General features: G+C 61.5%; 47 protein-coding genes (1 of these 47 cut by a window edge). 19 read left to right on the forward strand and 28 right to left on the reverse strand.

Translation table 11 applies throughout. The annotated features are described in order from the left end of the window. From arsB to B2589_RS05505, 3 genes are all read left to right on the forward strand, one after another. Positions 1-124, forward strand: partial view of an ACR3 family arsenite efflux transporter gene (arsB, locus tag B2589_RS05495; RefSeq protein ID WP_286815882.1) — the 3' portion only. It extends 947 nt beyond the left edge of the window; only the last 124 of its 1,071 coding nucleotides appear in the window; its start codon lies off the left edge, out of view; it ends in the stop codon at positions 122-124. Positions 125-148: 24 nt separating this feature from the next. Beyond that, positions 149-1,342: a chromate efflux transporter gene (chrA, locus tag B2589_RS05500; protein ID WP_286815883.1), complete on the forward strand. Its 1,194-nt coding sequence runs from the start codon at positions 149-151 to the stop codon at positions 1,340-1,342. Positions 1,343-1,443: 101 nt separating this feature from the next. Continuing rightward, entirely contained in the window at positions 1,444-2,241 is a 798-nt protein-coding gene (locus B2589_RS05505) for an undecaprenyl-diphosphate phosphatase (RefSeq protein ID WP_286815884.1), read from the forward strand. A 400-nt stretch (positions 2,242-2,641) separates the two neighbouring features. On the opposite strand, the gene uvrD is transcribed toward B2589_RS05505, so the two are convergent. Both uvrD and B2589_RS05515 read right to left on the reverse strand, forming a co-directional pair. Further along, positions 2,642-4,807 carry a DNA helicase II gene (uvrD, locus tag B2589_RS05510; RefSeq protein WP_286815885.1) on the reverse strand — a complete coding sequence of 722 codons (2,166 nt, stop codon included), beginning with the start codon at positions 4,805-4,807 and terminating at the stop codon, positions 2,642-2,644. Between the two features lie 330 nt (positions 4,808-5,137). After that, entirely contained in the window at positions 5,138-6,586 is a 1,449-nt protein-coding gene (locus tag B2589_RS05515; protein WP_286815886.1) for an NAD-dependent succinate-semialdehyde dehydrogenase, read from the reverse strand. Between the two features lie 169 nt (positions 6,587-6,755). Here B2589_RS05515 and B2589_RS05520 point away from each other — a divergent pair, with 169 nt between their 5' ends. Next, positions 6,756-7,769, forward strand: coding sequence for a histone deacetylase family protein (locus B2589_RS05520; protein WP_286815887.1), 1,014 nt, complete (start codon positions 6,756-6,758; stop codon positions 7,767-7,769). Here B2589_RS05520 and thiI read toward each other — a convergent pair. Continuing rightward, complete coding sequence (gene thiI, locus B2589_RS05525; RefSeq protein WP_286815888.1) at positions 7,766-9,220, reverse strand: tRNA uracil 4-sulfurtransferase ThiI; 1,455 nt, start codon at positions 9,218-9,220, stop codon at positions 7,766-7,768. The two genes, B2589_RS05520 and thiI, sit on opposite strands and share 4 nt — an antisense overlap. Positions 9,221-9,341: 121 nt before the next feature. Between thiI and ppnN the strand changes: the two genes are divergently transcribed. Next, on the forward strand, positions 9,342-10,724 hold the full coding sequence (ppnN, locus tag B2589_RS05530; RefSeq protein WP_022988538.1) for a nucleotide 5'-monophosphate nucleosidase PpnN: 1,383 nt from the start codon (positions 9,342-9,344) through the stop codon (positions 10,722-10,724). Between the two features lie 20 nt (positions 10,725-10,744). On the opposite strand, the gene B2589_RS05535 is transcribed toward ppnN, so the two are convergent. Continuing rightward, positions 10,745-11,077 carry a c-type cytochrome gene (locus B2589_RS05535; protein WP_273133319.1) on the reverse strand — a complete coding sequence of 111 codons (333 nt, stop codon included), beginning with the start codon at positions 11,075-11,077 and terminating at the stop codon, positions 10,745-10,747. 230 nt (positions 11,078-11,307) lie between these two features. Here B2589_RS05535 and B2589_RS05540 point away from each other — a divergent pair, with 230 nt between their 5' ends. After that, positions 11,308-12,411 (forward strand): enoyl-CoA hydratase/isomerase family protein, encoded by a 1,104-nt coding sequence (locus B2589_RS05540; RefSeq protein WP_286815889.1) that lies wholly within the window; start codon positions 11,308-11,310, stop codon positions 12,409-12,411. 15 nt (positions 12,412-12,426) lie between these two features. Here the strand turns inward: B2589_RS05540 and B2589_RS05545 are convergent, their stop codons facing one another. Both B2589_RS05545 and B2589_RS05550 read right to left on the reverse strand, forming a co-directional pair. Then, a complete protein-coding gene (locus B2589_RS05545; protein WP_228285803.1) occupies positions 12,427-13,008 on the reverse strand; it encodes an ankyrin repeat domain-containing protein in 582 nt (193 codons plus the stop codon). 67 nt (positions 13,009-13,075) lie between these two features. Further along, a complete protein-coding gene (locus B2589_RS05550; protein WP_286815890.1) occupies positions 13,076-15,208 on the reverse strand; it encodes a tRNA(Met) cytidine acetyltransferase TmcA in 2,133 nt (710 codons plus the stop codon). Positions 15,209-15,425: 217 nt separating this feature from the next. Between B2589_RS05550 and B2589_RS05555 the strand changes: the two genes are divergently transcribed. Together B2589_RS05555 and B2589_RS05560 are read left to right on the forward strand one after the other, a co-directional pair. After that, a complete protein-coding gene (locus tag B2589_RS05555; protein WP_173637055.1) occupies positions 15,426-17,705 on the forward strand; it encodes an ATP-dependent helicase in 2,280 nt (759 codons plus the stop codon). Between the two features lie 166 nt (positions 17,706-17,871). Then, the gene (locus B2589_RS05560) at positions 17,872-19,059 is read left to right on the forward strand and encodes an OmpA family protein (protein ID WP_286815891.1); all 1,188 of its coding nucleotides are present in this window, start codon (positions 17,872-17,874) and stop codon (positions 19,057-19,059) included. A gap of 64 nt (positions 19,060-19,123) precedes the next feature. Here the strand turns inward: B2589_RS05560 and B2589_RS05565 are convergent, their stop codons facing one another. Then, positions 19,124-20,365, reverse strand: coding sequence for a methyltransferase (locus B2589_RS05565; RefSeq protein ID WP_286815892.1), 1,242 nt, complete (start codon positions 20,363-20,365; stop codon positions 19,124-19,126). Here B2589_RS05565 and B2589_RS05570 point away from each other — a divergent pair. After that, positions 20,364-21,047, forward strand: a complete 684-nt coding sequence (locus B2589_RS05570) for a tRNA/rRNA methyltransferase (RefSeq protein ID WP_022988546.1) — start codon at positions 20,364-20,366, stop codon at positions 21,045-21,047. The two genes, B2589_RS05565 and B2589_RS05570, sit on opposite strands and share 2 nt — an antisense overlap. A gap of 1 nt (position 21,048) precedes the next feature. Here B2589_RS05570 and B2589_RS05575 read toward each other — a convergent pair whose 3' ends face one another. Next, complete coding sequence (locus tag B2589_RS05575; protein WP_286815893.1) at positions 21,049-22,320, reverse strand: D-amino acid dehydrogenase; 1,272 nt, start codon at positions 22,318-22,320, stop codon at positions 21,049-21,051. Positions 22,321-22,332: 12 nt separating this feature from the next. Then, positions 22,333-23,163, reverse strand: a complete 831-nt coding sequence (locus B2589_RS05580; RefSeq protein ID WP_286815894.1) for a polyphosphate kinase 2 family protein — start codon at positions 23,161-23,163, stop codon at positions 22,333-22,335. Between the two features lie 118 nt (positions 23,164-23,281). Here B2589_RS05580 and B2589_RS05585 point away from each other — a divergent pair, with 118 nt between their 5' ends. Continuing rightward, positions 23,282-24,091 (forward strand): TatD family hydrolase, encoded by an 810-nt coding sequence (locus B2589_RS05585; protein ID WP_286815895.1) that lies wholly within the window; start codon positions 23,282-23,284, stop codon positions 24,089-24,091. After that, a complete protein-coding gene (locus tag B2589_RS05590) occupies positions 24,088-25,707 on the forward strand; it encodes a Na/Pi cotransporter family protein (RefSeq protein ID WP_286815896.1) in 1,620 nt (539 codons plus the stop codon). The genes B2589_RS05585 and B2589_RS05590 overlap by 4 nt, the downstream gene beginning before the upstream one ends. Here the strand turns inward: B2589_RS05590 and B2589_RS05595 are convergent. From B2589_RS05595 to acnA, 4 genes are all read right to left on the reverse strand, one after another. After that, positions 25,677-27,971 carry a diguanylate cyclase domain-containing protein gene (locus B2589_RS05595; RefSeq protein ID WP_286815897.1) on the reverse strand — a complete coding sequence of 765 codons (2,295 nt, stop codon included), beginning with the start codon at positions 27,969-27,971 and terminating at the stop codon, positions 25,677-25,679. The two genes, B2589_RS05590 and B2589_RS05595, sit on opposite strands and share 31 nt — an antisense overlap. 259 nt (positions 27,972-28,230) lie before the next feature. After that, positions 28,231-29,139 carry a lysine exporter LysO family protein gene (locus B2589_RS05600; RefSeq protein WP_094624886.1) on the reverse strand — a complete coding sequence of 303 codons (909 nt, stop codon included), beginning with the start codon at positions 29,137-29,139 and terminating at the stop codon, positions 28,231-28,233. Positions 29,140-29,173: 34 nt separating this feature from the next. Further along, the gene (locus B2589_RS05605) at positions 29,174-29,491 is read right to left on the reverse strand and encodes a DUF2288 domain-containing protein (protein ID WP_022988554.1); all 318 of its coding nucleotides are present in this window, start codon (positions 29,489-29,491) and stop codon (positions 29,174-29,176) included. A gap of 100 nt (positions 29,492-29,591) precedes the next feature. Continuing rightward, complete coding sequence (gene acnA / locus B2589_RS05610) at positions 29,592-32,351, reverse strand: aconitate hydratase AcnA (protein ID WP_286815898.1); 2,760 nt, start codon at positions 32,349-32,351, stop codon at positions 29,592-29,594. 124 nt (positions 32,352-32,475) lie between these two features. Between acnA and B2589_RS05615 the strand changes: the two genes are divergently transcribed. Together B2589_RS05615 and B2589_RS05620 are read left to right on the forward strand one after the other, a co-directional pair. Further along, on the forward strand, positions 32,476-32,673 hold the full coding sequence (locus B2589_RS05615; protein ID WP_286815899.1) for a PAS domain S-box protein: 198 nt from the start codon (positions 32,476-32,478) through the stop codon (positions 32,671-32,673). Positions 32,674-32,691: 18 nt separating this feature from the next. Next, positions 32,692-34,146, forward strand: coding sequence for a B-box zinc finger protein (locus B2589_RS05620; protein WP_286815900.1), 1,455 nt, complete (start codon positions 32,692-32,694; stop codon positions 34,144-34,146). On the opposite strand, the gene B2589_RS05625 is transcribed toward B2589_RS05620, so the two are convergent. Further along, the gene (locus tag B2589_RS05625; protein WP_286815901.1) at positions 34,143-35,588 is read right to left on the reverse strand and encodes a rhomboid family intramembrane serine protease; all 1,446 of its coding nucleotides are present in this window, start codon (positions 35,586-35,588) and stop codon (positions 34,143-34,145) included. The genes B2589_RS05620 and B2589_RS05625 overlap by 4 nt on opposite strands. A 232-nt stretch (positions 35,589-35,820) precedes the next feature. Between B2589_RS05625 and B2589_RS05630 the strand changes: the two genes are divergently transcribed. Beyond that, complete coding sequence (locus tag B2589_RS05630) at positions 35,821-36,261, forward strand: OmpA family protein (protein WP_058342040.1); 441 nt, start codon at positions 35,821-35,823, stop codon at positions 36,259-36,261. 64 nt (positions 36,262-36,325) lie between these two features. On the opposite strand, the gene B2589_RS05635 is transcribed toward B2589_RS05630, so the two are convergent. The 5 genes from B2589_RS05635 to B2589_RS05655 all read right to left on the reverse strand — a co-directional run bounded on the left by B2589_RS05635 (position 36,326) and on the right by B2589_RS05655 (position 40,534). Then, on the reverse strand, positions 36,326-36,727 hold the full coding sequence (locus B2589_RS05635; protein WP_058342041.1) for an MAPEG family protein: 402 nt from the start codon (positions 36,725-36,727) through the stop codon (positions 36,326-36,328). A gap of 1 nt (position 36,728) precedes the next feature. Continuing rightward, positions 36,729-36,971, reverse strand: a complete 243-nt coding sequence (locus B2589_RS05640; RefSeq protein ID WP_199457116.1) for a GlsB/YeaQ/YmgE family stress response membrane protein — start codon at positions 36,969-36,971, stop codon at positions 36,729-36,731. Between the two features lie 63 nt (positions 36,972-37,034). Then, complete coding sequence (locus B2589_RS05645; protein ID WP_232902792.1) at positions 37,035-37,754, reverse strand: lysophospholipid acyltransferase family protein; 720 nt, start codon at positions 37,752-37,754, stop codon at positions 37,035-37,037. A 48-nt stretch (positions 37,755-37,802) separates the two neighbouring features. After that, on the reverse strand, positions 37,803-38,387 hold the full coding sequence (locus B2589_RS05650; RefSeq protein ID WP_286815903.1) for a class GN sortase: 585 nt from the start codon (positions 38,385-38,387) through the stop codon (positions 37,803-37,805). Beyond that, the gene (locus B2589_RS05655) at positions 38,381-40,534 is read right to left on the reverse strand and encodes a marine proteobacterial sortase target protein (protein ID WP_286815904.1); all 2,154 of its coding nucleotides are present in this window, start codon (positions 40,532-40,534) and stop codon (positions 38,381-38,383) included. The genes B2589_RS05650 and B2589_RS05655 overlap by 7 nt, the downstream gene beginning before the upstream one ends. A 181-nt stretch (positions 40,535-40,715) precedes the next feature. On the opposite strand from B2589_RS05655, the gene pdsR reads away from it, so the two are divergent. From pdsR to B2589_RS05670, 3 genes are read left to right on the forward strand one after another with little or no spacing between them, the layout of a single operon-like run. Beyond that, a complete protein-coding gene (gene pdsR, locus B2589_RS05660) occupies positions 40,716-41,417 on the forward strand; it encodes a proteobacterial dedicated sortase system response regulator (RefSeq protein WP_199457119.1) in 702 nt (233 codons plus the stop codon). A gap of 3 nt (positions 41,418-41,420) precedes the next feature. Beyond that, complete coding sequence (locus tag B2589_RS05665) at positions 41,421-43,424, forward strand: ATP-binding protein (RefSeq protein WP_286815905.1); 2,004 nt, start codon at positions 41,421-41,423, stop codon at positions 43,422-43,424. A 14-nt stretch (positions 43,425-43,438) separates the two neighbouring features. Further along, positions 43,439-44,746 carry a DUF3422 family protein gene (locus B2589_RS05670; RefSeq protein ID WP_286815906.1) on the forward strand — a complete coding sequence of 436 codons (1,308 nt, stop codon included), beginning with the start codon at positions 43,439-43,441 and terminating at the stop codon, positions 44,744-44,746. Between the two features lie 6 nt (positions 44,747-44,752). On the opposite strand, the gene B2589_RS05675 is transcribed toward B2589_RS05670, so the two are convergent. Next, positions 44,753-45,532 (reverse strand): ATP-binding protein, encoded by a 780-nt coding sequence (locus B2589_RS05675; RefSeq protein ID WP_286815907.1) that lies wholly within the window; start codon positions 45,530-45,532, stop codon positions 44,753-44,755. Between the two features lie 103 nt (positions 45,533-45,635). Here B2589_RS05675 and cysK point away from each other — a divergent pair, with 103 nt between their 5' ends. Further along, entirely contained in the window at positions 45,636-46,607 is a 972-nt protein-coding gene (gene cysK / locus B2589_RS05680; protein ID WP_058342049.1) for a cysteine synthase A, read from the forward strand. Positions 46,608-46,670: 63 nt separating this feature from the next. On the opposite strand, the gene B2589_RS05685 is transcribed toward cysK, so the two are convergent. The 3 genes from B2589_RS05685 to B2589_RS05695 all read right to left on the reverse strand — a co-directional run bounded on the left by B2589_RS05685 (position 46,671) and on the right by B2589_RS05695 (position 48,582). Further along, positions 46,671-47,249 (reverse strand): porin family protein, encoded by a 579-nt coding sequence (locus B2589_RS05685; protein WP_286815908.1) that lies wholly within the window; start codon positions 47,247-47,249, stop codon positions 46,671-46,673. A gap of 119 nt (positions 47,250-47,368) precedes the next feature. After that, positions 47,369-47,674, reverse strand: coding sequence for a hypothetical protein (locus B2589_RS05690; protein WP_022988570.1), 306 nt, complete (start codon positions 47,672-47,674; stop codon positions 47,369-47,371). After that, positions 47,671-48,582: an esterase/lipase family protein gene (locus B2589_RS05695; RefSeq protein ID WP_286815910.1), complete on the reverse strand. Its 912-nt coding sequence runs from the start codon at positions 48,580-48,582 to the stop codon at positions 47,671-47,673. Before B2589_RS05695 ends, B2589_RS05690 begins: the two co-directional genes overlap by 4 nt. 225 nt (positions 48,583-48,807) lie before the next feature. Here B2589_RS05695 and B2589_RS05700 point away from each other — a divergent pair, with 225 nt between their 5' ends. Next, positions 48,808-49,401 carry an ATP-dependent zinc protease gene (locus B2589_RS05700; protein ID WP_058342051.1) on the forward strand — a complete coding sequence of 198 codons (594 nt, stop codon included), beginning with the start codon at positions 48,808-48,810 and terminating at the stop codon, positions 49,399-49,401. On the opposite strand, the gene B2589_RS05705 is transcribed toward B2589_RS05700, so the two are convergent. From B2589_RS05705 to B2589_RS05725, 5 genes are all read right to left on the reverse strand, one after another. After that, positions 49,398-50,288 carry a DNA ligase gene (locus B2589_RS05705; protein WP_286815911.1) on the reverse strand — a complete coding sequence of 297 codons (891 nt, stop codon included), beginning with the start codon at positions 50,286-50,288 and terminating at the stop codon, positions 49,398-49,400. The two genes, B2589_RS05700 and B2589_RS05705, sit on opposite strands and share 4 nt — an antisense overlap. A 52-nt stretch (positions 50,289-50,340) precedes the next feature. After that, a complete protein-coding gene (locus B2589_RS05710; RefSeq protein WP_022988574.1) occupies positions 50,341-50,778 on the reverse strand; it encodes a YtoQ family protein in 438 nt (145 codons plus the stop codon). Between the two features lie 65 nt (positions 50,779-50,843). Continuing rightward, a complete protein-coding gene (locus B2589_RS05715) occupies positions 50,844-51,074 on the reverse strand; it encodes a YdcH family protein (RefSeq protein WP_286815912.1) in 231 nt (76 codons plus the stop codon). 23 nt (positions 51,075-51,097) lie between these two features. Next, complete coding sequence (locus B2589_RS05720) at positions 51,098-52,117, reverse strand: hypothetical protein (protein ID WP_286815914.1); 1,020 nt, start codon at positions 52,115-52,117, stop codon at positions 51,098-51,100. A gap of 14 nt (positions 52,118-52,131) precedes the next feature. Then, positions 52,132-53,079 (reverse strand): hypothetical protein (locus B2589_RS05725; RefSeq protein ID WP_286815915.1); only part of this gene is annotated, 948 nt, incomplete at its 5' end.

Below are 53,079 nucleotides of genomic sequence, written 5' to 3' on the forward strand. Positions count from 1 at the left end.
CGCCCTGTTCGGCCTGCAATCCGGTGCGGCGCTGGCCACGGTGGTGGGCGTGCTGGTGGAAGTGCCGTTGATGCTGATGCTGGTGCGCATAGCCAATAACACCCGGGACAGGTTCCCGGCCTGATCACCGGGACTTTCAGGAGCAACCATGCCCTCCGGTTCGACAACAGGACGAATTCGCGAAATCTTCCTGGCCTTCCTGGCCCTCGGCCTGACCTCCTTTGGCGGCCCGGCGGCCCATCTGGGTTATTTCCGTAATGAGTTTGTGGCCCAGCGCCGCTGGCTGTCAGAGCAGGACTATGCAGACCTGGTCGCCCTGTGCCAGTTCCTGCCCGGGCCCGCAAGCAGTCAAGTTGGCTTTGCCATTGGCCTGCAGCGTGGTGGCGGCTGGGGTGCTGCCGCCGCCTGGACCGCCTTTACCCTGCCCTCGGCCATCATTCTGGTGGCCTTTGCCCTGAGCGCCAGCCTGCTGGACGGCACTGTCAGCCAGGGCATTATCCATGGTTTGAAAGTGGCCGCTGTCGCCGTGGTAGCCCACGCCGTGCTGGGCATGGCGCGCTCACTGTGCCCGGATCAACAGCGGGCCGGTATCGCCCTGGCAGCGGTCCTGATGGTGGTGTTTGTGGGCGGTACTGCCGGGCAGGTTTCTGCGATTCTGGTCGGCGCCCTTGCGGGCCTGGTGCTGTGCCGTTCTGCCAACGACGGCGCCGCCGGACATTCCGGCATCTCAGTGTCGGCGGGAACCGGCCGGCTGACGGCTGTTTTGTATGTCTTCCTGCTGGCCGGCCTGCCCCTACTGGCGTGGCTCGCGCCCTCCACCCTGCTGGATATGCTTGATGGATTCTACCGCGCCGGGGCCCTGGTCTTCGGCGGCGGCCACGTGATGCTGCCGCTGCTGGAAGCGGAAGTGGTACAGACCGGCCGGGTAACCGCCGATGAATTCCTCGCCGGCTACGGCGCCGCCCAGGCCATCCCCGGCCCGCTGTTCACCTTTGCCGCCTATCTGGGTGCCGTGATGGGGCCCTCTGCACCAATTATCTGGGCCGCGCTGGCCCTGCTGGCCATTTTCCTGCCCGGCATGCTGATCCTGATGGCGGTACTGCCACACTGGAACAACTTCCGCCGCTGGCACCGGGCCCAGGCCCTGATGCGCGGCGCCAACGCCGCCGTGGTGGGCATTCTCGGTGCCGCGCTGTACCAGCCGGTCTTCACCAGCGCCATCGTCGGCCCCGGCGAGTTTGCCCTTGGCCTGACCGGTTTTATGCTGCTAAGCGTATGGAAACTCCCGGCCTGGGGCGTGGTGATCGTGATGGCCGCCGGCGGCGTGCTGCTGGGAGCGTAACCTGCCGCGCCTGTTCAGCCGGCAGCCACCCTGCTAATATCCCGCTCGTTTTCTGAGCGCGCCAAACCCGTTAATCCGCACCACCGACCGGAATCAAAAGAATGGATGTTTACCAGGCCCTTTTCCTTGGCCTCCTCCAGGGGCTGACCGAATTCCTGCCCATCTCCAGCTCCGCCCACCTGATTCTGACACCGGCTTTCTTTGGCTGGGAAGACCAGGGCGTGGGCTTTGACCTGTCGGTGCATGTGGGCACGCTTCTGGCCGTGGTGCTTTACTTCCGCCGGGATGTCTTTGGCGTTGCCCGGGACGGCCTGATCTCCATCCACCAGCGCAAAATCGTCGGCCAGGGCGCCCTGGCCTGGTACCTGGTCATCGGCACCATTCCCGCAGGCCTCGCTGGCCTGGCCCTGCTCGACATGATCGACAACGAACTGCGCGGCGCCTCGGTGATCTTCTTCACCACCCTGGTGTTCGGCATTCTGCTTGGCATTGCCGACTGGCTGCCGAAACGCCAGCGCACCATGGATACCCTGAACTGGAAAGACGCCGTCGTCGTCGGCATCGCCCAGGCCATGGCCCTGGTCCCCGGCACCTCACGCTCCGGCATCACCATCACCGCCGGCCTGTTCCTGGGCATGACGCGGGAAACCGCCTCGCGGTTTTCGTTCCTGCTGGCGATTCCGATTATCGTGCTGGCGTCTGCGGTGAAGCTGCTGGAAGTGGCCTCATCCGATGTGATCGTAGACTGGAATGGCTTCCTGATTGGCGGCGTAACGTCGTTCCTGATGGCCATCACCGCCATCCACTTCTTCCTGAAGTGGCTCAACAAAGTGGGCATGTGGCCGTATGTTCTCTACCGGATTGTCCTGGCTGGGGTGATTTACGCGGTTCTGATGTAATCGCGGTTTGGGAGTTTTCGGCTCCGGGCCAGGACTTCGGAGTCAGGCAGGTATCGGGAAGGGCTGTCCAAAAACCGCTCCTGGCGGCACATCCATGTGGCGCTTCTGCTCCGCCATCCATGGCTCCGCACATTTTTGGACAGCCCTTCCCGATACCTGCCCCAGACACCACAACGAGTTCCCAATACTTCTAAACAACAATCTACTTCTTCCTAAGCTTTTCCGTTTCGGATTCTCAGAATGACGAAGCATGGGTGTGGGGTCGTCTTTCCAAAAATTTGTGGAGCCATGGATGGCGGAACACAAGCGCCCATGGACGGCTCGAGCGCTTTTTGGAAAGACGACCCCACACCCATGCCATCGCCAAAACCATCAGGCTACAAGATGCCTGCAACCAAGCTCAGCAGGCCTCCAACGGCGCATAGGCCAGCACCAGCCACTTGGCGCCCTCGTCGAAGTTTACCTGCACGCGGGTGTGGTGCCCGGTGCCCTCGGAGTTCATTACGATACCCTCGCCGAACTTCGGATGACGCACCCGCTGCCCCAGGCTGAAACCGGACTGCTGCGCCGAATCCTGGCTGAACATGCTCTCATTCGGGCGGGACACCATCGCCGGTCGGGTCACCGTATTGCGTAACCGCACTTCCTGCAGGCAGTCGCCCGGAATCTCCCGCACGAAGCGGGACAGCGCGTGGAATTTTTCCTGCCCGTACAAGCGGCGGGATTCGGCGTAAGTGAGCACCAGCTTTTTCATGGCACGGGTAATGCCTACGTAGGCCAGACGGCGCTCTTCTTCCATACGCCCCGGCTCTTCCAGCGACATGCTGTGGGGGAATAAACCTTCTTCCACACCGGCCAGGAACACCAGCGGGAATTCCAGGCCCTTGGCGGAGTGCAGGGTCATCAGCTGAACGCTGTCTTCATGGGCATCGGCCTGGGCTTCGCCGGCATCCAGTGCCGCCTGGGCGATGAATTCTGCCAGCGGGTCGACGCCGTCTTCCACCTCGAAATCGGACAGGGCATTCACCAGTTCTTCCAGGTTCTCAACCCTTGCCTGACCTTTCTCGCCTTTTTCGCTGGCGTGGTAGTCCTTCAGGCCACTGGCTTCGATGGCCTGCTTCATCATCCCCTGCAATGAGGCTTCGCCCACCATTACAGACAGGCCGTTGATGATTTCCATAAACGACTGCAGCCCGGTTTTCGCCCGGCCTTTCACCTGCCCTGCTGCCAGCAGGCGTTCGGCAGATTCCCACAGGGAAATGCCCTGCTCTGTGGCGTATTCCCGCAATTCCGCCAGGCTCTTGGCACCAATGCCACGGGTCGGGATGTTGACCACCCGTTCGAAGGCGGCGTCGTCCCGGTGGTACTGCACCAGGCGCAGGTAGGCCAGGGCGTTGCGGATTTCCTGGCGGTCGTAGAACCGCAGGCCACCATACACCCGGTAGGGAATGCCCTGGCGCATCAGGGCTTCTTCCAGTACCCGGGACTGGGCGTTGGAACGGTACAGGATGGCGGATTCGCTGCGCAGGTTGCCATCGTTGACCCAGGCGGTGATTGAATCGGCGATGTAGTTGGCTTCGTCCTGCTCGTTAAACGCCGCGTACAGGCTGATCGGTTCGCCTTCGGGGCCGTCGGTCCACAACTCTTTGCCAAGCCGGCCCTGGTTGTTGGCGATCACCGAGTTGGCGGCCTTCAGGATCATCTGGGTGGAGCGGTAGTTTTGCTCCAGCCGCACCAGACGAGCGTTGGGGAAGTCCCGCTGGTACTGCTGGATGTTTTCGATCTTGGCGCCACGCCAGCCGTAGATAGACTGGTCGTCGTCACCCACCACGGTGAGCGGCACGCGGTTGCTGGCCAGCACCTGCAGCCAGGCGTATTGGATGGTGTTGGTGTCCTGGAACTCGTCCACCAGGATGTGCTGGAAGCGCTGCTGGTAGTGACTCAGTAGCTCCGGCCGGTGCAGCCACAGCTCGTGGGAGCGCAGCAGCAGTTCGCCAAAGTCCACCAGGCCGCCCTGCTGGCAGAGTTTTTCGTACTGGCGGTAGATTTTCAGCATGGTGCTCGTGAAGTGGTCACCGGGGTTTTCCTGGATATGGTCCGCCCGCAGGCCTTCGTCTTTCTGGCTGTTGATAAACCACTGGGCCTGTTTCGGCGGCCACTGGCTTTCATCAATCTGGAACTCGCGCATCACCCGCTTGACCATGCGCAGCTGGTCGTCGCTGTCGAGCACCTGGAAATTCTCCGGCAGGCCGGCGTCTTTCCAGTGCGAGCGCAGCAAGCGGTGGGCGATGCCGTGGAAGGTGCCGAACCACAGTCCCCGGGAGGGGATGTTCATCATTTCTTCGATGCGGTAGCGCATTTCCTTGGCAGCTTTGTTGGTAAAGGTCACCGCCAGAATGCCGGTCGGCGGCACCCGGTCCACCGTCATCAACCAGGCAATCCGGTGCACCAGCACCCGCGTTTTGCCACTGCCCGCGCCGGCCAGTACCAGCAGGTGATCGTTCTGGGCGGTAACGGCCTCGCGCTGGGCATCGTTCAGGGGATCAATAATGTGGGAAACGTCCATAGCACCTGGCTTTTACTGGTTAAATAAACAGGCCTGAGAGTATAACAGGAGAAAAGCAGGTTTGTCGGGCAGGGATTGGCGCCGCTCTTTTGGAGTTAACGCTCAGGATCTTTGGAGTTAACGCACAGGAACGGGGACTTCTTCCCAGAGCAAACTATGCTCAGCTTGAAAGCCCTCACTCGCAGTCAGGAAGAGCGCGGGGGAGGTGCCCCTTCAGGACTGTCTGTGGCCATGGATGGCCACAGTCAAGCGCACATGGATGTGCTCGTAGCGTGTCCTGAAGGGGCACCTCCCCCGTGCGACAACTCCAGGAGATGAGGGCTCAGGACTTTAGAAGCCTCGTGGAACCGTCTGCGCTTCCACGAACTCGAACAAGCCTTCCAGACCACCTTCCCGGCCAATACCGGACGCTTTCATGCCACCAAACGGCGCTTCCGGAGTAGGCCCGGTGCCGGTGTTCCAGCCAACATGGCCGAAACGCAGGCCGGCGGCTACCCGCTGGGCGCGTTCGGCGTCGGCGGTGAAGACGTAGGAGGCCAGGCCGAATTCGGTGTCGTTGCCGGCTTCGATGACTTCTTCTTCGGTGCGGAACAGTGCCATGGGCACCAGCGGGCCGAAGGTTTCTTCCTGGTAGCAGGCCATGTTGCGGTCAACGCCCTGCACCACTGTAGGCGGGAAGAACAGGCCTTCACCCAACTCATCCGGCTGCTTGCCGGCAACCAGTTTGCCGCCTTTGGCAAGGGCGTCTTCCAGGTGGCGCTTGACCTTGTCGAAGCCGGCTTTGTTGACCAGCGGGCCGATGTCGACGCCATCGTTCATGCCGTCGCCGACGGTCATTTTGTTCACCCGCTCGGCGAGTTTTTCGCCGAAGGCGTCGGCCACTTTTTCATGGACGAAGATGCGGTTCGCACACACGCAGGTCTGGCCGCCACCACGGAATTTGTTGGCGATCAGGTTGTCGGCGGCGGCGTCCAGGTCGGCGTCGTCGAAGACGATATACGGGGCGTTGCCACCCAGTTCCAGTGACAGCTTTTTCACCTGCTCGGCGGTGTCGACGATCAGTTTTCGGCCCACTTCGGTGGAGCCGGTGAAGCTGAGCATGGGCACGTCTTTGTGTTCGCACAGCACCTTGCCGATGACACTGGCCTTGCCCATCACCAGGTTGACCATGCCATCGGGCAGGCCGAGTTTGTCCATGATGCTGAAGAAGGCAATCATGGTGAGCGGGGTTTCGCTGGCCGGTTTGATCACCGAGGGACAGCCGGCCGCCAGGGCCGCCGAAAGTTTCTTGGCGATCATGCCGATGGGGAAGTTCCAGGGCACAATCAGGCCGGTGACGCCGATGGGCCGGTAGTGGACGGTCCAGGTGCAGTCTTTCGGCTTTTCCGGAATGGTGTGGGCATCCAGCGCCTGGATGTGCTTGGCGCAGTAATCGAAGAAGCCCGCAGCGTAGTCCACCTCGCCCTGGCCTTCTTTCCAGGGCTTGCCGTGTTCCATGCACAGGATGCGGCCGATTTCCTCGCGGTTGTCCTTCAGGGCATCGCGGATGTCCTCCAGCCATTTGCGCCGGGTTTCAAGGGGATAGGGGTTGGTCAGCCGCAAGGCCTGCTTGCCGGCTTCGACCGCATCCAGTATGTCTGGCTCCGGCATCGAAGGTACTTTGGCAATCACCTCGCCCGTGGCCGGGTTGTAGACATCAAAGGTGCTGCCACCGGCGCTGTCTGTCCAGCGCCCGCCAATGTAGCCGGTAAGATTCTGCAGCAGTGGTGATTCGATCATCTCGACTCCTTTTCTGTGCCGGATCACGCCCGGTTGCGGGCCGGGATCTGGGGTTCAGGTTGTTGCCTTCATAGTGGTAGCTGAGGGCCAGCCTGTAAAGTCAGCGGGGATTTTTTGACCCATCCCGGTCTCTGCCTATACTCGGGGGAGTGAATCAAGGAGGCCGGACATGAAAGCATTTTTCCATCCGTCACAGGATCTGCACATCCCGAAGACGTATTTCACCCGGGGCCAGATGCGCCAGCCCCAGGAGGTGCCGGATCGTACCGGCCAGATGGTGGAAGGCCTGAAAGCGCTGGGCATTCCGGTGTTACAGCCCGCCGACCAGGGTGCGGCGCCAATCTCGAAGGTGCATGACCTGGGTTATCTGCGATTCCTGGAATCCGCCCACCGGCGCTGGATGGAAATGGAAGACTGGGGTGACGAGGTGATGTCCAACATCTTCGTGCGCTCCCCCAATGCCCTGCGGGGTATCCTGGCGGAAGCGGCCCGTTACCTGGCTGACGGCAGTTGCCCGATTGGCGAGAATACCTGGAAGGCTGCCTACTGGTCGGCCCAGACCGCACTCGGGGCGGCGGATGCGCTGATTGGCGGCGAACGCTATGCCTACGCAGTATGCCGCCCACCCGGCCACCACGCCCGCAAAGACGCCGCCGGGGGCTTCTGCTACCTGAACAATGCCGCCATCGCTGCCGAGCATATGAAAAGCCGGTTCCCGCGTACGGTGATCCTGGATACCGACATGCACCACGGACAGGGCATCCAGGAAATCTTCTACGATCGCAGTGATGTGCTGTACATCTCCATCCATGGCGACCCCACCAACTTCTACCCGGTGGTGAGCGGCTTCGAGGACGAGCGTGGTGAAGGCGAAGGCTACGGTTATAACATCAACCTGCCTATGCCCCACGGCTCCAGCGAGGAGGATTTCTTTGCCCGCGTGGAGGAAGCACTGGCGGCCGTGCGGCTGTACCAGCCCGATGTGCTGATCCTGCCGCTGGGCTTCGATATCTACAAAAACGACCCGCAGGCCAAGGTGTCGGTGTCATCCGAGGGCTTCTGCCGGCTCAGCACCCACATCCGTCAGCTGGGGCTGCCGACGCTGATCGTACAGGAGGGGGGATATGACCTGGACGCCCTCAGCGAGAACGTCCAGCAGTTCTTCAGGGGGCTGGAAGGTTAGGCGCCCGGAGCATAAACCTTCACGTTGTTAAGGCCTTCCGCCTTCAGGTGACCGGCGTGCATGCGGCTCATGGTGCCCCGGTCACAGTACAACAGGTACTGGCGGCCTGCAGGTAGCCCCGGCACCTGCTGGTTGAGCTCGTAGAACGGGATCTTCAGGATCTCGTTGTTGGTAAGCGTCAACGGCGCCCGCTCTTCCTCGGAAGGGTGGCGCACGTCGATGATCACATCGTCTACCGCCGGGGTCTGCACCAGTTCCACCTCTTCCGGAGTCACCACGCTGTCCAGCAGTTCGCTCACCTTGGTGTGCTCGCTGTTGGCAATGGCGCTGGCCAGCACTTGCGGGTCCATGTGGGTTTCTTCTTCCTCTACCCGGTGCAGCTTGGCGCGGGTGACCGGCTTACTGGAAATCACGCCACAGTATTCGGGCATGTTGCGGGCGAAGGGCTCGGTGCCGATGTCCCGGGCAATGCGGATGATTTCCTGCTTGTCCATGGCAATCAGCGGGCGCAGCACCACTTCATCGCTGGCGCGATCGACCACGTTCAGGTTGGTCAGGGTCTGGCTCGACACCTGGGCCACGGCATCGCCCATCACCAGGCCGGTGGCGGTGTAATCCCGGGCAATTTCGGCAGCGGCTTTCAGCATCATGCGCTTGAGCACCACGCCCCAGTGGCGATGGTTTACCGAACGCATGATTTCTGCCACCACGCCCTCGAAAGGCACCGAGATAAACTTTACATTGTGGGAGGCGCCATAACGCTGCCACAGGTAGTGCACCACCTGGCGCACACCCACTTCATGGGCGGTGCCGCCGAGGTTGAAGAACAGGAAGTGACTGCGGATACCGCGGCGCATCATCAGGTAAGCCGCTACCGACGAATCGTAGCCACCGGAGATCAATGTCATCACGGTTTCCACGGTACCCAGCGGATAGCCGCCCAAGCCCTCGTGACGGCGATGGGCAATGTGGAACTGGTCATCGTTCACTTCGATGCGCACTTCCACTTCCGGATTTTTCAGATCGACCCCACGGGCCTCGGAGGCTTGCATCAGCGCGCCGCCGACCAGTCGCTCCAGGTCAATCGAACGGAACTCGTGCTGGCCATGGCGCCGTGCACGTACTGCAAAGGTTTTGCCTTTCAGTCGACCGGCAAAGGCCTGTATGGCCTTGGCGCCCACGTCGTCCAGGTCCACAAACGGGTAAACCGCGATTTCCTGGATGGTGGAAATGCCGGAAATTCGGGTAAGTTCATCAATCACCGCGCCGGTCAGGCCCCGGCCTTCGGGCACCTCCACATCAACCCGGTCCCAGCTGCCATCCACCCGGATGTCGGCATCCAGGCGAGCCAGGAGTTTCCGGATATTCTGCCGCAACTGGCGCATTTGCTGCTGGCGAACGGGTTTGCTTTTGATGGCCACTTCAGCGGCGGGACGAATCAGTAATTTCATAAAAAAGGACTTTGATCGGAGGAACGTCGGGTAGCGTAAAAGGCGGAAAGCGCTTAGTGTACCCTTTCGCCTGAGTGGCTCAAAATCCGTCATTGCCGAAACAGCAGGAGTTCCAACACCGATGACCGAACCCACCATGAATGCCCTGGTCTCTCCGGAGGGCAGCCTCGAAATTCTCTCCACCCACGAGGTAAACCGGCTCAAGGACAAGAGTGAAGGGGGTTTGTACCGATTGTTCAGGCAATGCGCCCTGGCAGTGCTGAATACCGGCATGGAAACCGACGACTGCAAGGAACTGATGGAAGCCCACGGCGATTTCGATGTGCGGCTGGTTCCCCAGCCCCGGGGCCTGAAGCTGGAGCTGATCAACGCCCCGGCGCACGCCTTTGTTGACGGCGAAATGCTGCGGGCCATCAGGGAACACCTGTTCTCGGTGTTGCGGGATATTGTCTACAGCCACTCGCTGCCAGACACCGTCTCCGGCTTCCGCAAGGATAATCCGGAAGACATTACCAACCTGGTGTTCCATATCCTGCGCAATGCCCGGGCCCTGGAGCCCGGCCGCCAGCCCGACATGGTGGTGTGCTGGGGTGGCCATTCCATCAGCCATGACGAGTACCAGTACAGCAAGGAAGTGGGGCACCAGCTGGGGCTTCGGGGAATGAGCATCTGCACCGGCTGCGGCCCCGGCGCCATGAAAGGCCCCATGAAAGGCGCGACCATTGCCCACGCCAAGCAGCGGATCAAGAACGGTCGTTACATTGGCATTACCGAACCGGGCATCATCGGGGCGGAAGCGCCCAACCCGATTGTCAACGAACTGGTGATCATGCCGGATATCGAAAAGCGGCTGGAAGCCTTTGTGCGCTGCGGCCACGGGGTGATCGTTTTCCCCGGTGGCGTAGGTACGGCCGAAGAGATTCTGTATCTTCTGGGTATTCTGCTACATCCGGACAACGCCGACCTGCCGTTCCCGGTGGTGTTTACCGGCCGCCGGGAAAATGCGGAATACTTCGAGATGATCGACAAGTTCATCCGCAATGCCCTGGGCGACGAAGCCGCCAGCAAGTACGACATCATCATTGATGACCCGGTACGGGTAGCCCAGACCATGAAGCAGGGCATCAAGGATGTGGAGACCTTCCGCCGCGCCATGCAGGATGCCTACTACTTCAACTGGATGCTGAAGATCGACCCGGTGTTCCAGTTACCGTTCGAGCCCAACCACAGCAACATGCGGGCGCTGGAATTACACAGGGATCAACCGGCACACCTGATTGCAGCGAATCTGCGCAAGGCGTTCAGCGGTATCGTGGCGGGAAATGTGAAGGAAAGCGGAATTCGGCAGATTCAGGAAAAGGGACCGTTTGAAATTGCCGGAGACCCGACGCTGATCAAACCCCTTGAGGCCATGCTGGAGCAGTTTATTGCCCAGGACCGGATGAAACTGCCGGGATCATCCGCCTATCGGCCCAGTTACCGGATTGTCAGTGGTGCGGCCTGAGCCGCACCACTGCCGGGCAATTACTTGCCGCCAGCCGGCAGGCTTGCGAAGTAAGCCGCCAGGTTAGCGATGTCTTCATCGCTCAGGGCAGCTGCCTGGCCTTGCATGACCGGAGCCTGGCCACCCTGACGCTGGCCAGCCTTGTAGGCTTTCAGGGAAGCAACCAGGTACTGCTCTTTCTGGCCTGCCAGGTTCGGGTAGATGGGCACCTGGGAGATACCGTTCTGGCCGTGGCACGCGGCACAAACGCCAGCCTTGGCCTTACCGGCTTCGGCATCGGCTGCCATGGAAGCGGCAGGCGCAGCAGCACCCAGTGCGAACAGACCAGCAACTGCGAAGTGTTTCAGGTTCATAGAGTTCATCCTCTCATCGTTTTTACGTTTACAATTCAGTTTTTTATCAACCGGACCGTAAGTCAGACTTTCTTTATAGCACAGCCATCCAAGGCCTCAAATGTGATAGGTCAAGGACATTCGTGCGACCATAGTGCTGTTTTACTCTCGTGCTGACTATAGGACAGTACGAACAAACCGTAAAAATACATTAATTAACAAAATCACCTGCCCACCGGAGATCACACCACATGTCTGTAGAGGTTCAGGAACTCGCCTGCCGCCAGGGCCACATCGGTCTGCTTACCCTGAATGCAGCCCAGACCCTCAACGCCCTGACCGAGGACATGGTCAACCAGGCCCAGGAAACCCTGGATCGCTGGGCCACAGACGACCGCATCTGCATGGTGGTGTTGCAAGGCAGCGGCGAACGGGCCTTCTGTGCCGGCGGTAACATCCGCAACCTTTACCAGGCCCTGAAAGGTGAAGGCGACACCTCGGCTCCGGAACGCTTCTTCACCCGGGAGTACCGGCTTGACTACAGCCTGCACCGTTTTCCGAAGCCAGTGGTGGGCCTGGCCCGGGGCATTGTGATGGGGGGCGGCCTGGGCCTGCTGTCGGCCTGCCGCTACCGGCTGGTCACACCCGATGTCACCCTGGCCATGCCGGAAATCAGCATCGGCCTGTTCCCGGATGTCGGTGCCAGCTGGTTCCTTAACCGACTGCCGGGGCGCCTCGGGCTGTTTATGGGGCTGACCGGGGCCCGCCTGAACGTGGCCGACACCCTGCGGGTGGGGCTGGCAGACCTGGTGATTGATGCCGGCCAGATCGAAACCCTGCTGGCCCGCCTGCAGGATGAGCGCTGGACCGGCGAGGCCGCCGCCGATGACAACCGGCTGTTCCGCCTGCTGAACCAGGTGGAAGCGCTGGATTACCGGAGCCTGGCGCCGGGCCACCTGGAGCGGCACGAACAGACCATCGCCCGGCTGACCGCAGGCACCGAGCTGCCCGCCATCATCGAACAGATACTCGCCGCCGACATTGACGACCCCTGGTGGCAAACCTGTGCGGAAAACCTGAAGAATGGCTGCCCGGTGACCGCCTGGCTGGTCTGGCACCAGCTGCGCAAAGGTCAGCAGATGTCACTGAAGGATATTTTCCGGATGGAACTGGCCATGGCTCTGGAATGCACCCGCCGCCCCGACCTCGCCGAAGGCATCCGGGCATTGCTGGTGGACAAAGATAAAGCGCCGGTGTGGTCGTTCAAATCCGCCGGAGAGGTTCCGGAAGAGGTGATCGAACGGCATTTCGAGCCAGTGTGGGACGACCTGAACGACCCGATGCAGCTGGACTGACACCGGGCCGGGAAATCAGCGGGCCGCGCCCGCTTGCACCAGCAGCATTTCCAGGTCCTGGTTATTGCGGGCCCGGGCAATGTCGAGGGCCGTGGTGCCATCGGTGCGCCGGTAGTGCACATCAGCACCAGCGGCCAGCAGCATCTCGGCGGTCAGCAGGTCGCCGGCTTCCACCACTTTCATCAGCAGGGATTCGCCGTCCTGGCTGACATTGACGTTGGCTCCCGCCGCCAGCAAGGCCCGAACCACCGACAAATGCCCGTTTTCCGCCGCATGGATCACCGGCGTGTAACCGCTGTTGTCTTCGCTGTTCACATCGGCACCGGCCGCCAGCAGCAAGCGGACAATACGCCGGTTACCTTCCGCCGCTGCCAGCATCAGCGGGGTTTTGGAAGAACCTGCCCTTGGGTCCGGGTCCACGCCCTGCGACAGCATATCCAGCACCGCCCGGTCTTCATTGGCCGCAACCGCTGCCAGCAAATCCGCGCCGGTGGCCCCGGTATCGCCTACCTCGCCCGTGCTGCTGCAACCGGCCAGCAACGACAGCACCACCAAAACCACAAAATGAAAGCGACTGCCCGCACCCCTGCTCATCATTCGTACTCTCTTGTTTGATTTTTTCAGCTATTTTGCGGGCCGGGTGGTCATAATTAAATCGAAACGGTCACAACTCCGACACTTGTGCCGACCAGCGGGCCACGATTTGTCTCAGCCGCATTTCACCCTCCCCCTTGCCGGTGACCAGCCCAAGCGCCTGCAACTGCGGCCAGGCCCAACCTTGAAGCACCGCACGGCACCAGAGCCCGGCATCCTCCTGCCCGGCCAGCCAGGCCATCCAGCCAGGCCAGCTGCAGACTTCACGCAGCAGCGGCAAAGTCACTTCAAACCCCCGATAGCCCTCGGCAAAGCTCCGCAAATCCTGCCAGTCGTCCGGCCCGGGCTTTGCCGTGGCAGGCAGGTCTGCGGCAAGCTGCGCCAGCAATTCCTGGGGCATGTCGGCCCAGTGTCGGGGAATCAGCACCTGCCAGTGCCCGGCAAACCGGCGGCGCAGGCGCTGCTCCAGGTCGCAGCCCGCCGGGGATACACCCTTGAACAGTTGCACCGGAAACTCGCCAGTAGAACGCTCCCGGGTCAGCCCGATACGCGCCAGGCGTAATCCACAACCCTGCCAGAACGACTGCAAACCCGCTTCGCCACCAAAACTGGTACCCAGCGAATCCAGCCCCTGGCTCCGGCAAAACTCTTCCGCCGCCGCCACCAGCGCCCGGCCCACGCCCAGCTGCCGGGCCGGCTCTGCCACCGCAATGCGCACCACCCGAAAACACCGCTGCTGCGCCGCCTCCGCAAAGCCACCATGGCTGGCCAGGGACTGCGCCAGCAAATGCCCCCGCAAACGACGCTGGCCCATGGCCACCTGGGCGGCCAGGTCCTGATCCAGGCCACCTTCCACACATCCCCAGAGCACACCCACGGTTTTGCCCTGCACCACCGCCCGCCAGCTGCTGGCAGCAGGATCGTCCAGCCACTGGCGCAAGTCCGCCGGCGTGGTGCGGTAATGGGCATCCACCAGCAAGCCGAAGGCCTCGGCAAGTTCCGCCTCGCTGGCCTGTGCCAGATTCCAGGGTTCGACATGCACCGCACCGGGTTCCGGCTTGCTAGTGTCCGGCCCCCGGGCACCCAGCAGAAACATCCGGAACAACACCCGCTCCAGGGGATCACCCTGCGCCCAGCGCACCGGCTGCTTCAGCTCCACCGATTGCCAGTGCGGCGCCTCCCGGTCCAGCACCTGCCGGAACCGGATCGCAAAGCCCCGCCCGGTGCCCTCATAGCCATGCACCGTGCTGGCAAACGCCACCCGAGGCCAACCCAGCAAAACCTCCCGCAGCCAGCTAGCCGGCAAACCGGCGGCCTCATCCACCATCACCACCTCGGCCTCCGGCTTCTGCGCCAGCAACTCCGGCACCGGCAGGAAACGAATCGCCTGCCCGCCCGGCAGCACAAGCTCCGACTCCGACCGGCTCTCAACCCGGTCGCCCATAACCTCCGCCGCATGCCGGAAAAAACTCTGCAGATTGTCCACCGAAGGCGACGTCACCAACACCTGCTGCCGCCCCGCCAGCAACAACTCCGCCGCCGCCATCCCCAACGCCGCCGACTTCCCCCGGCCCCGGTCTGCCGTCACCACCACCGGCCGCCGACGCCGCCCCAACCCGAAACGCACCAGCCGCGCCACCAGCTCCGACTGCTCCGGCGTCGACCCCGGCCTGAACGCTGCATCATCACACCGGACATCCGGCAGCAGCGGGCGCTCATCAAGACCCTGCCGAACCCGGACCACCGCACCGTCAGACGCCACAACCTCCGCCAACCGCGCCAAAAACGGATGCTCCCCCGCCCCGTCCAGCCCCGTGCGCAAGTAATCCGGATCCTCAAACCCCGGCCATTGCGCCAGCGGCGGCATCAACCAGAACAACAACCCACCGGCCCTCAACGTACCCGCCAACCCCGCAAACCCATCCGGCGGATTCCCCTGCCAGCCATCCCAAACCAACACCCCGGCCTCCCGCCCCAGCCAGCGCTTGTACTGCCCCGCCGAGACACCACGGACACCCGCAACCCCGGCGTCCTCATCACGGCCAACCCACAGCGCCCCGGCGACATCAAAACCACCCAGCCGCTCCTGCACCCAGCCCCGGGCCCACTCCTGTTCACCCTCCACCAGAACGAGGCGGCGTTGACCGGTATGGGCCAATTGAGCCGAAAAGGTTTGCCAGTTCTGTGTGATCGAGGAAGGCATAATCTGAAGGCAACTCCGATGGAGCGCTGCGCCGGGGGTGGCCTTCAAAAAATTTGCGGAGCCATGGATGGCGGAGCAGAAGCGCCACATGGATGTGCCGACAGGAGCGTTTTTTTGAAGGCCACCCCCGGCGCAGTGCGGGCATGAATGACAAAAGTCTCAGGCAATTATGCGGCACGGCTACTCCCGCTGCCAGCAGCCAAGTACAATACCCGCCATGCCAAACCAGCCCCAGATGCCAGACACCAGCTACCTGCCGCCCCACCTAACCGACGAACAGCGGGCCATCATCACCGCCGGCTTCGAACACTCGGTGATCACCGCCGTGGCCGGCAGCGGCAAAACCTCCACCCTGGCCTGGCGCATACGCCACCTGCTGCAACAGGGCCACGACCCGGACCGCGTGCTGGTACTCATGTTCAACCGCAGCGCCCGCATCGACTTCCAGCGCAAGCTACAAGAGGTGTGCCACCAGTCCGGCCTGGCCCTGCCGGAAATCCGCACTTACCACGCCATGGGCCTGCGGCTGTACAAACGCTTCGTGCGGGAAGGCTACCTGCCCGGATTCTCTGAAAAAATCCTCACCGAACAGGAAATCGGCTACCAGGCCTGGCTGCTCACCCGCCGGCTGGCACCGGAAGACCTGGCCGACGAAATCCGCCGCAACAAAAAAGATTATGTGGAAACCGCCACCGGCTTTGTCGACCTGGTCAAAACCTGCCTGTCGCCGGCAGAAATCGTATTCGAAGAACTGGGCTACTCGGAAAAACACAAATACCTGATCGACCTGTTCCACAGCTTTGAGCAATGGCGCAAAAGCCAGAGCCGCATCAGCTACGCCGACATGCTGTACGAACCGGTCATGGCCATTCACCAGAACCCGCCATTGCAGCGCCTCGTCGGCAATAAAATGGACCTGATCCTGGTGGACGAATACCAGGACACCAACGAAATCCAGCACCTGCTGCTGCGCTACGTGGCCGGCGACCGCGCCCGGGTGACCGTGGTCGGCGACCCGGACCAGACCATCTACGAATTCCGCGGCGCCAAGCCTGAATTTATCCTGCGCCGGTTCAGCGACGAGTTCGAAAGCCCCCTGGAACAGACCCTCAGCTACACCTTCCGGTACGGCCACCAGGTCGCCCTGCTGGCCAACCACCTGATTTGCCACAACACTGGCCGCAAGGATGTCCTGTGCCACTCCCACTTATCCACTCCGGCTACCGAAGTAAACCTGCACCGGGCAGACAACGACAGCGACCAGATCCTGAAAATCCTGCAGCGACAAAGCCCGGAGCAAACCAGCCAGAGCGCCATCCTGTTCCGGGTCTGGAGCCAGAGCGTACCGATCGAGCTGAAACTGCTGGCCCGGCACATCCCCTATCGCATCGACAGCGGCAAAGGGGCCCTGTTCAGCCGGGAAGTGCAGGCCATCATCGCACTGCTGATGGTGGTCAGCGGCCGCCTGCAACAGCTGCCGGACAGCGACCGGCTGGACCTGGCCCGGCAACTGCTGCGTTTTCCCCACGTCGGCCTGAAAGAGCCGGAACTGGAAAACCTGGCGCAGTTCCTCGCCGGCTTCGACAGCGACTGGCACGAACGCCTGCTGGCCATGGACTTCAACGCCCTGGCCCCCATGGCCGCCCGCAAGCTGAAAAAACTGGGCGAAGTGTTGATGCAGCTGCGCAACTACAAGGGCCCCGTGGCCGGACTGATCAGCGTCTACGCCGACCATACCGATCTGTACGAAGGCATTCGCAGCCTCGCCCTGACCCACGACAGCGCCGAAGAGCGCATCGACACCATCCAGGGCTTCCGCGACTACCTGAAAAGCCTGGATGTTGACGCCGCCGGTGCGCTGGACCACCTCAAGGCCCTGAAACAGCAAGCCGGCGAACAGAGGGAGCAGGGCGTACTCTTATCCACCATCCACCGCACCAAGGGTCTGGAGTGGCCGGTGGTCATCATTCCCGGCCTGCAGGAAAAGTACCTGCCCTACAGCCCCCGCCCGCAGGACGATGCCCGGGCCCTGCTGGAGAGTGAACGGCGGTTGCTCTACGTGGGCATGACCCGTTGCCGGGAGCAGCTGCACCTGATTACCCGCCCCGACAGCAGCCACCCGCACCTGGATGGTGATCAGGGCCCCAGCCGCTTCGTGGCAGAATTCTGCTTCCCCCTGGCCCGTGAGCTGGGGCAGGTTCTGGACGCAGGTAACCCCGCCTCTGCCCAGCCCATAACGCTCCGGCATCCCCTCACCCCGGTCAGCCTGCGCTATGCCGAAAGGGCCAAAATCACCCTGGATGGCCAGGCGCCAGCCAGCACCCCGGACGCCTCACAACCCGTATGGCACCAGCCCCGGCTCATTCACGCCATCTTTGGCGCCGGCCGCGTAACCGGGGAAGACGAAAGCTCATTCGAGGTACGCTTTGATAATGGCGACATCCTGAATTTCAGCAAGAAAAGCGCCCACCTGTACTTCACCCCGGTAACAGACTGATCCATAAATGGAATTCCCTGCGTACAAATCCTGACCCCGGTAAAGGTGTAATTTTTTGTATTTTTTGGCTTACTAACCTAGATTCCAGATAAGGCATTAAATCTAGGGATTTGTCTGCGTTCCTGATGAGAGAACGGGAACATAAAAATGAAACAGGAGGTTCTGCATGAACATCGTGCGCCCGGTCGCTTTGGCCGTATTAGCTTCATCCCTGTCTGCGCCAGCCCTGGCCGCCGACAAGCAATCCATTTACCTGAACCCGTTCGCCGGTTACCAGCTGTTTGACGACAAGCGTGACCTGAGCGAAACCGACACCTACGGCGTTGGTATTGAATACCGGTTCAAACCCCACTGGGCGGTAGAAGCGGTTTACTCACGCGCTGATGCAGACCGCAAGTACGTGGACGGCGATTCCGAGTTCGAAGAACTGCGCCTGGACGGCCTGTATTACTTCCGTGGCCAGGATTCTGCCTGGAACCCGTACCTGGCCTTCGGTGCCGGCCATGCTGATTTCGGTGACGGCCCGGTATTTACCGCTGGCACCAACCATGACGAAACCCGTGTAAACGTGGGCGCCGGTGTGCGTTACAACATCAGCGACATGATTTCCCTGCGCGGTGACCTGCGCGAGTTCCACGGCATCGACGAAAGCACCTTCGACACCATGGTGTCTCTGGGCCTGAGTCTGGCCTTCCACCGCACCACCACCGAGCCCAAACCGGCGGATGCGGACAACGACGGTGTGCCCGATTCCCGTGACCAGTGCGCCAACACCCCGGCCGGTGCCCAGGTAGACAGCCGCGGCTGTGAACTGGATGCCGACAACGATGGCGTTGCCGACAGCAAGGATCAGTGCCCGAACACCCCGGCTGGCGCTGAAGTAAACAGCCGTGGTTGTGAGCTGGACAGCGACAACGATGGCGTGGTGAACAGCAAGGACCAGTGCCCGAACACGGCCGCTGGTGCTGAAGTGGATGAAACCGGCTGCGAAGGTGTCACCGAGACCATCGAAACCATCGAGCTGCGGGTTCAGTTCCCCACCAACAGCTCCGTGATTGACGCCACCTACGACGCCGAAATCCGCAAGGCTGCGGACTTCATGGAAGAGTACCCGGAAACTACCGTTGAGATTGCCGGACACTCCGACAGCATTGGTGATGCCGAGTACAACCGCGCCCTGTCCCAGCGCCGTGCCGAAGCCGTGGCTGATCGCCTGACTTCCGTACTGGGTGTGGATCCGGACCGTGTAACTGCAGTTGGTTACGGTGAAGTCGAGCCGATTGCCAGCAACGACACTGCAGCTGGCCGTGCCCAGAACCGCCGTGTAGAAGCCCGCATCCAGGTTCGTCGCTAAGACCAACCGGACGGGTAGTGAATAAGTAAGGCGCCTTCGGGCGCCTTACTTGTTTCAACCGCAGTCATTCCACCCGAACCGCATCCACCAGCAGGTTTCTGGGCGTCAGTTCCCGTGCACAGAAACGGCCCAGGCGCACCCTGTAGCCCTGCTCCTCCAGAAACACCGCGTAATCCAGCACCATCCAGAGCTCCAGTGGCCGGCGGAACAGATGCCGCAGTAACTCGTGGCGCTGAACCTGCAACGCCCGCTGTTCACCCCGCGTCAACCAGTGCTGCCAGTCCAGGTTATCCGGCAAGTCCAGCTGTTTCTTGCCCGCAGCCCAGCGGCAGAAGCCTTCGAAGTCACCGTTATTCAGGGACGGCGGATGGGAAGGCACCGGCAGATAGCTGTCTGCTGCCCGCAGATGGCGCTGAAGGGCATCAAAGCCCAGCCGCCATGCCGTTACTCGGGCCGTCTGCTCCCGCACCCTTGCGGGCGCTGTGACCGTTTCCTGCACGGCCAGGCGCAGAGTGTTACGGCCTGGCCTCAGGGCGGGTGCGTGGTTTCGGCTGCCTTGTGCCAGGGGTTGATACGGCTCCTGGGCCGTCAGGTGATAACAGCACGGCGAAAAACTCAGCCTCGGCGTACCGGCCGCCGCCCCGCGCTTCAGCAGTTGCCGGTGCAGGTCGCCACAGGCATGCAGCGCCACGCCATGCACTCCCGCAGGCCAGTTCAGGGAATCCGCCATCACATCCTGGTGGTGCAACTGCACCGGATCGCCGTAATGCCGGGCCAGCCGGTTGCCGTCCTGAACCAGTTCATCATTCCACTCGAAGCCCCGCACGCGCGCCGCCCCCCGGGCCGCCAGCGTTCGTGCCAGGTGGCCTTTGCCACAGCACCAATCCAGCACAGGCTGTTCCAGCGGCAGCACCGCGGCGGCAAAGGCACCGGCCTGCAAACGCTTGCGACCGGGCATATCCACGGCCTGCAGCTCCGGCAGTGCCGACCGGGCCCCGCTGTCGGGAGGTGACAGTTCCGGCAGCTCTACCAGGGGCCCGTAGTCAGCAAGGCCCGGCACAAACCGGGCAGCTTCGACGGCAAACGCCGTCAGGTTTTCTTCAAAGGCTTCGCAGGCGTCCAGCGTCAGCGTGTCCAGCCAGTGTGCAAGCTCCGGATAACGTTCGCACCAGGCCGGTTCCGGCTCCATAAACGGTGCCGGTTGCCACAACTCCTGGTGCCGGACCAGCCAGTCATTCACCTGCTGCCAGTGGCTGTAAAAAGATCTCGCTGGCTGGTGTAAACTCGCCGCCGGAGGTAACGTCATGAAACTGGCCTTTGTACTGGTTGAACCAAAAGTTCCGGAAAACGTAGGCGCGGCTGCCCGGGCCCTGTGCACCATGGGGTTTGCCGAGCTGTGGCTGGTCAATTCCGACCTGCACACACGGCCTGAAGCCCACTGGCTGGCTCACGGCAGCGATCACATCCTGGATAACGCGCGCATTTTCCCTGATCTGGCAGCGGTTAGAAACTCCGCGGATTTGCTGATGGGCACCTCGGCCAAGCCCCGCCATAACCGGCAGGACTGGCACCCGCCGGCGCAACTGAAATCGGTACTGGCCAACAAGGGCGCGGCAGTGGCTACCGCGGCCCTGGTGTTCGGGCGGGAAGACCGGGGCCTGTCGAACGACGAACTGGCCCTGTGTGACCTGCTGACCGGCTTCCCCATGGCGGTCAGTTATCCGTCACTGAACCTGGCCCAGTCGGTGATGCTCTACGCCTGGGAACTATCGGGGCTCGCCGGTGCCGGCACCGACAGCCCTGCCGAAGAAACGGAAGCCGCCGGTCTTGGTGCCCTGCGTACCCGGCTGGAAACCCTGTTGCCGAAACTGGATGCCCCAGCCGATGAAAAGCTGTCGCAATGGGTGTTCGAGCGCCTGCCCCTGCTGTCGGAGCGGGATATCGGCTTTGTGCACACCCTGTGCGGCAACATCGAGCGCAAGCTCTGAGCTATTCTGAAAACCGCCCGGGCCGGAAGGCGTCCAGTTGCACCGCCGGCTCCTCGCCATCAATTACCTGGGCAATCACCGCCGCGCTGCCTGCCGACAGGGTCCAGCCGAAGGTGCCGTGCCCGGTATTCAGGAACAGGTTGTCCCTGGGGCCCCGCCCGATAATGGCGGGGCCGTCCGGCGTCATCGGCCGGAACCCGGTCCAGGTTTCGGCGTCATCCAGGTTGGCGCACCCCGGAAAGCGCGACTGCACGGATTTTTTAATGGTGGCAATGCGGGCCCCGGGGATATCCCGGTTGAAGTCCGCCAGCTCCACAAACCCGGTGGCCCGCAAGCGGTTACCCAGCCGGGTGGAAACCACCTTGAAGTTGTCATCGTGAATGGTGCTCACCGGCGCCCGGCCAGGCTCGCTGAGTGGCACGGTAATGCTGTAACCCTTGACCGGGTATATCGGCAGCTTCAGCCCCAACGGCCGCACCAGCTCCGGCGACCAGCAGCCTGCAGACACCACGAAGGCATCCCCCTCGACAATCTCGGTACGGCCATCAGCCCGCCGGATCTGCACGCCATTCACCCGCTGCTGGTCCGCCAGCAGGTGTTCCACTGACACTTCATAGCGGAATTCGGCCCCCAGCTCCTGGCAGGCCCGGGCCAGTTCCTGGCTGAACAGGTGGCAGTCACCGGTTCCGTCAGTGTCGTAGCGAATGGCACCGTACAGGGGGCCGCCACCGGTCATGCCCGGCTCCACCTGCCGCACCTGCTCCGGGGTCAGCAGGCTTGAGGCAATGCCCATGCCGGCCAGCAATTCATGCAGCTTGCGGTAGTCTTCCATGGCGCCTGGCGTGCTGGCCAGGTGCAGCAGGCCTTGATGGGCACCGTCAAAGGCCAGCTTGTGTTCCTGTTCCAGTGCCAGGAAACGTTCCCGGCTGTAGATACCAAGGCGCAACATGGCCCGCTTGTTCAGCCCGAATAACCCCGGCGACCAGGCGTAGCGCAGGGTGGCAAACATGAACCGCAAGGCCTCCAGCGACGGCGGCAGGCCCAGTTTCAGCGGGCCGTCCTGTTGCAACAGCCATGGCAGGGACTTGAACACCATGGAGGGGTCCGCCCAGGGATACACCACCCCGTAGGAGCGCTGGGCCGCATTGCCCTTGCTGGTTTCGTTACCCGCCACCGGGTGCCGTTCCAGTACCGTTACCCTGTGGCCCCGCCGTATCAGCTCCCGGGCAGTGGTTACACCCACCACACCGCCGCCTATCACCACAATGTGCATGACTTGCCTCCGTTAACTCACGCCATTCTCGGCCAGCAACTGCCGATACTCCTCCAGCACCTCCGGATGTTCCGCCGGATACTCCGGTGCCAGCTGCTTCAACACATCCGCCACCAGCGCCGCCACGATCGCACGGGCAACCGGCTTGCTGTCTCCGGGCACAACAAACCACGGTGCCTCGTCGGTATGGGTTGCCGCCAGCGCCTGTTCGGCATACTCCTGGTATGTGGCCCGCTGCTTCCAGCCTTCGATATCGGAATGATCGAATTTCCAGCGTTTCCTGGGCTTGTCCAGGCGCTTCAGCAACCGCCGTTTGTGCTCATCTTCCGACAGGTTGAGCCAGACTTTCACAATACAGGTGCCTTCAGACACCAGGTGCCGTTCGAAGTCACAGACTGCCTGGTACCGGGCCGGCCAGTTGTAGGTGTCTTCGGCCCGCACCGGCCACACCCGTTCGCCAATCACCGCTTCATGGTGGCTGCGGTTGAAGGCCACCATCTGGCCATAGGCCGGCAGGTAAGGCGTCACCCGCCACAGAAAATCATGGGCGGCCTCGGCCCCGGTCGGCCGGCTGAACGACCAGGCATGGAAGCCGGCAGGGTCTGCATAGGTAGCGAGTGTGCGGATCAGGCTGTCCTTGCCACTGGTATCCGGGCCATGGACCACCAGCAACAGCGCCTGTTTGCGGTTGGCCCAGAGCCTGCGCTGGTATTCCCCGATGTCTTCCAGGCTGGCCTCAAGCGATGGCACACCGGCGCTGTCATCCAGCTCTGTGGGGTAATGCCCCAGCCCCGGTTGTTTCGGGTTCAGAAACCAGGAACGGGCAAAGGCCGTGTACTTCATCAAGGAAACTCCCTAGGCCTGCCGGGCAGGTCAAGCTGTATGCAAACTGTTAAACTCAGGGTATCAACTTTCAGGATAGCAGGCAGCCCTGTGCTGCGATGGAGCCAGAACCCCGGATATGAGCAAAAAACGTCGCGAGATTCCCGTTTTCGATCACCCGATCATTGAGACCCACTGCCACCTGGACTATCTGAAAGACCAGCCCCTGGCGGATATTCTCGAGCACAGCCGGAACGTCAACATCGAAAAGGTCATCACCATCGCGGTGTCGCCGGACAACCTGGCGGCAGTGCGGGAACTGAGCCAGGCTGCCGACTGGGTGTACGGCACCCAGGGTGTCCACCCCCATGAAGCCGAGAGCTACACCGATGCGGTGGAAGCCGAAATCCGCCAGCACGCGGGCGACAGCAAGATCGTCGCCATTGGCGAGATCGGCCTGGACTATTACTACGACAACGCCGACCGCGAAGTGCAGCGGGAGGTGTTCCGCCGCCAGCTGCAAATTGCCTGCGACACCAACCTCCCGGTGGTGATCCACAGCCGGGATGCCGATGACGACACCATCGCCATCCTCAAGGAATTCGAAAACACCCTGGAACGGCGCGGCGTCATTCACAGCTTTACCTCCGGCCCCGGCCTGGCGCAATACGCCCTGGACCAGGGCTGGTGTCTGGGCTTTAACGGCATCACCACCTTCAACAAGGCGGAGAACGTGCGGGACATCGTGCGCATGACACCCATCGAGCAGATTCTGCTGGAAACCGATGCCCCGTTCCTGACGCCGGTGCCCTACCGCGGGCGGGAGAACGCGCCCTTCTACCTGCCGTTCGTGGCGGAAAAAATCGCCGAGGTTAAAGAACTACCGCTCGGGCAGGTTGTGAGCCAGACTTATCAAAACAGTCTCAGGGTGTTTTTCCCGCAACCATGATCTCATCCGTTTTTCAGGTACTCGGCGGGCTGGCGTTGTTCATGCTGGCCATGGAAATGATGACCAACGGCCTGAAAAACGCCGCCGGCCATTCCCTGCGCCACCTGCTCGGCCACTGGACCCGCACCCCGATGCGCGGGCTGATGGCCGGCTTTGTGATTACCGGTATTGTGCAGCACTCCGGTGCGGTCACCGTGGCCACCATCGGCTTTGTTAACGCCGGCTTGCTGTCCCTGAAACACTCCCTGGGCGTGATCTTCGGCTCCAACATCGGCACCACCATGACCGGTTGGCTGGTCAGCCTGGTGGGCTTCGGCTTCAAGATCGAAGCCATTGCCCTGCCCCTGCTGGCGGCCGGCGTGGGATTCCGCACCATCAGCCGCACGCCCCGAAACCAGTTTCTGGGCGAGGCCCTGGCCGGTTTTGCGCTGTTTTTCCTGGGCCTGTCGATTCTGAAAACCGCGCTGGAATCCGCCGCCGGCGGCCTTACCAGTGGCGACATCATCAGCCCGGACTACGGCCTGCCGGCGTTCTTCATGATTGGCCTGATCGCCACCGTTCTGACCCAGTCCTCCAGTGCCTCGCTGGCCATTGTACTGACTGCAGCTGCCGGTGGACTGATCCCGCTCGACAATGCCGCAGCAGCCGTGGTGGGTGCCAACCTGGGGTCTACCTCCACCGCTGCGCTGTCTGCCCTGAAAGCCACCGCCAACGCCCGGCGCCTGGCTATTGGCCACATTCTGTTCAACGTGGTGACCGGCATCATCGCCCTGCTGATCCTGCCGGTGATGCTCTGGATGGTCGCCACACTGACCGACCTGCTGGACCTGGAAGCCAACCCGGCAGTATCGCTGGCCCTGTTCCACACCCTGTTCAACGTGTTGGGCGCCGCCGTGATGCTGCCGTTTATCACCCCCTTTGCCCGTTTTCTGGGCCGGCTGTTCCGCAGCAAGGAAGAGGACAATGCCGAACCCCGGCACCTGGATGACACCCTGATCACCACCCCGGAACTGGCGATCGGCGCCGTAGACCAGGAGATGAAACGGCTGATCGGCCATACCCGGGGCCTGCTGAGGGTATGCCTGGACCGGGAAGGCCTGAATGTCGCCCAGATCCGCCCGAAAATGGAGGCCATCAAGGCCCTGAACAGCGCCATTACCGACTATATCGGGCGGCTGCGGGCCGAGAAAATGCAGGTCTCCATTGTCGATGCCCTGACGATCAGCGTTCGCACCTGTCGCTACCTGGCCGAAGCCGCCGACCTGGCAGACCGGTTGCTGACCCTCAGGGAACTGGCAGACCGCACCGAATTTGCCGGTTCCAAACAGGCCTACAGCGACTATCTGGACACCCTGCGGGCACTGGTGGCGTCGGAAGAACCGGCTCCTGAGTTGCTGGCAAAAACCGAACAGGTTTATCACAGCCTGAAGAACGACACCCTGCAGAAAATTGTCTGGCAGCGGCTGGCCACCACCCTCGGGGATCAGATGCTGGATACCCTCAGCTCGGTACGCCGGCTGAGCGACCAGTGGGCCAAGTCACTCTACTGGCGCGCCGGCACCGATATCCTGAACGGCTACCACCATCAGGAGCCGGTGCCGGAAAACCCGCAATAACCGTTACGGCCCGTGTTCTTGGCCTGGTACATGGCCTGGTCGGCCTGGCGCAGCAGCTGGTCGCCGTCCAGCTCCGCAGGCTGGGGATACAGGGTGTAGCCGACACTGGCAGAGACTTCCACCATGTGGTCAGCCACCCAGACCGGCTCGGCAACCGCCGTCAGCAGCCTGTCCATCAGGTTTTCAATGGCGTCCACATCGGCCACGTTCACTACGATGGCCGCAAACTCGTCGCCACCAAGCCGTGCCAGGGTATCTTCTTCCCGCAGCACCGTGCGCAGTCGCCGGGCCACTTCCACCAGTAACTGGTCACCGGCGTCATGGCCGAAGGCATCATTCACCGGTTTGAATTTATCCAGGTCGATATAAAGCACCGCCAAACGGTAATCCTGCCGCCTGGCCTGGGCCATGGCCTGCTGCAGGCGCTCGGCAAACAACACCCGGTTGGGCAGGTTGGTGAGGGCGTCATAGTGCGCCATGGTGCGAAGCTTCTTCTCGGTTTCCTTGAGCCGGGTGATATCACTGAACACACCCACGAAATGGCTTTTCTCGCCCTGCTCATCCACCACGCTGCTCAGGGTCAGGCTCAGGATCAGCCGCCGGCCATCCCGGTTACGGCTGGCGAACTCGCCGCTCCATACTCCGTGTTTGCGGGCAGCCACCAGTATCGAGCTGCCTTCATCCACCGGCAGCGGTGGCAGGCGGCCTATTGCGGTGTTGCGGTCCCAGCCGGTAATCAGGAAGTAGGCCTCGTTGGTGTCGATGACCACACCATGGGCATCGGTGATGAAGATCGCTTCCCGGGCATTTTCAAACACCTTCAGGGCCAGCCGCTGGCGTTCTTCGGCCTGTTTCCGCCGGGTGATGTTGTACCAGGAACACAGCACCGAAGGTGTGTCGTCATCATTTTCGTAGACCGGGGCCAGGGTCATGTCCACCCACACGTGGCTGCCATCCTCCCGGCCGAATAGCCACTCGGATTGAGCAACATCCCCTACCTGAACCCGCTGCAGCAGTCCTGCCAGCTTTCGGGCGGAGTCCTGACCATCCGGCTGGACCTCCGGGGAAAACCGCTCCAGGGGCTGGCCCAGCATGTCGGCGGCGGAGCGACACTCAAGCAGCTCCACTGCGGCCCGGTTACAGTCACTCAGGGCCCGGCCACGGATCATCAGCATGGGCTGGGGCCAGCTTGCCACCAGCTCCTGAAGCCGGCGGCTTTCCCGGGACAGCTGGCGCTTCTTGCGGCCCAGCCATATGCTGGTAGCCAGCAATAACAGCACCAACACAGTTACCACCGCTACCCATAGCCGGTACTGGTGGAGTACATCCAGCCAGGTTACCTGGGGGACCTGGTCGTAAGGCGGCAGGTGAAGGCTGCGGGTCAGGTGTTCCACCGACTGGTAATCGGCCGGGGGCGCGAAGGAAGCCAGGCCTGCGGCCACGGCAGCCGGGTCGTCCGGTTCCAGGGCAAACAGGGCGGAGGCAATCTGGCGAATGGTGCGGGAATCCACATGGGGCAGCGACACCAGTGGCCATTCCGGATACAGGCGGGTTGAAAGCCGGAACGGATAGCCCCGGAGGTTCTGGGCGTTGATCACCTTCAGTGCGGTTTCCAGCCCCGGGTCTTCCTGCAGAAGTTCTTCCAGAACACCGGTGCGGATAAAACCGATGTCGGTGTCTCCCGCCAGCACAGCCCGAACCACCCGGTCATGGTTGCCCAGATAGATGATCCGGTTATCCCGTCGGATATCCAGGCCTGCCGACTGCAGCTCCAGGGCCTGGGCCTGGTAGCCGCCCAGATAGTGAAGGCCCGGGGTAGCAATGCTTTTGCCGCGCAGGTCTTCCAGCGCTTGAATATCACTGCGCCCGGCTCGGGCGATGATCACACCGCCAATGCTGCCGGTAGTGATGCCGTTCCAGTCGCGCTGCAGGGTAGCCAGTACGCCGGTCAGGCTGCGCTCGCTGCGGATCATCAGGAAGTGGGCCGGATTGGTCAGGAAAAAATCAATGCGGTTGGAGGCAACCGCACGGTCCATTTCTTCCTGGGCCAGCACACGGATGGTGATATCCCGGCCGGTCTCCCGGCTCAGATAGTCCGCCAGCGGCTGATACTTTGCCATCACCAGGGGGTCTGGGCGATATCCCAGCACCCCCAGCGTCACGCTATCCGCTTCTGCCGCCACCGGGAGCGGCGCCAGAACCAGCAGCACCAGCAGCGCAAGCGCCCGCCCAGGGTTACCTGCAAGAACCGATAACCAACTCACTCTGCCCGCCTTGGCAGAAACTGCTGGCTGGCGATCCGTTCGTGTTCCGGGTGCTTGTCCATCAGTCCCTCCCGTTCCAGAAGCCCGGCCAGGCGTATGGCCGTTGTTTCAATTGTTCCGTTCTTGGCGAGAGCTGGAGGAAGCGACGGCGGTGCATGAAAGGCTCCGAATAACACAATGTGTCGGATAGTAATACAGATGTCCTGCAGCCGCCTACCCGCACGGGCCATCGGACCCAACCAGAACCCTGATATTCAGCTTAGCCGAAAGACAGGAACACGCCCATCAACACCGGAGACAGAAACGACAGCAGAAAACCGGAGGCAATGGCCACCGGCACACAGGCCAGGCCGCCACTGCTGCGGATAACCGGCAAAGTAAAGTCCATCGCGGTGGCACCACCGTAACCGATGGCCATGGCCGGGCGAGCGGTGATCACCAGCGGAATCAGAGCCAGAGCAATGATTTCCCGCAGCACGTCGTTCAGGAACGCTACGCCACCCCAGGCCGGACCCAGGGCATCGCCAATGACAATGCCGGACAGGGAATACCAGCCGAAACCCGACGCCAGCGCCAGGGCCTGGTGCCAGGGCACCTGCAATACCGGAATCAACGCCAGGCCCGCCACCAGGGAGCTTGCCACCAGCGCCAGGGCAATGCCCAGCCCCTGACGGTTCATCAGCAACTTGCGCAGGGAGAGGCCTGCATTACGTAATTGCAGGCCAATCAGAAACAGCAGAAACATCAAGGCACCGGTGGCCACATCGTCCACCAGCGGCAGCTCCGGAAACAGGAAATAACCCAGCAAAGCCCCCACAAGCACCGCCAACAGGGGTTTCAGCCCGGCCAGGAACAGGCGCCGGTAGCCCGGCCGACCCTCGCCGGTTTGTTCCCCGACATCCAGTGGCGCCCAGCGATGAAACAGCCACAGCCCCAGCATGTTCGCTACCAGTAACACCACCACCAGCGCGCTGACCTGTCCCGCCATGGTGCCCAGCTGCCCCAGCAGCCCTTCCATCTGCCCGAGGCTCAGGCCTAGCAGTGCCAGAATGAAATACACCAGCCCTTCCACGGTGTAGTGGATCACCGTCATCAACCGGCGATTGGACAGGGCAAAGGCAAAGCCCAGAAATAACGGGGCAAGAATCAGCAAAGCGCCGGTGAGCATGGCAACCTCGGAAAAGAACGGCTAAGGGAAAGGATCAGTGCAGGCTGGCGCCCGAGCGATCCTGCACCAGTACCCAGGGCGCAATGACCACGGCCCAGAGTTCCGCGTTGCGGTCGTACCAGCCGCGCGCCAGGTCCGGTGCCACTTCACCCACCTGCCCGGAGGTCATCCACTGTTCGAACTGCGCCTTGTTGTCGGCGGTCAGTTCTGCGGCTACGTCCAGCAAGTCCAGCTCCGGCGCAACCCGCACAACTTGCCCGCGGGCGTAGTAGGTCTGCAGCTCGTGCCAGTGAATTCGGGAGGTTTCGAGGTTGAGTTTGGCTTTGATGTCGTCGCGTGGGGAGTCAGCCATGGCACCTTGTCTTCATTCAGGGATTAAGAAAAGGCCGCCAGCTTACCTGAAAATGCGGGGCAGGACACGGGGCCAGCCGGGCTGGCCCCGCAGGATGGCATCAGGCGGTGCGAAGCATCTCCCGCACCACATAGTGCAGGATACCGCCATGCTGGAAGTACACCGCCTCATTCGCGGTGTCGATCCGCGATTTGAGTTCACAGCTCTCGGTGGAGCCGTCCTTGTACTTCACGGTCATCTTCAGGGTCTGGCCCGGCTTGATCTCGCCGGACAGGCCTTCGATGCTGATGGTTTCCTCACCGGTGAGTTTCAGGCTCTTGCGATCCACGCCCTCCGGGAACTGCAGGGGCATCACGCCCATGCCGATCAGGTTGGAGCGGTGGATACGCTCGTAGGATTCCGCCACCACGGCCTTGACGCCAAGCAGGCGGGTACCCTTGGCGGCCCAGTCCCGGCTGGAGCCGGTGCCGTATTCCTTGCCGGCAATCACCACCAGCGGGGTGCCGCTTTCCTGGTACTTCATGGCGGCATCGTAGATGGCCATCTGCTCGCCGGTGGGCACGAATTTGGTGAAGCCGCCTTCCACGCCGTCGAGCATCTCGTTGCGGATGCGCACGTTGGCGAAGGTGCCGCGCATCATCACCTCGTGGTTGCCCCGGCGGGAGCCGTAGGAGTTGAAGTCTTTCGGCTCAACACCGTGTTCCTGCAGGTATTTACCGGCAGGAGTGTCCGGCTTGAAGGAACCGGCCGGGGAGATGTGGTCTGTGGTCACCGAATCCCCCAGCAGGGCCAGGATGTTGGCATCCTTGATGTTCTCGATGGGCTCGGGCTGCTCGCTCATGCCTTCGAAGAAGGGTGGGTGCTGAATGTAGGTGGATTTGTCGCTCCACTCGTACACCTTGCTCTCCGGCACCTTGATCGATTTCCAGATGTCGTCACCTTCGAACACCTCGCCGTATTCCTTGCGGAACATGTCGGTTTTCACCTTCTCGACCGCTTCGGCAATTTCCGCCTGGCTGGGCCAGAGATCGTTCAGGTACACCGGGTTGCCGTCTTTGTCGGTACCCAGCGGGTCTTTGGTCAGATCCAGCCTTACGTTGCCCGCCAGGGCATAGGCCACCACCAGGGGCGGCGAAGCCAGCCAGTTGGTTTTCACCAGCGGATGCACCCGGCCTTCAAAGTTGCGGTTGCCGGACAGCACCGAGGCTACGGTAATGTCGCCATCGGTAATGGCCTTTTCCACGGCATCCGGCAACGGGCCGGAGTTACCGATGCAGGTGGTGCAGCCGTAACCCACCAGGTTGAAACCGAGCTTGTCCAGGTCGTCCTGCAAGCCGGCCACTTTCAGGTAGTCGGTGACCACCTTGGAGCCCGGCGCCAGCGAGGTTTTCACCCAGGGCTTGGTGTCCAGGCCCTTCTCCACCGCCTTCTGGGCGATCAGGCCGGCGGCCATCATCACGCTCGGGTTGGAGGTATTGGTGCAGGAGGTAATGGCAGCGATCACCACGGCACCCGGGTCCAGCCGGCACTTTTCGCCGTTCATTTCCAGCGGCTGACTGGCCGGGTGTTCGTAGCTGTTATCCACGCCCACTGCGGTCTGGCCGCCTTCTGATTCCAGTTTGCCTTCCTGGGTCTTCGCCGGGCCTTCAGCGGTTTCCATCAGTAACTCGAAGGAAGCCTTCATGTTTTTCAGGGCCACCCGGTCCTGGGGCCGCTTCGGGCCGGCCAGGCTGGCCTCGACATCGCCCATATCCAGTTCCAGGGTGTCGGTGTACACCGGCTCATGGCCCGGCTCGCGCCACAGGCCCTGGGCCCTGGCGTAGTTCTCGACCAGTTCCAGCAGTTCTTCGTCGCGGCCGGTCAGGCGCATGTAGGTGATGGTCTGGTCATCCACCGGGAAGAAGCCGCAGGTAGCACCGTATTCCGGCGCCATGTTGGCAATGGTCGCGCGGTCCGCTACCGGCATGTCTTTCAGGCCGTCGCCATAGAATTCCACGAACTTGCCCACCACGCCTTTCTTGCGCAGCATTTCCACCACGGTCAGCACCAGGTCGGTGGCGGTAATGCCTTCACGCAGCTTGCCGGTAATCTTGAAGCCGATGACTTCGGGAATCAGCATGGACACCGGCTGCCCAAGCATGGCCGCCTCGGCTTCGATACCGCCAACACCCCAGCCCAGGATACCCAGGCCGTTGATCATGGTGGTGTGGGAATCCGTACCCACGAGGGTATCCGGATAGGCAATGGTCTTGCCGTCCATATCCTTCTGCCAGACGGTCTTGCCCAAATACTCCAGGTTGACCTGGTGACAGATACCGGTGCCCGGCGGCACCACCCGGAAGTTGTCGAAGGCCTGCTGGCCCCAGCGCAGAAACTCGTAGCGCTCCTGGTTGCGCTCCATCTCGATGGCGACGTTGTCCTTGAAGGCAGACGGATTGCCGTACTTGTCCACCATTACCGAGTGGTCGATGACCAGGTCCACCGGCGACAGCGGGTTGATCAGGGCCGGGTCTTTACCCGCCTGCTTCACCGCCTCGCGCATGGCGGCCAGGTCCACCACCCCGGGCACCCCGGTGAAGTCCTGCATCAGCACCCGGGCCGGGCGGAACTGGATTTCCGTGTCGGAGCCCCGGTCTTTCAGCCACTGCACCATGGCATCGATGTGGGAACGGTCGACCGTGGTGTCGTCTTCGTTGCGCAGCAGGTTCTCCATCAGTACTTTCAGGGAGAACGGCAGGCGGTTGAGATCGCCCAGGGTGTCTGCTGCCTTGGGCAGGCTGTAGTAGTGGTACGTCTTGCCACCCGCGCTCAGGGTGGAGAGGGTATTCAGGCTGTCTTTGCTTGGTGATGTGTTCGACATACATTGCCTCCTCGTGGAGTTTGTCTGGTAACACTCTATCCACTAACTATTGCACCGATAAGTGAGACTTCAACCGGCGACGATGAATGTTCGACATTTCCTTGGTGAATAGTCACTTGCGTTGTTGCGCGCGGCAACCGAGTTGTCGCTCAGCTCTATACTGGTCACCGACGCCCAACACCGGATTCTCTATGCCAACCCGGCCTTCTGCGCAACAACCGGGTATAGCCCGGACGAGCTGCGGGGCACCGGAATCCCGCAGTGTGAACACAATGGCTGCGACCCCCTGCCAGTTCTGTCATCATTAGCGCCTGTTTTCTGACGGACCAGGATCCTCTCCGTGAAGCACGATTGTCATTACCACCCGGGTGAGCCCGCCAAGTGGCATTGCGGTGAATGCCAAATGCATTATTGCACCCGCTGTATGCCCGATGCCGACACCCGGCAGCGCCGGGCCCTTTGCCCCCGCTGCAGCAAGGCCATGCGTTATCTGGGCGCCGCCACCGAAGTGGTCCCTTTCTGGCAACGGGTAGGCGCGTTTTTCCGCTACCCGTTCCATACCGACCCGCTGATCGTCATCGCCATCTGCACCCTGGTGCCGCTGATTGCACCACCCAACCTGTTCGGCGTGCTGATCTGGATTGTGCTGGCCCTGGCGCTGTTCAAGTACACCTACGCGGTGATCAACCACACCGCCGAAGGCCACCTCAAACCGCCACCCGTGGCCGTCGCCTTTACCGGTAGCGGGTTCAATATCGTGATTCTGCAGCTACTGGTGTTTGTTCTGATGGGCGGCCTTGTGGGCGCCGCCGCCATGATCGGCGGGCCGATCCTGATGATGCTGGCACTGGCCTTTGCGGTACTGGCCCTGCCCGCCAGCATCATGGTGCTGGCCATGGAGCGGTCGGTGGGTGCCGCAGTAAACCCCATGAACCTGGCGGTACTGATCTCCCGAATCGGCACCCCCTACTTCCTGCTTTATGGCTACCTGATTCTGCTGACCCTGGCCTCCGGTGCAGCCCAGGACTTTGCCGTTAACCACTTCCCCATGTGGGTAGCGCAACCCCTAGCGGGCTTTCTGAACAGTACCTTCACCCTGATCCTGTTCCACATGCTTGGCTACCTGCTGTTTCAGTACCAGGAGGAGCTAGGCTTTGCGTCAGACCTGCAGGATGAGGAAGGTATAACCGAAAACCACCAGCGGGATCGCAGCAGCCGGTTTGATGCCGACCTGGACATGAACCTGAAAGACGGCAACTACGACCGGGTACACAGCATGCTGCTGGAAGCCCTGAAGAATGACCGGGATAACCCGGTGCGCGTCGGCCAGTTATACCAGCTGCTGACCGCCCGGAACGATGCCCGGGAGCTGTACCGGTTCCACCCCAGAATCATGGCCTGGCTGGCCGCGCGGCAGGACGGTGACGGGCTGAACCGGCTGGTAGAAACCCTGCAGACGCTGGAGCCCGGCTTCAAGCTCGAAGACCCGGAACTGGCGGTAACCTGTGCCAATACCCTGTATCACCGGGGCCACCCGAAAACGGCTATCCGCCTGCTGCAGGACTTTCACAAACGCTTCCCGAACAGTGACCAGCTGGCACCCGCCTACCTGATTGTGGCCCAGGCCCTGGCCAATGGCCTTCAGCAATGGGAGAAGGCCAGCGCGTTCCTGGCGTTTATCCAGAAACGATGCGCCGGCCATCCGGTGCACCAGGATATTGAGGTGTGGCTGGAACAGGCCCGCAACCGGCAGCCTTTGAAAGGGCCGAAGGCGAGCTTTCAGGTGCCGGACTAGCCCCTTAACAACTGCCGGTAATGCCGGGCCTTGGGTTCCATCTGCAGCTTTTCGAACTCGGCCAGCAGCAACCGGCAGGCTTCCTGCACCATATCCGGCTCGGCCTTAAGGCGCATGCGTTCGAAGGCCTTTTCAGCGGCTTTCAGGTCGTGGTTTTTCAGACTGGTGAACAGCACCCGGTTATGGTCTTCCACCGCCAGCGGGTGGTGGGCTTCGCCCTTGCTGAGGTACTCGTTCCAGACTTCCAGCATCTGTTCTGGCTGCCGTCGGTTCATGGCATCGGCCATCAGGGTTCGGGCAAGGTCCCGGTATTCCGGCAGGTCCGGGCGCAACTTGGCCAGCTGGTACAGGTGCTCCAGCAATACCGTTCTGTCCGGATAGTTTTCCCTTAAAGCCTCGAACTGGCGCCGGGCCAGGTCGAATTCCATGCGGCCAACACTGGCCATGGCCTGGGCATACCCTCGGGTAAACTGCTCGTCTTGCTGCTCCGGTTCCGGCTCGAAGAACTCTTCTTTTACCTGCAACCAGCTCTTGCCCAACAGCCAGACCAGGGCAGCCCCCGCCAGCAGGCCGCCGGCGTGGGCCATGTAGGCAATACCGGTGGCCCCGGCAAACCAGTAATCGTAGATCTCCTTGCCCAGCCACACCGGCAGCATGGCAATGGCCGGCGCCCGGAAGTAGTTGAAGTACACACCCAGGAAGTAGAAAAACCGGATTTTCTGCAGGCCATAGATGGCCACGTACATACCCATCAGCCCGGATATGGAACCGGATGCGCCCACCAGCGGGACCTGGCTGCCCATGGAAAACCCGGTAAATACCAACCCGGACAGGGCCCCGCACACCAGGTAGGCCACCAGGAATTTGCCCGGGCCCAGCGCCCGCTCCACGGTAAAACCGAGCAGGAACAAGAACAGCAGGTTGCCGATGATGTGGCCCCAGCCCCCGTGCAGGAACTGGTAGGTGATCAGGGTATACAGCGACAGGTCTGACGGTACCAGCCCCAGCTGGAAGGCGCTCATGCGGCTGATCCACTGCTCCTCAATGGCACCGCGCTGCTCCGACCACTGGTTGCGCTCGGCCACCGACCAGATCAGGTCACGATTGTCTTGCAGGTACTGGTAATAATCCCGGTCAAACAGCAGGGTAACCGCCTGCCAGCCTTGTTCATCCTGCTCCCTCAGGGCCTGGAATTCCTGAAGCTCCAGCACACTCTGCTGGTCGGCTTCGAAGCGGATTTCCCGCTGCAGGTAGTCTTCGTAGGCGGGGGCTTCCAGTGCCAGCAGGTTGCCATCGAGGTACTGCTCGATCGCTGCGTCCAGCTTGCGGTCGTCTGCTCCCTGATAGAACAGGAACACCATGACACAGGCCATCATCAGGCCCAGGGTTACCCAGGGCGGGCGTTTCCAGTTGATGGCGTTCTCGGCGGGGATAATCAGCATGGGCGGTCACAATTCATCATAATCTGTCCCTGAAAAGCTGTTTTTTACCACAGCGGGGCCTTCTTTTCGCGGTGTAATGTCATCACCAGGTCACACAAATGCCATTCAATCGGTGACCAACAACCCCGTCAGGGGCTATCGACCATTAGCCAATTGTTGTTATTGCTCTATAACTGAATAGTGAAACGGCAATAACAAGAAGAACCTGACACTGGACTCAAGGATACTGCACATGACCGTACTCGTTCTGGACAACCCCGAAATGCTCGCCCGGGCCGCCCTGCTCTCCGGTGTAATGGCAGATTCGCTGGGGACAGAAGCCGGCCGCCCTCACCGCACCCGGTTCCATTATGGCTTTAACAAACATGTGCCTGACGCCGGCGATGCTGCCATTATGCGCCAGCATGCCGCCTACCTGAAAAACCACCCCGGTGTACGGGTCAGAATCCACGGCCATACCGACAACTTTGGTTCACCCGAGTACAACCGCTTCCTGGCCAGGCTGCGTGCCAACGCTGTAGCCCGGTTGCTGATTCAGGAGGGCGTGCCACAAAGTGCCATCCTGATGACCACCTGGGGCGCCGAACGCCCCCTGACCCGGCCGGAAGACCACGCAGCCAACCGGCGGGTGGAACTGGAGTATCTTACCGTGGATATGGCCCAGGCCCTCTGAAACGTCACGCGCCGTAAACAGAAACGGGGCCTCGAGGGCCCCGTTCCTTAGACAGCTATCCGACTCAGCCGTATACCTGCCAGACATTCCACAGCAGCAACAACGCCGCCACCAGTATCGCCAGCCAGGTCAGCAAAATACCGATCATTCGGGCTTTGTGGGGACCACCCTTGCCGTTGATCATGCCCCAGGCATGCAGGATTCGCCCGACCACTAATGCCATGCCTGTCCAGTAGACCAGGCCGCTGGCGACACCGTTCAACTCGGCAATAGCCAGCATGATCAGGCCAACCGGCGCGTATTCCACCAGGTTGGCGTGGGCGCGCACCGCCGCTTCAAACTCCGGGTCGTCATTTACCCCCAGACCCATGCGGTACTTGAGCCGGTATTTCACCACCTGGCCCGAGAGCACCAGCAACAACAGGCCGATAACGGCCGCGAATACTGCGGTTACGGGTACAATCATGTCAGCCCTGCTTGATCTTGTTGACCACGGCCAGCAGCAGCACAGCACCCACGGTGGCGGTCACCAGCTCACCGACCATGCTCTTTACCGCCAGGCCCAGCATGCTGAACAGCACACCGCCAATCACCGAGCCGACAATACCGATACCGATATTGGCCAGTACGCCGAAGCCTTTGCCCTTCATGATCAGACCCGCCAGCCAACCGGCCAGGCCACCGATAATCAGAAACCAGAGAAAGCTCATTTATCCACTCCCCTTATGTGGTGTTCAATCCTGCCAGAAGACTGCCCTGTTTCGGGCAGGCATTCAAGCTGTTCCGGGGCGGTGGCCGAGGGCTGTGATGGCGTCTGCCATTTGCTGGTGACACCGGGCCATCAGCTCCGGCACATCGTCACGGGTCAGGCCGGTGGTTTCTACCGGCGGCAGGATATGTACCGGCACCGGTTTCCGGCGGCCGGCCCAGCCACGGGTTTGGCCGTGATACTCGCCGGCACACACCATGGTGATGGGGGCTCCGGCGGCAATAGCCGTGTGGAAAGCGCCTTTTTTGAAGCTGCCCAGCCCCCGGCCACGGCTACGGGTGCCTTCAGGAAACACCCAGATGCTTTTGCGGTCATTGCGGATAGCATCACTGGTAGCCTGCATGGCTGCCACGGCTTTATGGGATCGGCCGCGATTGAGGATGATGTTGCCGCCGAGCCAGAACACCTGGCCGAAGAACGGCAACCACACCAGTGAGGACTTGCCCACCGCCACAGTGCGCGGCGGTAGCAGGTCGCCCACCACGAACAGGTCATCGTTCTGCTGGTGGTTGGCGATGATTACCGTGGGCCGGTCTTGCGGCATGTTTTCGGCGCCATACAAAGGGCGCTTCATACCCAGCAGACAGCGCCCCACACGGGCCAGTGTCCATGCCAGCAAACGGTTGTTATCCGGGTTGAAAGGCCGTGCGATGTAGCCAATCAGGGCCAGCATGCAAATCAGCGGAACACTCAGCCAGGCCAGAATTTTTCTTGCGACTGCCATACTGCTTTACCGTTACTCGAAATTTTGGCGCACAAGTGTACGCCAAAATCAGAGGGCGGCAACAGTATCCTTTTGTACCGGTCTGTTAACCGGTTTTGCCTCCACCACGAAACGCAGCGGGCCGTTGGCATCGAGCGCATCAAACGGGTAACAGGTTACCAGCAGCAGGGTATCCGGGCCGAAGGTGCTGGTATCGATGGACTCTGTTCTGCTGTCCACCACCCGGGTTCCGGTTACCTGGTACTGCTGCCACTGCTGGTCCTGGCCCTGCAGCTGCACCCGGTGGCCCGGCTCAATGTACTCCAGGGGCCGGAAATGGGTATCCCGGTGGCCAGCCAGAATCACCGGCCCCTGCTCCCCGGTGACCATCCGCCCCGGGCCAAATGCCAGGCTTTCTCCGTGCAGGCCCTCCAGCACAATCATCGACACCCCCAGCTCCGGCAACTCCAGCCTGGCCACCGGCCAGGTATCGGCCCAGGGCCAGGGCCGGGCTTCCACCTGTCGCGCCTGGGTTTCGGCCCAGGCCAGTGCCAGCAGCTCCTGGGCTACCAGCGCCTTGAAGGGAATCCACAAGCCAAACATCAATACGGTGGCGGAGGCACCAAACAACAGCAATAACAGACGGTTCACCATGTCGGCCTCCGGTTCAGCAGCAACATGGCCAGCGCCAGCACCAAGCCGGACAGGCCCAGTGCCGCCAGCAACGGCCAGGCGGTTGCGGTTTGCGGGTAACGCAACATGCCATCCCGGCTACCCGCTGGCAGCAAGGTGGGAACCGCCTCGGTGTCCAGCTTCTCGTCCGCCGGCCGGGCCGGTTGCTCCTCGACCGCCACAAAACTGGTGAACGGCGACATCACCCCGTGTTGCACGGACAACTCCAGGATTGCCGGCTCATCCGGCGCCTCACCCTGCAGGCGGGCAGCATCCATCAGCTCGTCTATCCGGCCCCGGGCCCACTGGCGGTTCAGGCCGCTGGCCGGGGCGGCATTGCCCAAATCAAGCCGGGTGTTCCAGGGCCGGCCGCCGGGCAAGCGGCCAGAGACCTCCAGCTCACCACCGGCGGGCACACCGCGTACCACCTGCACCAGCGGGCTACCCTGAAACAGGTCTCCGGGCCTGGCCGGCACCGTTTCCACCGGATTGCCACCGGTGGGCCAGCGCACGGTCAGATCACTCATCACCGGGGCTTCCATGGCCGCAAACAGCCCGTTCAGGGCGCGATTCACCTCACCGGTATTGTGTATCGCGGTGAACTCGCCACGGCCCCAGCGGGCCGCTTCGCGCAGAAAGTGCATATTAGGGGCCGAGCCGATGCCCACCGTGAACAACCTTCGTTCATCAAGGCCGGTACGAATCCGCTCGAACAACGCCAATTCATTGCCTACGGCACCGTCGGTGATAAACACCATCTGCTGCACCAATCCTTCTGCCGGAGCTGGCTCCATCGCCATTGCCAGTGACAGCGCCCCGGCCATTTCCGTGCCGCCGTTGGCATTCAGGCCTTCCACATACTGCCTCGCGCGGGCCAGGTAATGGCCCTCGGCCGGCACCGGGCGGGCAAACAGGCTGTGGGCCTGGGAATTGAACTGAATAACGTTGAAATAGTCCCCCGGGCGCAGGCTATCCAGTCCTTTCAGCAACGCTGAACGGGCCTGCACAATGGACTCCCCTGCCATGGACCCGGAGGTATCAATCACAAACAACAGCTCCCGACGCAACACCGGGCCGGTGGCGTCCGGGGGCAATATCATCGCCATCAGAAAATCCTCACCCTGCCACTGCTGGTGAAACACCGCCGCCGTCGGTTCCCGGCCGGTTAACGGCCGCCAGCGCACAATCAGGTCACGATCCATCAGCACTTCCCGGCCTTCCGGACGCACCACCACCCGGCCGCCGTCTGTCTCGGTCACCAGGCTGTGACTGGGGCTGGTTACCCCGGCCAGCGGGAATCCACTGTCGATGGCCAGCTCAATCCGGGCCCGGTGGCTGCGCTCATCTACATCAGCCGCCCGCACCGTGAACGGGCTGATCTCCGCAGCATCGGGCACTTGCGTGGTGGCCGTGGCCCAGCCCGCCTGCCACTGCGTTGCTGTCTCGATAAGTGATTCACCCGGCATGTAACGGGGCGTGAGCGTGGTGGGCAGGCGCAACTCGAACTCGCCGTGGCGATAGCTCACCGGTTGCTGGTAGCGAACCTCCACCCGGACGGTTTCACCGGGCGGGATATTGGCCACCCGGCTGGTAAACAGATTGGGGCGCTGCTGCTCCAGCGTGGCGGCGTGCTGGCCGGCAGACTTCGCTTTCTCGTAGGTTTCCCGGGCCTTGGCCCGGGGCTCGATGCGCCCGACTATCCGGCGCTCACCCACGGTCATGGTCAACCCGAACACAGCGGCCCGCTCCGGTAACGGAAACACGAAAATGCCTTCGTGCCATGAATCACTGGTATTGCGGAATTCCCGGGTAAGCGTGGTCTCCGCCAGCAGGCCGGACACCCGCACCTGAAACTCACTGTCCAGAACCAGTGCCGGCTGCTGCCGGTTGCCCTGGCTGTCGATCAGGTAGAGCTGGCCGGCTTCCTCAGCTTGCCCGGCTTGCCGGTCACTGGCCTCGGCATACAGCGGATGGACAAACAGCATCAGCAGAACCGCCAGCCACAGGCTCACACCTTCGGCACAGCGCAGCCAGCGGCGTTTACTGATCAAAGGGCGAATGGTGCGGGTCGTTTGCGGATAAAGGTCGGCCCGGACGGCCGGGTTGGCAAGCAGCGATAGCAACATCATCACGGCATCCTTTTTAGTGGAAGTTGGTGATGCCATTGCAACAGCCGGAACGGGCACCTCCGTGGCAGAAACGGGCAGGCCGGCGACAAAAAATGATGAATTATGGCAATCAGGCCAGCACAACTTGTACCAGCCCTTGAGCGTGGTTTAATGGCTACACATTCCGGTGAAACACACAGCCATGAAAAAACACATTGTTCTGATAGAAGACGAAGCCGGTATCCGCGACAACTACCGGGCCGCGTTTGAACGCCGGGGCTACCGGGTATCCGCCTACGGTGACCGGCCCTCCGCCTGGCAGGTGCTGCGCCAGAGCCTGCCAGACCTGGCTATTATCGATGTGGGCCTGGGCGACGAACCGGAAGGCGGCTTTACCCTGTGCCAGGATTTGCGGGCCCTGTCGGCCACCCTGCCGATTATTTTCCTGACCGCCCGGGACAGCGACATCGACTCGGTACACGGCCTGCGCCTGGGCGCCGACGACTACGTAACCAAGGACATGAGCCTGGACCATTTGCTGGCCCGCATCACCGCCCTGCTGCGCCGGGCCGAGGCCTGGGCCGAAGCCCTGCAAAAGCCGGACGAAGTGATTCACCGGGGCCGGATGACCATGAATGTAGACCGCATGACGGTAGCCTGGAACGACCAGCCGGTGGACCTGACGGTGACCGAATTCTGGATGCTGCACGCACTGGTCCAGCACCCCGGCCATGTCCGCACCCGGGACCAGCTGATGGAAGCCGCCAGCACCGTGCTGGACGACAACACGGTGACATCCCACATCAAACGCATCCGGCGCAAATTCATTCAGCTGGACGAGACCTTTGATGGCATCCAGACCGCCTACGGCATGGGCTACCGCTGGAATGCCCGTGAGGTGTAACCCTTGAGCCTGAAGCGCCAGCTGTTCCTGGCCAACCTGCTGATGCTGCTGATCCCCTGGGCCGGCCTCAGTTTTGTGCTGGAGCTGGACGCGGCCCTGCGCCAGCAAACCCTGCAGCAGCTGCAAACCCAGAGCACCCGGCTGACCGAACTGGCCGACGATCTGCTGCTGGGGCAACCGGCCATTGGCGCCGACCCGGTGGTGTATGCCCGCCCCGTGCAGACGCCAGGCGACACCTTTGTCTGGCCCAGCTATGAAGACCAGGACCACCGGCAACCCTGGCAAAGCGCCGCAACCCGCCCGGGCGAGCCACAATTGCGCTGGCAGGCAGCGGCGGATGATCGTTACCTGTACCTGCTGGCCGACATTCAGCATCACCCGTTGACCCCCTTCAATCCGGCCCGGCCGGAGCAACCCTATGATCGCTTCGAACTCTGGCTGCAGGCCCCCGCCAGCGAGCTGGAACAACCCGCCGGCCCCCGCATCTGGCAAATCAAACCGGATGAAGTGCGGGCCACCACCGCCAGCGAGCCGGAACAGTGGGACTACCGGGTCCATGCCAACTGGCGTATCCGCACCTCCAGCTGGCAGCTGGAAGTGCGAATGCCACTGCCCGCCCAGGGCAGCCGGCTGGGTTTCCGGGTGGCCCGCAGCGATACCGGCGCAACTCTGGCCGGAACCGGGACCGAGCCCCTGCCAGCACTGATCTATCCTCACCGGGTTCTGGAGCGGGCCCTGGGCCGGCAACTGGGCCCCGGACAGCAGGTCACCATCACCGAGCCCGCCGGCTGGATAACCGCCAGCGTCAGCCGGGAGGGCCGGGATAGCACCGACTTCGAGAACCTGTCGCCCGGGCAGATTCTGGACACCCTGACCCTCAACGGTCTGCGCGCCCTGGTGCGCTGGTATCAACCGGAGCCAGCAGTCCTGGCCGGCACCGACTTCCAGCTGAACACCCGCCAGGTGCCCGACAACGGGCTGGTGAAACACCCGGACGACTCCCTGTGGCTGGCCACCGCCCACCCGTTGTTCGACGGCCGCTCCATGCTGCTGGAGCAATCCCTGGACCAATTGCTGAGCGTATCCGGCTCGGCTCTGGGCAGTGTGCTGGCCCGCTCCCTGTTGATCATTCTGGCGCTGACACTGGTGTTGCTGGGCTATGCCAGCTGGCTGTCATGGCGCATTACCCGCCTGCAGCGGCTGGTGAGTGCCAGCGTGGATGACGACGGCCGCATCCTCGGCCCGGTGCCTGTGCCAAGATCCGGCGATGAGCTGGGCCAGTTGCAGCAGCACTTCGGCCAGATGGTCGACCGCCTGCAAAGCTATAACCGATACCTGGAAAGTTTTTCCCGCCGGCTGTCCCACGAGCTGAAAACCCCGGTGGCCGTGGTGCGCTCCTCGCTGGAGAACCTCGCCCACAGCCAGTCGGAAACCGAGCGCCGGGAATACCTGGAGCGGGCTTCCGCCGCCACCGAGCGCCTGCGCCGCATCCTCACCAGCATGAGCGAAGCAGCCCGGCTGGAACAGAGCTTTGACCAGGCCGACAAAGAACCCTTTGACCTGGCCGAGGTCGCCAGCCAGGCCTGTGCTGCCTACCAACAGCTGGATGACCGGCACCGGATTCACTATCAGGGACCGCCCAATGGCTGCCCCCTGCTGGGCAACCCGGAAATGCTGGTACAAATGCTCGACAAGCTGGTGGATAACGCCCGGGATTTCACCCCGGAACAGGGCAACATCGAGGTACGCCTGCAACATCGAACAGACCACTACCAGCTGGATGTCTTCAACGAAGGCTCACAGCTGCCGGAAACCGCCGGTGTGGATATCTTCGGTGCCTTTGTCACCCGAAGGGAAGGCAAGGCCGAAGGCCACCTGGGCCAGGGCCTGCTGATTGTCCGACTGATTGCCGACTACCATGGTGGTAAGGTGGAAGCCTTCAACCAGCACCATAACGGAATTGACGGCGTGTGCTTCCGCGTTATCATCCCTGTACAACCAGCATAACCAAGGACAACTCCGTGACCTCCCAGCCACGCTCCCTGGATTTCCACCCGCTCCGGGCCGATCTGTACCAGGAGCTCCATTCCCGCCCGTTCCAGGTGCTGCCTTCACGCGCCCGGGTTACCCAGATCGCCCTGCTGACCACCCCGGCCCAGCGGCAAAGCCAGTTCCGCCACCTGCAGAACCTGCACCGGTTGCTGGGCGAACACTGGCCGGAACAGGAAGTAAGTTGCTACGAACAGGATTTCGGCCCGCTGCGCATCCGCCGGGAAGTGCACATGGAGTTCACCACCTACACCTTCACCAACCTGCGGGACTCCGATGCCGATCCGTTTGCCGAAACCGGCATCAGCCTGCTGCCGGACGGCTGGCTGAACGAACTCGAAGGCACGGTGGTAGGGGCCTTCCATGTGGAAGTACGGCCATCGTCTGAAAGCGCCCGCAACGAGCTGGCGTTCATGCGTAAACACTTTGAAGGCATGCGCCTGGTGGGTAGCAGTCCGCAGGAAGGGGCGGCGCGGATTCTGGGCACCTTCCAGTTGCACAGCGACCAGTTCGGGCGGTTTATGGTGCTTAACCACAGCATGTCAGACAGCCAGCTGGGCCGGTTGGTGCAGCGCCTGATGGAAATCGAAACCTACCGGCTGATGTCGCTGCTGGCCCTGCCCCTGGCCCGGGAAATCACCCCGGCCCTGAACGACATGGATCAGCAACTGGTAAACATCACACAGTCACTGGCCGACAACGAAACCCTGGACGAACAAAAGATCCTGGCGGAGCTGACCAACATTGCCTCGCGCATTGAAGCTTTCCGGGCCCATTCCACCTTCCGCTTTTCCGCCACCCGGGCCTACCACCGGCTGGTACTGACCCGGCTGGAAGAACTGCGGGAAGACGAAGTGTCCGGACACCTCACCCTCACCGAGTTCATGACCCGGCGCCTGACCCCGGCGGTGAAAACCTGTGAGGCCGTGGGTGAACGGCTGGAAGACCTGTCGCGCCGGGTAGACCGGGCCTCGGATATGATGCGCACACGGGTGGAACTGGCCATCCAGAGCCAGAACCAGCAACTGCTCAGCTCCATGGACCGGCGCTCGCGCATCCAGCTGATGATGCAGCACACCGTGGAAGGCTTCTCGGTGGTGGCCATTTCCTACTACCTGATCGGCCTGCTGAAGCTGGCACTGGATACCCTGCGCGAGGCCGGCGTAGCCTTTAATCACTCGCTGGTGCTGGGCGTTGCCATTCCGGTGGTGATGGTGCTGGTGTTCATCGGCATCCGCATGATTCACCACCGGTTTATCAAGATGGCCCGCCGGCAGTAGCCGGCCTCAGGTGAACCGGGGGTCGCCGGCAAACTGGCGGAAAAACTGCTGGGCGGTGCGGCCGTTGCGTACGCCCTTGCCGGTGGCAAAGCGCACCGCTTCGATATGCAGTTGCTCCCGGTCTGCCACTTGCGGGAACAGGGCATCCACCGCCTGCAGGTAGATATCCTGGGAGAAGGGATAGAACGACAGCTGCAGGCCAAAGCGGTCGGCCAGCGACACCTGCTCCTCGATAGCCTCCGCCGGATGCAACTCGCCATCCCGCACTTCGCTTTTCACATTGTCGCTCATGAACTCCGGCATCAGGTGCCGGCGGTTGGAGGTGGCATACACCCGCACATTCTCCGGCGGCAGCTCCAGTGAGCCTTCCAGCACGCTCTTCAGCGCCTTGTAACCGGACTCCCCCACATCGAACGACAGGTCATCGCAGAAGATCACAAACCGGTACGGCAGGTCACAGATGTCATCGACAATTTCCGGCAGGTTTACCAGGTCGTCTTTGTCCACCTCGATCATCCGCAGCCCCTGATCCCGGTAACGGTTCAGCAAGGCCTTGATCAGCGACGACTTGCCGGTACCCCGGGAGCCCCAGAGCAGTGCGTTGTTGGACGGCTCACCGGCCAGAAAACGCTCGGTATTGCGGGCCAGGGCCTGTTTTTGTCGCGCGATGCCGGTGAGATCGTCCCAGCTGATCGGGTCCAGCCGGCGAATGGCCCGCAGGCCCGAACGGTGGCGACGCCAGACCGCAGCCGGACTCTGTGCCCAGTCGAAGGGGGGTTCGTTCATAACCTTACTCCGTTTGGTTCTGAATATGCCCGCTCACAGTCTGGCCTTGGCCAGACCTGTAGGGGTAGGATCTGCAGATCTTATCAGACACCAGGAGCAAACCATGGCACGCATCTATAACGACAATTCCCTTTCCATCGGCAACACCCCCTTGGTAAGACTGAACCGGGTGAACGACGGCGCCACGATCTGGGCCAAGATTGAAGGCCGCAACCCGGCCTATTCCGTCAAGTGCCGCATTGGCGCCGCCATGATCTGGGATGCGGAAAAACGCGGCGTTCTGAAGCCCGGCATGACTATCGTTGAGCCCACCAGCGGCAACACCGGTATTGCCCTGGCCTACGTGGCAGCCGCCCGGGGTTACAAGCTGGTACTGACCATGCCTGCCTCCATGAGCCTGGAACGCCGCAAGGTGCTGAAAGCCCTGGGCGCCGACCTGGTACTGACCGAACCCGCCAAGGGCATGGCCGGCGCCATTGCCAGGGCGGAAGAACTGGTGGCGGCAGACCCGGACAACCACTTCCTGCCCCAGCAGTTCGAGAACCCGGCCAACCCGCGCATCCATGAAGACACCACCGGCCCGGAAATCTGGAACGACACCGACGGCGAAGTGGACATCTTTGTTTCCGGCGTAGGCACCGGTGGCACCCTGACCGGGGTTTCCCGTTACCTCAAACAGACCAAGGGCAAGGCTGTGACCACCGTAGCCGTGGAGCCCACCGACTCCCCGATCATCACCCAGGTGCGCAGCGGCCAGGACCCGAAGCCGGCCCCCCACAAAATCCAGGGCATTGGTGCCGGCTTTATTCCGGGCAACCTGGATATGGACCTGGTGGACCAGGTTGAAGCCATCAGCAACGAAGACGCCATGGCCATGGCGCACCGGATGATGAAAGAAGAAGGCATTCTGTGCGGCATCTCCTGCGGAGCTGCAGTAGCGGCAGCCGTCCGGGTAAGCAAACAGCCGGAGCACCAGGGCAAGAACATTGTGGTGATCCTGCCGGATTCCGCCGAGCGCTACCTGTCTACGGCGCTGTTTGCCGACACCTTTGGCGAGCTGGAAAACCAGCAGTAATCCAGGTTCCTTAAACGCAAAAAGCGCAGCCTCGCCGGGCTGCGCTTTTTGGTTTCAGGCGGCTCAAAACTGGAACTTCAGGCCCACCCGGCCAGTATCGAAGTCCGGGCCGTCATTGGTCACTTGGCCGTTGAAGTCGTCTTCATCGATATCCACGTTGTAGCGGTTGTATTCGGCGAACGCTGTCAGCTGCTCGGTCACCCGGAAGTCGACACCCGCGCCAACAAACGGGTTTACTTCATCGTAGGTTTCACTTTCATCAAACGCTTCAACATCAAAGGCTGAAGCAAAGGCACCGGCCTTGGCATACACACCAAAGCTCTGGGTCAGCGGCAGACGGCCAATGGCACTCAAACCGGCCCCTTTAAGCTTGCCCTCTACCTCGTCATCACCGAAGTTGCCGAAATCGATGTACTCGGCCTCCAGGGCGAAGAATTCGTTGAACTGGTAACCCAAGGCAGCACCCAGCAAGTCGTTCTCATCCTCGAACTCGCCACCGTGGGACTTGTAGCCCCCGTAGCTACCGCTGATGTAGGGGCCGGATTGATCACGGCTGACGCTGTCCTGCGCCCAGACGGCCGGGGCGGTGAATACAGCAGCACTCAGAACGGTGACACACGCAAAACTGGCTTTGTAGCTCATAACGCGTTTTCCTCTGTGGTCAGGTTTCCATTCGTCGAAACGAACAACCGGGACGACTCGTTCCCGATTGCGTGAACCTACCCTACCGGGGAAATTTCGCGTTTTGGGTTAAAACCGTACTAAGAATTATTCACATTCAGGTCATGTTTCCGGACATGACCCGCAGCGGCCCTGGCGGCCAGTCCGGCGGCTGCCCGCCCGGCCAGCGACAAGCCGGTATAGCTCAGGCGGGATATTTCGTGGTGGCAGACACGCACGATGCGACTGCTGTGCCGGGTTGCGGGAATGGCTTCCAGCACCCGAAAGCTCTCATCCGCCACCGAAAGGTGAATCCGTTGCAGCTTGACCGCTCCGTGTTGCACGCCATGGGCCAGCAGGTCTGCCACGCCGAGCCACCAATGGGCATTGCTATGGGTTGGTTTCATACCAGCCACTCCTCAAGTTGCCGTGCTACGGCTGAATGATGGGCCAGGCGGATGTGATCCACCCCCGGAAAATTCGCTGTGCCGGTCAGCTGCCAGCCCGGCTGCCTGGCACCCCGGGCGCTGGCCTCATGCACCAGCGCATCGCCAAACAAGGCATTCACCAGGTGCTCTTCACCCCTGGCCAGCAGGCCGCTGATCACATAATGCCGGGCGCCGGCTAACAGCGGCTGGTGCGCCGTGCCCGGTTCAAACACCTCGCCCCGTGACAGGTTGCGAATGCCTTCACTGCGCAGGTCGATCACCTCGCCCACCACCTTCAGGTAATCCCGGGGCACCCGGTTGAGCCAGCCGGCGGCCTTGTGGGCACCGACTGCCAGCCAGGAACCGTCGTGGGGCGAGCCGATGTACACGCAGTCCGGGTTCAGCCGAACCCAGCTATCATCATTTTCCGCTCCGTAATGACAGGCACTGCGAATCAGCAGGCCGCCCATGCTGTGGCCGATCAGGACAAGGCGTGTTACCGGTACCGGCCAATTGCTGACCAGCCGCTCCAGCAGCGCGGCCAGGTCCTGGCCATTGCGATAGATGGGCCGACCGGAATTGAAACGGAGCTTGAGGGCCGAAGCATCCCCTAACCGTTCAGCCAGCCCGGTGCCATAGTGCTTGCCTGGCTGGCCCGGAAAATCCCATACTGATTCCAGCTCCATTAAGCCATGGATGGACAGGCACAGCACACTGCCCGGCGCAGCGGGCCGGGGGTTCAGAAGATCCAGCGGCTCGCCGTCGGCAAACACCGTCATCGGCACCGCCAGTGCGTTGCCCCGGTGCTCTAGCCAGTCACCCAGAAAGCCGCTGGCGATGGCTGAAATGTGTTGCTGGACTCGCCCAGCGGAAGGAACAGACACCATGGTTATCTCCCGTGTATCCTTCCAGTGTACGCCCTTGGCGGTGCTTTGCACTGGCCATTTTCGGGCCAGAATGCGGCCCCGGGGCAAACCGGAGTGCCGTGGCTCAACGTTTGTTAATCTGCCCGAAAGGGCGACAGACACCTGATCCTGCTAGTCTTTGTGCCCGTACCACCCAAACCGGCCGTGCGCGCCTGTTGTCCACTGAGCAGCCAGAGGAAGTAGCCTATGCGATTTGCCATCATCGCCCTGACGAGCCTGTTGTTCTCAGCCAGCCCGGCCCTTGCCGAGCCCCAACCAGAAAGCTCTGCCGAACCGGAAGTGCTCGGTTTCATTGAGTGGGTGGTGATGGGCGAAACCGGCATCCGGCTGAAAGCGCGCCTGGACACCGGCGCCAAAACCTCATCGCTGCATGCGGTGAACGTGGAAAGCTTCGAGAAAGACAACGAGGAGTGGGTACGCTTCCAGTTGCCGCTGGGCGATCATGAAGACCAGCCCAGCGAAGGTGAGCTGGAACACGACGAAGTCATCCTGGAATTCGAGCGGCCGGTTTACCGCACGGTGCTGATCAAGCGCAAAGGTGCGCCCTCCCAGCGCCGGCATGTGGTGAAAATGGAATTCTGCATCGCCGGCAAGATGCACGAAACCCAGTTTTCCCTCACCGACCGGGGCAAGTTCGCCTATCCGGTACTGCTGGGCCGCCGGTTTATGCGGGATGACAACATCCTGACCGATTCCGCCAGAAGCTTTGTTGCCGAACAGGAATGTGAATACAGCACACTGGAAGAGCTCGCCGAGAGCAGCAAGGCGGTAGAGCCCTAATCGGGGCTCACCTCCGGCTCATCATTTCGCACGCGCAGAAAGCTGGCAAACCTGGGCAAGCCGGTGGCCGTGAAGCCCCGGTAGCGGAAGGTGATCACCGTGCCAACAGTCGGCGGATTGTGTCGCTCAACATCACTGAATCCGGTGCCAATACGAAAGCGGCGGCCATTGGCCAACTCCACTTCCAGCGATCCCATCAGCCCCTTGTACTTGCCCTTACCTTGCAGGTGACCAACCACCGTAGCTTCGGCATCGTCGTGGGTTTTCACTTTCAGCAGATCATCTGAACGGCCGGCCTGGTACCGGCTGTTTCTGCGCTTGAGCATCAGGCCTTCCGCACCGGCAGCCACGACCTGTTCAAGCTCTGCCACCAGTTCAGGATGGCTGGCAACCGGGCGCTGCACCACCAAGGCCAGGTACGGTGAACCAGACGCTTCAACCAGCTGCTTCAACTGCCGGTAACGCCCCTCGAACACGGTGTCCGGCAGCGGCAGGTCAAACACGTGAAACCTCACCTGACGCCATTCCTCGTCCACCGGCTGCCCCTTGCGCACCACCCCGGACAACTCGGCAAAGCGCCCGCGACCGTTCCAGAGTTCACCGTCCAGCGGATGTGACGGAAACTGCGCCGTAAACCAGTCCGGCGCCGCATACACATGCCCTCCCCGGGACCAGAGCTTCTCGCCATCCCAATAAGCCCGGACACCGTCCAGCTTTTCACTGACCCAGTAATCCTCGAGGTTTACGCTTGGGTGATAGACATTCGCCAGGGGAATGGCCGGAGGCCCCGCATTAGCCTGAGGCGGATAAGTGGCAAGTAACGAAAGAAAAAGCAGGCTGAGTGCCAGGGCTGCTGCCCTGGCACTGCCGGTCGTGAAGAGTGGCATGTTCCTTTGCCCTTTTTACATCCTGTTGAAGGTATTCCGAAAAACTCTGTTCTCAGGCAGTTACATACTTCAGCAGCTCAACCACCTGTTCCGGCGTTTGTGCCCAAGCCATGGCAGCTGCATCGACTTCCTTGAGCGGGTGCACGATATCTTCATCATGCAGCGTGATGTAAGGCGTGCCCATGGCGGCACAGTAGCCGGCGTCGAAGGCCGCGTTCCACTGCTTGTACTTGTCGCCAAAACGGATAACCGCCAGGTCGCACTGTTCAATCAGGGTTTTGGTGCGGATGGCGTTCACCTTGGAAGACTGGTGATCACGCCAGAAGTTGCTCTCCGGCTTGCCCAGGAAGTCGCCCGCAGCGTCGCTGGATTCGTGGTCGGTATTGGCAGAGGTGAACTCAACCGGCAGGCCGGCCGCCTCGGCACCCGCAGCAATCTGCTCACGCCAGTCGGTGTGGATTTCGCCGGAAAGGTATACGGTCCAGATCATTTTGGGCTCCTTAAGCTGAATTAAAGCCGGCCAGTCTAACCTACCGGCCGGCTATAATGTAGGTATCAGCCCGCGACGGAAGCCTCATGCTCACGAATCATGGTGTAAAGCTGATCCTTCAGGTGCAGGCGTTTTTTCTTCTGCTCTTCCAGATACTCGTCTGATGTGTTCTCAACACCGGTTTCGATGCGGTGAACCTCGTGGTCGAGATCATGGTACTCGTCAAACAGCTTGGCAAAGTGGCTGTTGCTGGTTTTCAGTTGAGCGCTCTTGATCAACGTCAACCCGATGGCCATCAACCATGACTCACGGCCTTTTGTTACCACTTGTTGTTGTGCAGTTTGTGTCGATTGTCCTGCTTGAACCGCTCGTATTCCTGCTTGCTCATATCCCGCCAGTAACGGGGATTACGACCGGCTTTCTCATCATGGCGAACCGTGCGGGGATCCTGGTGACGGAAGGATTCGAACAGCGGAATATCCGGCAGTGGCTGGGTGACATCCATGTACCGGCAAACCAGCAGCCAGAAAGCCAGGACGTCTTCCCGGTTAGTGGTGGCTGGCATCAACTGGTTCAGGGGTAAGGCCCACTCTTCAGTTTTGTGTACCAGGTTCAGTCGATACCAGAGGTTGCCCTGACGATCCGGCAAGGTAACCAGGTAACCATCCCATTCATCGAAGGGTGCCTGGGCACTGATCTCACCTGCCCGCTCGTCCGTGTCCGGATCGTAGTAGAGGGTCACCATGCCGGTGCGACGGTTCAGCTCCCATTTGGGGCCTTTGGGGCGGCGGTAGATGATGTGGGGGAAGTGCTTTTCAAGAAAGCGACCTATCGCCCAAAATAAAAAAGCCGGTGCATAGAGATATGCGACAAAAGGGAAAACCGCTTCCGTCCAGAAAGCGTGAGCGCCAATTTCTTCGCCTATGTTGAACCAAGTCATCAACATGGCTATGACAAACAAACCAAACAACCAGGTCGCTATAAAGCGGCCGCCATGCTGCATCCACAACAAAGCCCAACTCACGCGAGGAAGTGTTGCGAATCGGATGCTGATTCCGTTGATCCAGCCTGCTGGATTATAGGGCTCTCCGCCTTCGGCCGCTTCTCGCTCGAACTGGCGCCTGAGATTATCCTCTTCCACCATGACTTCGGGCGACCAGGTTTCCAAAGCCTTGGGTGGAAAAACACCAGAGCGGCTGCTTTTCGCAAGCGGCCGGCCACCCTGAGTCCAGCCATTTATGAACAGTTTACTTTGTTCAGATGGAGCAATAGGTTCAGGGCTTTTTCTGTTGCCACGATACGCGGTGTCTTCGTACTGAAGCGAGGCAGCGTTACTCATAGAATCCTTCCTGTCTAGCTTGTACCGTGGGTTTTCTGGCTCGCCCAGAAAAGCAGCTTATCTGATTCAAAATCCGGATCACCATGGGCCGCCGGATCAAATCGAGTACCGTCTGCAAGTTTGGGAGCCGGAAAAACCAATTTGCGGCACCGATCAGCACCGCTCCAGATCGACGACCATTGGGCACGCACTTCCAACCCTGAAACTGTACTGCCGGATTTTCGCTCTGGTAATTCCAAATACAGTTTTATCCCGTTTTCGAGCGGTTCCTCCACCACAACCTTTACGTTCTGGATCCTAGTGACCTGACGGGCCCCTAATCCCCAGCTTGATCCCATGTAAGATGCTTCAACAATTCTTAATTCGGACCTCAATGAAACCTCATCCAACAACCCGTACAAGTTGTTCTCTATAGTCACTTCCGCGTTTATAGCGGAAAGCTTTCGATCCTGCTCCAAAGTCGGGGCATAACCACGTTTAACCGCATTAATGTTGAAGTTATACACGTTCTTTACAGCAATTCGCGGCCGGCTAAGAAGGTTGGTCAGCCGATAAAAAGACTCGTCCGGATCATTCTTTAAATGCTTAAACTCGCTGTCATTCTCTCTTCCAAACGGACCACGTTTCAGCCACTCTTCTAAAGGTTCATCATCGAGAAAAACTGCCGCAACTCCTCCAGCGATCGCCAGTGTCAGGCCAAGGGCCACCCAACCCCACGGGCCCGCAAGGGCTAACCACCCGGCTCCTTTACCGGCTACCTGCGCCAACAACATACCACCGTACATCGTCATGCCAGTGCCAATAATCGACACCCCATACGCTGCGGCTGCATCATAATCACCGGAGTTCACTTCATGAATAAGATCCAACACCGAGACTATAACGGCCAGTCCACCAGTGGCCATACCGCCAACGACCCGTGTAGTAATCACTTTCGGAAGCGCTTTGGCCAGAGATGGGAA

The sequence above is a fragment of the Marinobacter sp. UBA3607 genome (genome assembly GCF_002375525.1).
In the GTDB taxonomy this organism is placed as follows: domain Bacteria; phylum Pseudomonadota; class Gammaproteobacteria; order Pseudomonadales; family Oleiphilaceae; genus Marinobacter; species Marinobacter vinifirmus.

What these genes read in the sequence shown, in the direction of transcription:
- B2589_RS05685 (WP_286815908.1), bottom strand. Translation starts at nt 47,249, where the DNA reads ATGAGCTACAAAGCCAGTTTTGCGTGTGTCACCGTTCTGAGTGCTGCT.
- B2589_RS05695 (WP_286815910.1), bottom strand. Translation starts at nt 48,582, where the DNA reads ATGGTGTCTGTTCCTTCCGCTGGGCGAGTCCAGCAACACATTTCAGCC.
- B2589_RS05520 (WP_286815887.1), top strand. Translation starts at nt 6,756, where the DNA reads ATGAAAGCATTTTTCCATCCGTCACAGGATCTGCACATCCCGAAGACG.
- B2589_RS05565 (WP_286815892.1), bottom strand. Translation starts at nt 20,365, where the DNA reads ATGACGTTACCTCCGGCGGCGAGTTTACACCAGCCAGCGAGATCTTTT.
- B2589_RS05700 (WP_058342051.1), top strand. Translation starts at nt 48,808, where the DNA reads ATGCGATTTGCCATCATCGCCCTGACGAGCCTGTTGTTCTCAGCCAGC.
- B2589_RS05555 (WP_173637055.1), top strand. Translation starts at nt 15,426, where the DNA reads ATGCCAAACCAGCCCCAGATGCCAGACACCAGCTACCTGCCGCCCCAC.
- chrA (WP_286815883.1), top strand. Translation starts at nt 149, where the DNA reads ATGCCCTCCGGTTCGACAACAGGACGAATTCGCGAAATCTTCCTGGCC.
- B2589_RS05710 (WP_022988574.1), bottom strand. Translation starts at nt 50,778, where the DNA reads ATGATCTGGACCGTATACCTTTCCGGCGAAATCCACACCGACTGGCGT.
- B2589_RS05625 (WP_286815901.1), bottom strand. Translation starts at nt 35,588, where the DNA reads ATGCTGATTATCCCCGCCGAGAACGCCATCAACTGGAAACGCCCGCCC.
- B2589_RS05570 (WP_022988546.1), top strand. Translation starts at nt 20,364, where the DNA reads ATGAAACTGGCCTTTGTACTGGTTGAACCAAAAGTTCCGGAAAACGTA.
- B2589_RS05630 (WP_058342040.1), top strand. Translation starts at nt 35,821, where the DNA reads ATGACCGTACTCGTTCTGGACAACCCCGAAATGCTCGCCCGGGCCGCC.
- ppnN (WP_022988538.1), top strand. Translation starts at nt 9,342, where the DNA reads ATGACCGAACCCACCATGAATGCCCTGGTCTCTCCGGAGGGCAGCCTC.
- B2589_RS05600 (WP_094624886.1), bottom strand. Translation starts at nt 29,139, where the DNA reads ATGCTCACCGGCGCTTTGCTGATTCTTGCCCCGTTATTTCTGGGCTTT.
- B2589_RS05535 (WP_273133319.1), bottom strand. Translation starts at nt 11,077, where the DNA reads ATGAACCTGAAACACTTCGCAGTTGCTGGTCTGTTCGCACTGGGTGCT.
- B2589_RS05675 (WP_286815907.1), bottom strand. Translation starts at nt 45,532, where the DNA reads ATGAACGAACCCCCCTTCGACTGGGCACAGAGTCCGGCTGCGGTCTGG.
- thiI (WP_286815888.1), bottom strand. Translation starts at nt 9,220, where the DNA reads ATGAAATTACTGATTCGTCCCGCCGCTGAAGTGGCCATCAAAAGCAAA.
- uvrD (WP_286815885.1), bottom strand. Translation starts at nt 4,807, where the DNA reads ATGGACGTTTCCCACATTATTGATCCCCTGAACGATGCCCAGCGCGAG.
- B2589_RS05585 (WP_286815895.1), top strand. Translation starts at nt 23,282, where the DNA reads ATGAGCAAAAAACGTCGCGAGATTCCCGTTTTCGATCACCCGATCATT.
- B2589_RS05720 (WP_286815914.1), bottom strand. Translation starts at nt 52,117, where the DNA reads ATGAGTAACGCTGCCTCGCTTCAGTACGAAGACACCGCGTATCGTGGC.
- B2589_RS05505 (WP_286815884.1), top strand. Translation starts at nt 1,444, where the DNA reads ATGGATGTTTACCAGGCCCTTTTCCTTGGCCTCCTCCAGGGGCTGACC.
- B2589_RS05540 (WP_286815889.1), top strand. Translation starts at nt 11,308, where the DNA reads ATGTCTGTAGAGGTTCAGGAACTCGCCTGCCGCCAGGGCCACATCGGT.
- B2589_RS05645 (WP_232902792.1), bottom strand. Translation starts at nt 37,754, where the DNA reads ATGGCAGTCGCAAGAAAAATTCTGGCCTGGCTGAGTGTTCCGCTGATT.
- B2589_RS05590 (WP_286815896.1), top strand. Translation starts at nt 24,088, where the DNA reads ATGATCTCATCCGTTTTTCAGGTACTCGGCGGGCTGGCGTTGTTCATG.
- B2589_RS05640 (WP_199457116.1), bottom strand. Translation starts at nt 36,971, where the DNA reads ATGAGCTTTCTCTGGTTTCTGATTATCGGTGGCCTGGCCGGTTGGCTG.
- B2589_RS05560 (WP_286815891.1), top strand. Translation starts at nt 17,872, where the DNA reads ATGAACATCGTGCGCCCGGTCGCTTTGGCCGTATTAGCTTCATCCCTG.
- B2589_RS05605 (WP_022988554.1), bottom strand. Translation starts at nt 29,491, where the DNA reads ATGGCTGACTCCCCACGCGACGACATCAAAGCCAAACTCAACCTCGAA.
- B2589_RS05545 (WP_228285803.1), bottom strand. Translation starts at nt 13,008, where the DNA reads ATGATGAGCAGGGGTGCGGGCAGTCGCTTTCATTTTGTGGTTTTGGTG.
- B2589_RS05580 (WP_286815894.1), bottom strand. Translation starts at nt 23,163, where the DNA reads ATGAAGTACACGGCCTTTGCCCGTTCCTGGTTTCTGAACCCGAAACAA.
- B2589_RS05550 (WP_286815890.1), bottom strand. Translation starts at nt 15,208, where the DNA reads ATGCCTTCCTCGATCACACAGAACTGGCAAACCTTTTCGGCTCAATTG.
- B2589_RS05515 (WP_286815886.1), bottom strand. Translation starts at nt 6,586, where the DNA reads ATGATCGAATCACCACTGCTGCAGAATCTTACCGGCTACATTGGCGGG.
- acnA (WP_286815898.1), bottom strand. Translation starts at nt 32,351, where the DNA reads ATGTCGAACACATCACCAAGCAAAGACAGCCTGAATACCCTCTCCACC.
- B2589_RS05705 (WP_286815911.1), bottom strand. Translation starts at nt 50,288, where the DNA reads ATGCCACTCTTCACGACCGGCAGTGCCAGGGCAGCAGCCCTGGCACTC.
- pdsR (WP_199457119.1), top strand. Translation starts at nt 40,716, where the DNA reads ATGAAAAAACACATTGTTCTGATAGAAGACGAAGCCGGTATCCGCGAC.
- B2589_RS05715 (WP_286815912.1), bottom strand. Translation starts at nt 51,074, where the DNA reads ATGGCCATCGGGTTGACGTTGATCAAGAGCGCTCAACTGAAAACCAGC.
- B2589_RS05655 (WP_286815904.1), bottom strand. Translation starts at nt 40,534, where the DNA reads ATGATGTTGCTATCGCTGCTTGCCAACCCGGCCGTCCGGGCCGACCTT.
- B2589_RS05635 (WP_058342041.1), bottom strand. Translation starts at nt 36,727, where the DNA reads ATGATTGTACCCGTAACCGCAGTATTCGCGGCCGTTATCGGCCTGTTG.
- cysK (WP_058342049.1), top strand. Translation starts at nt 45,636, where the DNA reads ATGGCACGCATCTATAACGACAATTCCCTTTCCATCGGCAACACCCCC.
- B2589_RS05575 (WP_286815893.1), bottom strand. Translation starts at nt 22,320, where the DNA reads ATGCACATTGTGGTGATAGGCGGCGGTGTGGTGGGTGTAACCACTGCC.
- B2589_RS05650 (WP_286815903.1), bottom strand. Translation starts at nt 38,387, where the DNA reads ATGGTGAACCGTCTGTTATTGCTGTTGTTTGGTGCCTCCGCCACCGTA.
- B2589_RS05690 (WP_022988570.1), bottom strand. Translation starts at nt 47,674, where the DNA reads ATGAAACCAACCCATAGCAATGCCCATTGGTGGCTCGGCGTGGCAGAC.